General features: G+C 65.4%; 48 protein-coding genes and 2 tRNA genes (1 of these 50 running past the window's edge). 34 read left to right on the top strand and 16 right to left on the bottom strand.

Features of this window, described 5'->3' with window-relative positions:
- Positions 1-127, bottom strand: the beginning of a protein-coding gene (locus tag SX243_02790; GenBank protein MDY7091875.1) for a patatin-like phospholipase family protein. The gene continues 2150 nt to the left of window position 1, outside the view; the window shows 127 of its 2277 coding nt (coding positions 1-127); its start codon is at positions 125-127; its stop codon lies beyond the left edge, outside the window.
- A gap of 254 nt (positions 128-381) precedes the next feature.
- Here SX243_02790 and SX243_02785 point away from each other — a divergent pair, with 254 nt between their 5' ends.
- From SX243_02785 to SX243_02760, 6 genes are all read left to right on the top strand, one after another.
- A complete protein-coding gene (locus SX243_02785; GenBank protein ID MDY7091874.1) occupies positions 382-1548 on the top strand; it encodes an NAD(P)-dependent alcohol dehydrogenase in 1167 nt (388 codons plus the stop codon).
- A 274-nt stretch (positions 1549-1822) separates the two neighbouring features.
- On the top strand, positions 1823-2638 hold the full coding sequence (locus SX243_02780; protein ID MDY7091873.1) for an AraC family transcriptional regulator: 816 nt from the start codon (positions 1823-1825) through the stop codon (positions 2636-2638).
- Positions 2639-2974: 336 nt separating this feature from the next.
- Positions 2975-3379 carry a cupin domain-containing protein gene (locus tag SX243_02775; protein ID MDY7091872.1) on the top strand — a complete coding sequence of 135 codons (405 nt, stop codon included), beginning with the start codon at positions 2975-2977 and terminating at the stop codon, positions 3377-3379.
- Positions 3372-4118 carry an SDR family oxidoreductase gene (locus SX243_02770; GenBank protein MDY7091871.1) on the top strand — a complete coding sequence of 249 codons (747 nt, stop codon included), beginning with the start codon at positions 3372-3374 and terminating at the stop codon, positions 4116-4118. Before SX243_02775 ends, SX243_02770 begins: the two co-directional genes overlap by 8 nt.
- 74 nt (positions 4119-4192) lie before the next feature.
- On the top strand, positions 4193-4576 hold the full coding sequence (locus SX243_02765; GenBank protein MDY7091870.1) for a DUF2255 family protein: 384 nt from the start codon (positions 4193-4195) through the stop codon (positions 4574-4576).
- Positions 4577-4758: 182 nt separating this feature from the next.
- A complete protein-coding gene (locus SX243_02760) occupies positions 4759-5730 on the top strand; it encodes a VOC family protein (GenBank protein MDY7091869.1) in 972 nt (323 codons plus the stop codon).
- Between the two features lie 42 nt (positions 5731-5772).
- On the opposite strand, the gene SX243_02755 is transcribed toward SX243_02760, so the two are convergent.
- From SX243_02755 to SX243_02745, 3 genes are read right to left on the bottom strand one after another with little or no spacing between them, the layout of a single operon-like run.
- On the bottom strand, positions 5773-6012 hold the full coding sequence (locus SX243_02755; protein ID MDY7091868.1) for a thioredoxin family protein: 240 nt from the start codon (positions 6010-6012) through the stop codon (positions 5773-5775).
- Positions 6013-6053: 41 nt separating this feature from the next.
- Positions 6054-7349, bottom strand: coding sequence for a permease (locus SX243_02750; GenBank protein MDY7091867.1), 1296 nt, complete (start codon positions 7347-7349; stop codon positions 6054-6056).
- Positions 7349-7792, bottom strand: coding sequence for a metalloregulator ArsR/SmtB family transcription factor (locus tag SX243_02745; GenBank protein ID MDY7091866.1), 444 nt, complete (start codon positions 7790-7792; stop codon positions 7349-7351). Before SX243_02745 ends, SX243_02750 begins: the two co-directional genes overlap by 1 nt.
- Positions 7793-8032: 240 nt before the next feature.
- On the opposite strand from SX243_02745, the gene SX243_02740 reads away from it, so the two are divergent.
- The 10 genes from SX243_02740 to SX243_02695 all read left to right on the top strand — a co-directional run bounded on the left by SX243_02740 (position 8033) and on the right by SX243_02695 (position 23188).
- Positions 8033-9343 carry a hypothetical protein gene (locus SX243_02740; protein ID MDY7091865.1) on the top strand — a complete coding sequence of 437 codons (1311 nt, stop codon included), beginning with the start codon at positions 8033-8035 and terminating at the stop codon, positions 9341-9343.
- The gene (locus SX243_02735) at positions 9340-11583 is read left to right on the top strand and encodes a patatin-like phospholipase family protein (protein MDY7091864.1); all 2244 of its coding nucleotides are present in this window, start codon (positions 9340-9342) and stop codon (positions 11581-11583) included. Before SX243_02740 ends, SX243_02735 begins: the two co-directional genes overlap by 4 nt.
- Before the next feature lie 582 nt (positions 11584-12165).
- Positions 12166-12345, top strand: coding sequence for a hypothetical protein (locus SX243_02730; GenBank protein MDY7091863.1), 180 nt, complete (start codon positions 12166-12168; stop codon positions 12343-12345).
- 542 nt (positions 12346-12887) lie between these two features.
- Positions 12888-14687: a BCCT family transporter gene (locus SX243_02725; protein ID MDY7091862.1), complete on the top strand. Its 1800-nt coding sequence runs from the start codon at positions 12888-12890 to the stop codon at positions 14685-14687.
- A 160-nt stretch (positions 14688-14847) separates the two neighbouring features.
- A complete protein-coding gene (locus SX243_02720; GenBank protein ID MDY7091861.1) occupies positions 14848-16203 on the top strand; it encodes a carbohydrate porin in 1356 nt (451 codons plus the stop codon).
- Entirely contained in the window at positions 16203-17498 is a 1296-nt protein-coding gene (locus SX243_02715; protein ID MDY7091860.1) for a glycine betaine/L-proline ABC transporter ATP-binding protein, read from the top strand. The genes SX243_02720 and SX243_02715 overlap by 1 nt, the downstream gene beginning before the upstream one ends.
- The gene (locus SX243_02710; protein ID MDY7091859.1) at positions 17498-18376 is read left to right on the top strand and encodes an ABC transporter permease subunit; all 879 of its coding nucleotides are present in this window, start codon (positions 17498-17500) and stop codon (positions 18374-18376) included. Before SX243_02715 ends, SX243_02710 begins: the two co-directional genes overlap by 1 nt.
- Before the next feature lie 89 nt (positions 18377-18465).
- Positions 18466-19356 carry a glycine betaine ABC transporter substrate-binding protein gene (locus SX243_02705; protein ID MDY7091858.1) on the top strand — a complete coding sequence of 297 codons (891 nt, stop codon included), beginning with the start codon at positions 18466-18468 and terminating at the stop codon, positions 19354-19356.
- A gap of 64 nt (positions 19357-19420) precedes the next feature.
- Positions 19421-19645, top strand: a complete 225-nt coding sequence (locus SX243_02700; GenBank protein ID MDY7091857.1) for a hypothetical protein — start codon at positions 19421-19423, stop codon at positions 19643-19645.
- A 261-nt stretch (positions 19646-19906) separates the two neighbouring features.
- Positions 19907-23188: a glycosyl hydrolase gene (locus SX243_02695; protein MDY7091856.1), complete on the top strand. Its 3282-nt coding sequence runs from the start codon at positions 19907-19909 to the stop codon at positions 23186-23188.
- An 80-nt stretch (positions 23189-23268) separates the two neighbouring features.
- Here the strand turns inward: SX243_02695 and SX243_02690 are convergent, their stop codons facing one another.
- From SX243_02690 to SX243_02670, 5 genes are all read right to left on the bottom strand, one after another.
- The gene (locus tag SX243_02690; protein ID MDY7091855.1) at positions 23269-24540 is read right to left on the bottom strand and encodes a HAMP domain-containing sensor histidine kinase; all 1272 of its coding nucleotides are present in this window, start codon (positions 24538-24540) and stop codon (positions 23269-23271) included.
- Complete coding sequence (locus SX243_02685; GenBank protein ID MDY7091854.1) at positions 24537-25205, bottom strand: response regulator transcription factor; 669 nt, start codon at positions 25203-25205, stop codon at positions 24537-24539. The genes SX243_02690 and SX243_02685 overlap by 4 nt, the downstream gene beginning before the upstream one ends.
- 41 nt (positions 25206-25246) lie before the next feature.
- Entirely contained in the window at positions 25247-27613 is a 2367-nt protein-coding gene (locus SX243_02680; protein MDY7091853.1) for a TonB-dependent receptor, read from the bottom strand.
- 442 nt (positions 27614-28055) lie between these two features.
- A tRNA-Glu gene (locus SX243_02675) sits at positions 28056-28131 on the bottom strand.
- A gap of 153 nt (positions 28132-28284) precedes the next feature.
- A complete protein-coding gene (locus SX243_02670) occupies positions 28285-29337 on the bottom strand; it encodes a DUF1573 domain-containing protein (protein ID MDY7091852.1) in 1053 nt (350 codons plus the stop codon).
- Positions 29338-29504: 167 nt separating this feature from the next.
- Between SX243_02670 and murC the strand changes: the two genes are divergently transcribed.
- The 14 genes from murC (at position 29505) to atpC (ending at position 44350) form a co-directional block, all read left to right on the top strand.
- Positions 29505-30974, top strand: coding sequence for a UDP-N-acetylmuramate--L-alanine ligase (gene murC / locus SX243_02665; protein ID MDY7091851.1), 1470 nt, complete (start codon positions 29505-29507; stop codon positions 30972-30974).
- A 200-nt stretch (positions 30975-31174) separates the two neighbouring features.
- The gene (locus tag SX243_02660; GenBank protein ID MDY7091850.1) at positions 31175-33607 is read left to right on the top strand and encodes a tetratricopeptide repeat protein; all 2433 of its coding nucleotides are present in this window, start codon (positions 31175-31177) and stop codon (positions 33605-33607) included.
- 18 nt (positions 33608-33625) lie between these two features.
- On the top strand, positions 33626-34486 hold the full coding sequence (locus SX243_02655) for an RDD family protein (protein ID MDY7091849.1): 861 nt from the start codon (positions 33626-33628) through the stop codon (positions 34484-34486).
- A 141-nt stretch (positions 34487-34627) separates the two neighbouring features.
- On the top strand, positions 34628-36043 hold the full coding sequence (locus SX243_02650; protein ID MDY7091848.1) for a sodium-dependent transporter: 1416 nt from the start codon (positions 34628-34630) through the stop codon (positions 36041-36043).
- 200 nt (positions 36044-36243) lie between these two features.
- Positions 36244-36558, top strand: a complete 315-nt coding sequence (locus SX243_02645; GenBank protein MDY7091847.1) for an AtpZ/AtpI family protein — start codon at positions 36244-36246, stop codon at positions 36556-36558.
- Positions 36559-36607: 49 nt separating this feature from the next.
- A complete protein-coding gene (locus SX243_02640; GenBank protein ID MDY7091846.1) occupies positions 36608-36991 on the top strand; it encodes a hypothetical protein in 384 nt (127 codons plus the stop codon).
- A gap of 13 nt (positions 36992-37004) precedes the next feature.
- Complete coding sequence (atpB, locus tag SX243_02635) at positions 37005-37886, top strand: F0F1 ATP synthase subunit A (GenBank protein ID MDY7091845.1); 882 nt, start codon at positions 37005-37007, stop codon at positions 37884-37886.
- A 200-nt stretch (positions 37887-38086) separates the two neighbouring features.
- Positions 38087-38353 (top strand): ATP synthase F0 subunit C, encoded by a 267-nt coding sequence (locus SX243_02630; protein ID MDY7091844.1) that lies wholly within the window; start codon positions 38087-38089, stop codon positions 38351-38353.
- An 86-nt stretch (positions 38354-38439) separates the two neighbouring features.
- Positions 38440-39027, top strand: a complete 588-nt coding sequence (gene atpF / locus SX243_02625) for a F0F1 ATP synthase subunit B (protein MDY7091843.1) — start codon at positions 38440-38442, stop codon at positions 39025-39027.
- Positions 39028-39093: 66 nt separating this feature from the next.
- Positions 39094-39687 (top strand): ATP synthase F1 subunit delta, encoded by a 594-nt coding sequence (gene atpH / locus SX243_02620; protein ID MDY7091842.1) that lies wholly within the window; start codon positions 39094-39096, stop codon positions 39685-39687.
- 51 nt (positions 39688-39738) lie between these two features.
- Positions 39739-41490 (top strand): F0F1 ATP synthase subunit alpha, encoded by a 1752-nt coding sequence (gene atpA / locus SX243_02615; GenBank protein ID MDY7091841.1) that lies wholly within the window; start codon positions 39739-39741, stop codon positions 41488-41490.
- Between the two features lie 3 nt (positions 41491-41493).
- Entirely contained in the window at positions 41494-42372 is an 879-nt protein-coding gene (gene atpG / locus SX243_02610; protein MDY7091840.1) for an ATP synthase F1 subunit gamma, read from the top strand.
- 75 nt (positions 42373-42447) lie between these two features.
- Positions 42448-43890, top strand: coding sequence for a F0F1 ATP synthase subunit beta (atpD, locus tag SX243_02605; protein ID MDY7091839.1), 1443 nt, complete (start codon positions 42448-42450; stop codon positions 43888-43890).
- Between the two features lie 58 nt (positions 43891-43948).
- Entirely contained in the window at positions 43949-44350 is a 402-nt protein-coding gene (gene atpC / locus SX243_02600; GenBank protein ID MDY7091838.1) for an ATP synthase F1 subunit epsilon, read from the top strand.
- Between the two features lie 144 nt (positions 44351-44494).
- On the opposite strand, the gene SX243_02595 is transcribed toward atpC, so the two are convergent.
- The 5 genes from SX243_02595 to SX243_02575 form a co-directional block, all read right to left on the bottom strand.
- Complete coding sequence (locus SX243_02595; GenBank protein ID MDY7091837.1) at positions 44495-46498, bottom strand: cation:proton antiporter; 2004 nt, start codon at positions 46496-46498, stop codon at positions 44495-44497.
- A gap of 114 nt (positions 46499-46612) precedes the next feature.
- On the bottom strand, positions 46613-47125 hold the full coding sequence (locus tag SX243_02590; GenBank protein ID MDY7091836.1) for an Rrf2 family transcriptional regulator: 513 nt from the start codon (positions 47123-47125) through the stop codon (positions 46613-46615).
- Between the two features lie 52 nt (positions 47126-47177).
- Positions 47178-48512: a right-handed parallel beta-helix repeat-containing protein gene (locus tag SX243_02585; GenBank protein ID MDY7091835.1), complete on the bottom strand. Its 1335-nt coding sequence runs from the start codon at positions 48510-48512 to the stop codon at positions 47178-47180.
- Positions 48513-48664: 152 nt separating this feature from the next.
- Positions 48665-48738 (bottom strand) — tRNA-Gln (locus tag SX243_02580).
- Between the two features lie 36 nt (positions 48739-48774).
- Positions 48775-49626, bottom strand: a complete 852-nt coding sequence (locus SX243_02575; protein ID MDY7091834.1) for a methyltransferase domain-containing protein — start codon at positions 49624-49626, stop codon at positions 48775-48777.
- Positions 49627-49825: 199 nt separating this feature from the next.
- Here SX243_02575 and SX243_02570 point away from each other — a divergent pair, with 199 nt between their 5' ends.
- From SX243_02570 to SX243_02560, 3 genes are read left to right on the top strand one after another with little or no spacing between them, the layout of a single operon-like run.
- Entirely contained in the window at positions 49826-51658 is a 1833-nt protein-coding gene (locus SX243_02570; protein MDY7091833.1) for a GGDEF domain-containing protein, read from the top strand.
- 56 nt (positions 51659-51714) lie between these two features.
- Positions 51715-52554 carry a hypothetical protein gene (locus SX243_02565; protein ID MDY7091832.1) on the top strand — a complete coding sequence of 280 codons (840 nt, stop codon included), beginning with the start codon at positions 51715-51717 and terminating at the stop codon, positions 52552-52554.
- On the top strand, positions 52551-53813 hold the full coding sequence (locus tag SX243_02560) for an aminotransferase class V-fold PLP-dependent enzyme (GenBank protein MDY7091831.1): 1263 nt from the start codon (positions 52551-52553) through the stop codon (positions 53811-53813). Before SX243_02565 ends, SX243_02560 begins: the two co-directional genes overlap by 4 nt.
- Positions 53814-53816: 3 nt before the next feature.
- Here SX243_02560 and SX243_02555 read toward each other — a convergent pair whose 3' ends face one another.
- Entirely contained in the window at positions 53817-55268 is a 1452-nt protein-coding gene (locus tag SX243_02555; GenBank protein ID MDY7091830.1) for a TrkH family potassium uptake protein, read from the bottom strand.
- A gap of 48 nt (positions 55269-55316) precedes the next feature.
- On the bottom strand, positions 55317-56675 hold the full coding sequence (trkA, locus tag SX243_02550) for a Trk system potassium transporter TrkA (GenBank protein MDY7091829.1): 1359 nt from the start codon (positions 56673-56675) through the stop codon (positions 55317-55319).
- Positions 56676-56939: 264 nt separating this feature from the next.
- Here trkA and SX243_02545 point away from each other — a divergent pair, with 264 nt between their 5' ends.
- On the top strand, positions 56940-57599 hold the full coding sequence (locus tag SX243_02545; GenBank protein MDY7091828.1) for a carboxypeptidase regulatory-like domain-containing protein: 660 nt from the start codon (positions 56940-56942) through the stop codon (positions 57597-57599).
- Positions 57600-57671: the final 72 nt, after the last annotated feature.

The raw sequence follows: 57671 nt of genomic DNA, 5'->3' as shown, positions 1-57671 counted from the left end.
TGAGCGCCACTGCCCCAAGTACCACCACTCCAAGTAGCACTGCCACAAGTACCCCTGGCTCACGAGCCCAGGGCCCAAACCACGGAGTTCGTGGATTTGGGAATGGGTTGTTGGGCAGGATGGTCATCATCGAGCGGCACGCCAAGGCAGGTCGGCTTGCGCGACCTGGAAGCTATCACTACCCGCGGGTCCTCGGTTCTCCAGTTGCCAGTTCCTCTGCAGAGCCCTCCGGCACATTTGCGGGCTTGCTGAGAGGATTGTGCATGGTGCCAGCACGATTGCCTATTCCTGCGGAGCGAGGCGTGGAGCATCCTGTGGGTGCGAGGTCGGGGAGACCGTCGCGCTTTCTCGCCAACTATCCGATGGATACGGGAGGATCCGATGAAGAAGAAAGAGCAGCTGACACGCAGAGATTTCGTCGAGAAGAGTGCCATGGCAGGAGCTGCGGTGATGCTGGCCAGTCCGGCCTCGTTGTTTGCCGCGCAGCGCGAGAAGTCGCAGGGGCTCGTCCGGGGCTACGCTGCTTTTGACCAGTCCGGAATGCTGAAACCCTGGGAATTCGAGCGTCGGCCCATGGGGGACGACGACATCCTCATCGAGATCAAATTCGCCAGCATCTGTCACTCCGACATCCATCAGATGAAGGGCGATTGGGGGCCCCAGGTCTACCCGCAGATTCCCGGCCACGAGATCGCCGGTATCGTCGCCGCTGTAGGCAGCAAGGTGACGAAATTCAAGGTTGGAGACCGGGCCGGCGTCGGCTGCATGGTCGATAGCTGCATGACCTGCGACAGCTGCACTCACGGCGAGGAGCACCTCTGTGACCGGGGAGAGACCCTCTTCACCTACGGCTACCCGGACGAGCGAGAACCGACGGGCATCACCCAGGGCGGCTACTCGACCCAGATCGTCGTCCGCGACCACTTCGCGGTCCACATTCCGGACCACATTTCCCTCCAAGAAGCCGCGCCGCTGCTATGCGCCGGCATCACCACCTACTCGCCGATCCTGCAGGCGAACTTCGATATCGGCGACAAGGTCGGCGTGGCCGGTATCGGCGGCCTCGGCCACATGGCCGTCAAGCTGGCGGTGTCGAAGGGGGCGGAGGTCTACGCCTTCACCACCTCGCCGAGCAAGGTGGAGGATATTCGGGCCTTCGGCGCCGAACCCGTGGTGGTGAGCAGCCCCGACAAGCTCCAGCCTTATCGCGGAAGCCTCGACTGGATGATCTCCACCATCCCGGTGCAATACGACGTCGCATCCTACGTCTCGGCGGTGAAGCCTCACGGCCACTTCACCCAGGTGGGGATGCCGGACCGTATGGAGCTGACCGTCAACGCCCTCGCCATGGCGGTCTCGCGAGTGAACTTCAATGTGTCGCTCATCGGCGGCATGCCGGAGACCCAGGAGGTCGTCCACTACTGTGCCGACAACAAGATCCGACCCCGAATCGAGATCATTCGAGCGGATCAGGTGAACGAGGCGTGGACCAAGGTGGTGAATAAAGAGGCCCGGTACCGTTTCGTCATCGACGCGGCGACCTTCTAGTTCACGGCGGCCATCGCCCACCCCGCGGATCGAGATCCTTGCCGGGCCGAGACCGGCGGTGGATCGAGAGGAGACCAGAAATCCCGATTCGGCCCAGGATCGAGCCGATCAGATCGGGGAAGTAGGACGGACGGATAGGATGAGAGAAGAACGATCTGCCCAACCCAGCCACCACGGAGGCCCCATGTCGACCCTCGCACCCTTGCTTCGGGAATTTCGGACAAGCCTGCCTTCTCGCGCCGAGTCCGGAGTCGCGGCGACCGGTGTGGAAGGGGTGACGTTCTTCTGGATTGGCAAGCCGGTGCCCCGAGCGCCGCTGATCTACAGCGCCGGCATCGTGATCCTCGGCCAGGGGCACAAAGTCGGCTATCTGGCGGACCGGCGGTTCGAATATGGCGCGGAGTCCTGCCTGGTTCTGGGGATTCCGGTTCCTTTCGAGTGCGAGTCCTACCCGACTCCTGACGAGCCGCTGCTCGGCATTCGCATCGACATCGACCTCGGAGCCGTCCATCGCCTCGTTGCTCAGTTTGCGGGGAAGTTGGGGCTCGAGAAGCGTAGCCCGGCGTCGGCTCGGTCCGGGGTCGAGCCGCTGGCCATGGAGGGTGCTCTGCTGACGGCCACCGCCCGGCTGCTGGAGAGCCTGCAGGATCCCATGGATCGCCAGGTGGTCGGCCCCGCGGCAGTGGACGAGATCTTCTATCGGGTGCTGCGGAGCGATAAGGGGCGCGTGCTCTACGATCTCACCCAACACCAGACGCCCTACTCCAATGTCGCTCAGGCCTTGGACCGAATCCACCGAGACTATCGGGAGTCGCTGACGGTCGAGGAGCTGGCCCGGGAGAGCGCCATGGGCGTCTCCTCCTTCCATCGGGCGTTCAAAGAGATCACCGGCGACAGTCCCGTGCAATACGTCAAGAAGATCCGGCTGCTGAAGGCCAAGGGTCTGCTCGTCTTCGAGGGCAAGCAGGTGAGCGAGGCGGCCTATGAGGTCGGCTATGCGAGCCCGTCCCAGTTCAGCCGCGAGTTCAAGCGCTACTTCCAGGTTCCACCGTCCGAAGCCGAAACCCTGCCCTACAACGACGCAGCCTGAAGCCGACGGGCACCGGTCCCGCCCGTGACAGACGATCGGGCAGCATTTGGGCCTTCCCGGGGCTCTTTTGTCGCCTGTTCGAGAGGATTGGGCATGGCCGCGAGACGAATCCCCATTCACCGAGAAGGCTGAGCGGGGGAGACTGTTCTCACGGCGGGAGGACCACCTCAGGCCCTCACAAGCCTTTGACTTCGACCCGCACGATGACCTCACTCGAACCATGACCTCACTCGAGAGGAGAACGATATGAAAACCCTCGCCCTAGCCCTTGGCCTCGTCGCGTTGATGACGGGCCAGGCAGAGCCAGCGAAAACTTCATCGACTCAGGAGAGCAAAATGAACATTCAACGAGCGGGATCCCAGCCTTCGATGCCGGGGCCGGCGGAATGGTTTACCGGCACCGTGCGCATCGATCCTCTATTTCAGGCGGAGGAGCCAGGCCGCGCCGGCGGTGCATCCGTCACCTTCGAGCCCGGCGCCCGGACGGCATGGCATACCCATCCGCTGGGGCAGACCCTCATCGTGACCGCCGGCCTCGGCCTGGTACAGCGCGAAGGTGGTCCCATCGTAGAGATTCGCCCCGGTGACGTGGTCACGTTCGGACCCGGCGAGAAGCATTGGCACGGAGCCGCGCCGGAGACGGCGATGACTCACATCGCCATTCAGGAATCCCTCGACGGGAAGGCCGTCGAGTGGATGGAGCACGTCAGCGACGAGCAGTACGGAGGAAGCCATGAGTAAAGGAATCGAGAACAAGGTCATCATCATCACCGGCGCCAGCAGCGGGATCGGTGCGGCGACCACCCGTCGCCTGGCCGAGGATGGAGCCAAGCTCGTCATCGGCGCGCGGCGGGAGGAGAGGCTGAAGGAATTGGCCGACTCCCTACCCGGCGCCGAGATCCTCTATCGGGCCACGGACGTGACCCAACCTGAGGATATGGAGGCCCTGGCGCAGCTGGCTCTCGACGAGTTCGGCCGCATCGACGCCATCTTCAACAACGCCGGCGTCATGCCCACGGCGAATCTGAGCGAGGTTCACCGCGACGAGTGGAGGGCGATGCTCGACGTCAACATCATGGGAGTCCTCAACGGCATCGCCGCCGTCCTGCCCACCATGAAGAAGCAGAAGTCCGGCCACATCCTCGCCACCGACTCCGTGGCAGGGCACGTGGTCTACCCCGGCTCGGCGGTCTACTGCGGGACGAAATTCGCTGTCCGCGCGATCATGGAAGGCCTTCGGCAGGAGGAGCGGGAAGACAATATCCGCTCCACGATCATTTCCCCGGGACTGGTGGACACCGAGCTCTACACCACCATCAGCGACCAAGAGGCCGCCGAGTCCCTCAAGGATGCGTCGAAGATCCCCGGGGTCGGGTTGACCGCCGACGATGTCGCCGAAGCGGTGGCCTATGCGGTGGGAACGCCGGATACGGTCGCGGTGAGCGAGATCCTCCTTCGTCCCACCAACCAGGCCATATGAACCGAGCCGGGCTAGATGAGAGCAGCGAAGCACGCTGGCCTGGTGTTCGCCCCGCACTGCGAGGAGGTGCCCCAATGAGTTCCTGGAAATCCGAAGAGCTTGGCCGGATCGCCAAGACCGACGACCTGCATATCTCTCCCTTCCGCGAGGACGGCGAGACCTACGGCACGCCGACCTGGATCTGGTCCGTGGTGGTCGACGACAACCTCTACGTTCGGGCCTACAACGGCACGAGCTCCCGCTGGTATGGCGCTGCCATGGAGCAGCAGGCGGGGCGGATCACCGCCGCCGGGCTGACCAAGGAGGTTCGCTTCGAGCCGGTCGAAGGGCCGATCAACGAGCGCATCGACGACGCCTATCGGGACAAATACAACGGCAGCCCGTATCTCGCTCCGATGATCGGTGAGCGGGCGCGGGAGGCCACGGTCCGGGTCACACCCCGCGCCGTGAGCTCCTGATCGGGGGACCTGGGAAGGAGGGAGCCGCCCCATGAGAGGCTCCTCTCGGACCCTGTCCCGCGATCTACTGGTCGAAGTTTGTTGACGCGACATCTAATGTCGTGTCATGTTTGTTGGTGAGCCGCGCTTCTAGTTGCAAGCGCGGCTCGCAACTGTAAATGAAGCGGAGAAGGGAGCCAGGGATGTCCAGCAGCGTTCGAGACAAGAGCGGCGCCTCTGCCGAAAGGGAGCGGAGCCAAGGACAGGATTCCCGACCGGTGGCCCAGGACAGCCTGGGGCTTCCTCCCGTCGGGTTCCGGCTGCCCAGCTCCACGAGCCTGGGGCCGGTCCTCCTCCAGGTCGCGGACCTGGAGCGCGCCCTCGACTACTACCGAGAGGTGCTCGGGCTCCAGCTGCTGGACCGTGAGGGCGAGGTGGCTTCTCTCGGCACGCTCGGCGGCGAGCCGCTGATCGAGCTGCGGGAGCGTCGAGGTGTGCGTCCCCAACCCGGCGGGCGCACCGGGCTCTTCCATTTCGCTCTCCTGCTTCCGGATCGGCCCTCCCTAGGTCGCTTCGCCCGGCATCTAGAGCAGCTTGGGGTGGGGCCCGGTGCCGCAGACCACCTGGTCAGCGAGGCGCTCTATTTGCGCGACCCCGATCACCTGGGGATCGAAGTCTATGCGGATCGCCCACGGAGCGCCTGGCAGCGGGTCGGTCGAGAGCTGGTGATGACCACCGACCCTCTGGACAGGGCCGGCCTGCTGGCGGAGGCCGGCGATGAGCCATGGCTGGGCATGCCCGCCGGCACCATCATGGGGCACGTCCATCTCAGCGTCGGGAGCTTGGGGAGGGCCGCAGATTACTATTCGGAAGGCCTCGGCTTCGACCGCATGGTCTGGAGCTATCCCGGAGCGCTCTTCCTGGCCGCCGGGGGCTATCACCACCATCTAGGCACCAACGTGTGGGCCGGCCGAGACGCCCGCCCTGCCGGCGACGACGAGGCGCAGCTCCTCGAATGGACTCTCCGGCTGCCCGCCAGCGACGACCTCGAGGAGGCTGCCGACAGCCTGACGCGAGCTGGCCATAGCGTTCGCCGCATTGGCTCGGCGAACAACCAGTCCGCTGTCGCCCACGATCCCTGGGGTAGCACCGTTCGGTTGACCGCGGCGACGTAGCCGAAGCGGACCTCGCCGGCGTCCAACCTTCACCACGGACTGCTAAGCGCCGGTGAGGATTCCCTGGAGGCGTTTGGCCGTCGGCACCCGACCGGAGACCTTGATGTCACCGTCGACGACGAGGGCCGGAGTGGCCACCATGCCGAACTCGAGGATGCGGTCCAAATCGGTGACCTTCTCGAGCTCATAGTCGAGGCCGAGCTCTTGGGCGGCGCGCTCGGTGTGCTCGGTCAGCAGCTTGCATTTTGGGCAACCGGTTCCGAGGATCTGGAGTTTCATCATGATGCGTTCTTCCTTTCCGAATCAGGCGAAGCCTTTCCGAGTCAGGAGAAAAAGGTTCCGTAGATGGCTCCGGTGATCGTCGCCATGGCGATGACGAGGGCGACGAATACGAAGGTCTTGTGCCAGCCGATGAAGCTCCGCAATACCAGGATCGACGGGAGCGACAGCGCGGGGCCGGCCAGAAGGAGCGTCAGCGCGGGGCCTTGGCCCATGCCGCTGCCCAGCAGGCCTTGAAGAATCGGTACTTCGGTGAGGGTCGCGAAGTACATGAAGGCCCCTGCGACGGAGGCGAAGAGGTTGGCGCTGAGGGAGTTGCCGCCGATCAGCGAGGCGACCCAGGCTGACGGAATCAGGCCCTCGTGACCGGGACGGCCGAGGAGGAAGCCCGCCACCAGCACGCCGGCGAGCAGCAGCGGCAGGATCTGCTTGGTGAAGCTCCAGGTCGTAAACAGCCAGTCGCCGAGCTCTCCCTCGTCGCCGGCGAGGGAAGCGGCGAGACCCACGAACGCGATCGTAAACGGCACCGCGGGATGACCCGGCAGCGCCAGGGCGGCGGCCGCCGTGGCCCCGGCGGTTGCTGCGGCTTTCCAGGCGGGAAGACCCAGCCATCGGACCAGTACGACGAGGAGCAAGGCACCGCTGGCTGCGGTCAGCCACCACTTGGCGGCGTAGACGGCGGCCCAGGCCCCCGCATCGGACTCCGCCCAATTGGCAAAGACCAGGATCGCCACCAGGAGGGCGAAGAACACTGCCTGGCGACCGAGGGATAGCAGAGGCTCCGGCACGGCCAGACTGCTGTTGGCGCTGGCACGCTGGCGCTCCTCATCGCGGTAGATCCAGGCCATGGCCAGGCCGATGAAGAGGCTGAAGAGGACCGCCCCGACGGCGCGGGCAACGCCGAGCTCGAAGCCGAGAACCCGGGCGGTCAGGATGATCGCCAAGGCGTTGATGGCCGGGCCCGAGTAAAGGAACGCGGCGGCGGGGCCGAGGCCGGCGCCCCGTTTGTAGATGCCCCCGAAAAGAGGCAGGACGGTGCAGGAGCACACGGCGAGGACCGTTCCCGAGACCGAGGCGACACCATAGGCGAGGGGCCGGGGCGCCTCCGGCCCCAGGTACTTCATGACGGAAGCCTGGCTGACAAAGACGCCGATGGCCCCGGCGATGAAGAAGGCCGGCACCAGGCACAGCAGCACGTGCTCCCGGGCGTACCACTTGGCGAGCTGGAACGCTTCGAGGAGCGCACCGTCGAAGCGTGCCGACCCCACCGGCAGGAAATAAAGCGCCAGGAACACGGCCACCAGGCCGCCCAACCACTTCAGCTCGGAGCGCTCGCTCATCATCGGGAACCTCCCATCGGCTTTGGGCTCTGGGATGGCGAGGGCGGCTCGGCGATGCCGATAGCCACCAGGTCGAGGTCGGCGGCGCAGAGCTCCATCACTGGGATCTCTCGAAGCCGCCCGACCACGGTCCGGTCGGCCTTCACCTGCTCGTCCTCCGCGAGCAGGGAGAGCAGCGGATCCAGCACCGCCTCGGCCATCTCTCCATCGCCCAGCCGGTAGTAGACGAGCTTCCCCTCCTTGCGGTCGGCCACCAGACCGCCGCGGGAGAGCACGGAGAGATGCTGCGACACGGTCGAGGGCGCAAGCTCCAGCACCGCCGTCATCTGGCAGACGCAAAGCTCCCCGGTAGCGAGCATAGCCAGCAGGCGCAGCCGCGCCGGATGAGCCAGTCCCTTGGAGGCCTCGACCAAATCACGCAGGTTGGAGCGTCGTTTCGTCATGTGACGAATTGTACGGCGGTCCGTGGTCTGCGTCGCCACCCTGGTGGGTGGGGAGATGGAGCGACCAAGGCCCCTCCATGCGCCTCTTGACAGCTTGTGGATCTGCCGGATAGCTTGCGGAAAATACCCGAGCTTGCCGTAACAACACCGGATCGAAGCCTCTTCGTCCTGCCGCCTACTGTTCTCAAGTCGACGTGGGGTGTGTGTGGTCGCGTTCCTTGACCCTCCTGGAGATCCACCATGAGCAAGGCTTCCAGATTTCGCGCTTCGATCGCTTTCCTGACCCTCGCCTTGTTGTGGACTGAGGTCTCGGCGGAGACCTTTGACGCACCCGGTCTGGTGGAGTCGAGAGACTTCCTTTCCACGGAGCTCCTGGTCGGGGATTCTTGGCACGTCGAGCCGGAGGCGATGAGCCTGGGCCTGTTCAACCGTTACACCATCCAGAGTCCGTATGGGGCTTGGCAGGCCGTGGGCCCAACGCAGGTGCTGGCTCGGATCATGGAGGCGCAGGCCCTTGCAGAGCTGGACCGGGTGTCCAAGTCCGAGGTGTTTCTCGCGGCCGTCAAGCAATCGGTGACCGCTCCCTTGGAATTGGTCGAGGATCTTGCAACCAGACCGGTCGACACCCTCAAGGGGATCCCGTCCGGCGCGGGGCGTTGGTTTCGCAGGACCCAATTTCGGGTTCAGGAGCGCATGCACGACCTGGAGTCGATGGCCAGGACAGCCGACTCGGGCGCTGAAGAGAGCTCCGAGCCGAAGTCGACCCTCGACGACCTCAAGGAGCGTGGCGAGCAGGAGGCTCGGGGTCTTGCCCTCGATCACTTGCGAATCTCCTCCGCAGAGCATCGTTGGTACAGGCGTTTGAGGGTCGACCCTTCGACGGACAATGAGGTCCTCCGCGAAGCGATTCGGAGCGTTGCACGGGTCGAGGGTCTTACCTCTTTCGGAATGAAGTTCGTTGTGCCGAGCATTCCTGGGACCCGACAGGTGCGCCGGACCATGGACTTGGTCTGGGAGACGGACCCCTGGGACCTTCGCTTGATGAACCGGCAACGCCTGCTGGCTGCTGGTTTGTCCGAAGAGACGACTCGGCGCTTCGAGGATCACCCATCTTGGACCTTGACCCGCCAGACCGCGTTGCTCGAAGCGCTGTCAGCCCTCGAAGGCGTCCGCGGGGGTGAATTCGTGCTGGCCACGGCCATCGATAGCTCTTCCGCAGTCGAGGCGGAGCTATTGATCTCCGCCGTCAGCCAGCTAGGGCGATTCCATCGTGAGCAAGCTCCCCTCGAGGAGTGCCTCGGCGCATCGCGACTGCCCGTCGTGCGAACCTCCGATGGCCGCCTCGTCGCCATCCTCCCGGCGGAAAGGCTGCTCTGGACAGCAGACCTCGCAGCGGCTGCTCAGGAGTTCTCCGGTGAGCTACAGGAGCATCCGGCCAAGGCTCGCGAGCTTTGGGTGTCGGGTCAAGCGACCGAGGGGTTTCGAAGTGGCATCGCCTCCCTCGGTTGGGCTCTCAAGTCCTGGGACGCGGAGAGCGAGCCATCCTCGTGAGGCCGCGCAGTGGCCCGCGGGATCGCCCGAGCGGGCTCGAGCCTGAGCTCCCGCGGCCCGCGCCGCGCCGTCTTTGCTGGATCTTGGCGGCCCTGGCCCTGCTGGCTCCAGCCTGCCTCAGTCTGGCTGACAGCCGGCCGATCATCGGAGTTGCGTTCTCCGGGGGCGGCGCCAAGGGCTGTGCCCATATCGGCGTACTGAGAGTTCTGGAGGAGCTGAGGATTCCCGTTGATGTGGCCGCTGGAACCAGCATGGGCGCGATCATCGGCGGCCTCTATTCTGCTGGTTGGACCCCTGATGAGCTAGAAACCCTGGTCCGCGAGGTCGATTGGGCGGACGCGCTGCAGGACGACCCGCAGCGCCGCGAGCTGGTGCTTCGCAGAAAGGACGAAGACCTTCTCTATCTTCCGGATCTTGAGCTCGGCATTGGCCGCGGCGGTCTTCGATGGCCCACCGGGCTCCGGTCGGGACAGAAGCTCGGCTACTTGCTGCGGCGGCTGACATTGCCCGTCCGCACCGTCGACGACTTCGACGACCTGCCGACGCCGTTTCGGGCGGTGGCCACCGACATCGCCAGTGGCGACATGGTCACCCTCGGGGAGGGCGACCTGGCGCGGGCGCTGCGAGCGAGCATGGCGATCCCCACGGTCTTCACCCCTGTGGAGATGTCGGGGCGGTTGCTGGTCGACGGCGGAGTCTCGAACAATGTTCCGGTGGACGTCGTCCGAGCCATGGGTGCGGACATCGTGATCGCCATCGACATCGGCGCTCAATTCGCTGACGAGGAGGCGGCCAGCAAATCCTTCCTTTCGATCCTGGGCCAGACCAATCGCATGATCACCCGAGGGAATATGGAGGAGCGACTGGCGATGGCCGATCTCGTTGTCACCCCGGCGGTGACCGAGTTCAAGACTCTTCAATTCGACGCGGCCCCGGAGATCATCCGCCTGGGGGAAGAGAAGGCCCGGGAAATGATCGCTCAGCTCCAAGAGCTCAGCCTCTCGGAAGAAGCCTATCGGGAGTGGCGGGAGTACCGAAGCAGGGAGCCGGATCCGCTGCCGGTCGTCGAGGCAATTCGCTTCGAGGGCAACCAGCGGGTCGATCCGAGGGTCCTGGCGGCTCAGGTCCACGCGAGGGTCGGTGAAGTCTTCCAGCCGCTGCGGGTCCAAGGGGACGTGGAGCGGATCTTTGGCCTGGGAGATTTCGAGACGGTGGACATCGAGTTGGAGCCTGGCCGGGAGGGGGCGGCCCTCGTCTTCCGCCTGCGAGAGAAACCTTGGGGGCCCACCTTCCTGAAGTTCGGGCTCGGTTTCCGGACGGAATTCGAAGGGGATTCGGGCCTGGCTCTGCGGGCTCTGGTCAATCGGACGCGGGTGAACGCCCTCGGTGGGGAATGGAAGAGTGAGCTACAGCTCGGGGACCGGCGCTCCCTCGAGACCGGCTTCTACCAGCCTCTGGACTTCGAGGGACGGTGGTTCGTCGACCTCGCCGTCGACTACCGCCGTCGAGACCTGACGCTCTTCGTCGAGCGCGATCCGATCGCTGAGGTCGAATTCTCCCGGCGAGGCGTGGCCTTCGATCTGGGCTACAACCTGAGCCGGTCGGCAGAACTTCGGGCCGGCTTGGACTCCTCCATCGTCGAGGGCCGCAGAAGCTCGGGAGCCCTGCCCGACGCTCTGGCCGAGCTGAACGGGCAGGAGCTCAACCGCAGCGGGGCTCGTTTGCAGGCGAAGCTCGACACCCTCGACCGCGCGACCCTACCGACCCGAGGGACGCTCGTGCGCCTGGAAGCCTTCCGAGCCCTGGAGTCCCTCGGCAGCGACGAAACCTACACGCGCATCGAGCTTCGGGCTTTGCAGTTCAGGACCTCCAACCGCAACACTTTCTTCGGCGATCTGGAGCTCGGTTCCAGTCCCGGCTCGGACCTGCCGATTCACGACCGCTTCGCCATCGGCGGACTCTTCTCGCTCTCCGGATATCTGCCCGGCGAGCTGTCCGGAGACTCATCTCTAGTCCTGCGGGCCGGCTACTACCGCCGATGGGGCAAGGTGCTCAACTTCGGTGCCTATCTCGAAGCCGGCGGCGCGGGGCAAGACCTCTCCACCGTCGCCGAAGACCCCGTTACCACCGCTACCCTCTTCGCCGTCGCCGACAGCGCTTTCGGACCTCTCTACGTCGCCTTTTCGGTGGCGGAACCAGGTCGGAGCAAGGCGTACGTGGTTTTCGGCAGGCAGTTCTAGCAGCCTGGTTGGACGAGCCTTCCGTGCTTTGGTTTCAGACAAAGCCATCGTCAGCTCCTCTCGCTCCCTTCCAGGGATCTCCCGAGAGCTGCTTGCTGCAGGGCCAATGCTCCACGGGATCAAAGGTGTAGCCCAGCATAGCCAAGGTCAACTGGCGCGCGGTCCCGCTCGTAGGACACTCTCTCGGCCAACCCCGGAGTCTGAGCGTGTCCGGCCCGGCGGGCGCTGTGGAGGTCTTTGCGAAGGGACCCTCGAGGTGAGCAGGGAGCCCGTCGTCGGTGTCGGCATGGGTACAATCAGCTCGGGACGCACCCGACTCAGGTTCAAGGAGGGATTGCCGATGACTCGCCGATGGCCCGCTCGACCTTGCCCTTGGCGCGCGGCCAGTACGGAGGACTGGCGACGACCTGGAAGCCGAAATGGTCGGCGAAGGCCTGGAAGCTGTCGCCTAGCGGCTCGGAAACCGCTCCCGCGCTTCCCGCAGCTCCCACAGGCCCGCCGGCTACGATCAGCGGCCGAGACTTGGCCCTCCTGAAAAGTGTCCAATCCAGACCGGTGGATCTGTCTAATCTGTCACCGGTCGTGAGACAGTCGACCTACGGTCGGACCCCGACCCATCGGGAGCAACTCGAGATCGCCAACTCCGAGCTGGCGACCTTCCGCGAAGAGCTGGAGAGGCTGCAAGCGGAAGCCTCCGAGCTCGCTCGCGAGCTGCTGGAGCAGGGAGCTCCCTGGTACGAAGGAGAGCCGCTTCCCGACTGAGCTAAGCGAGCCGAGAGGTGGCCGTCAAGGGGCCGTCGAGAGCATGGAACGGACCGGCTATGCCGTTCGACAGGCGGGCTCGGCGGCCAGCGAGTCCCTCGTCGCCCACGATCCCTGGAGTGGTGCCGTTCGGTTGACCGCGGCAAATTCACGCCGCCGGACCTCGCGGGAGCCGGGCCGATGAAGATGCTGAACAGGGCCTCTCCGTCGAACCGTGCTGACCCGACCGGCAGGAAATAAAGCGCCAAGAACACCACCACCAGGCCGCGGCGCCACCCGGGTGGGGAAGCCCGTGTAGCGCTCTTTCGTCGCCTGCGCGGCTCTTCGGAAGGGGCTGCTGGGTTTGGGGTGCCTTGAGACGTGGGCGCGGATCCCGTACCCTCAAAGGTAAAGCTGAATCCAATCGAAGCCATTCCGAGAGCGGGCGTGGAGGGAGAAAGCCGGTCTGCAGTGGAATTCCCGGGATTCGCGTGTCGTGTACGGCCCGAGCTGATGCTTCGGATGGGTCGTCACGTCTGCATTCAGGGAAGGAATAGAACGGAATGAGCTTGAAAGACCAAGGTGGGGCACCATCGAAGAAGGGTGAGCTGGCCCGGAAGCTGAAGGCGGCCGAGCAAGCCGCGCGGAAGAAGGCCATCCAGGAACGCGAGAAGTTCTATGGCCTGCAGATTCGACCGACGGCGACTTTTTTCGACGAAGCGGACCGGAAAGAGCCGGGAGAAGGGAATTGGGCCGGCTACGGGTTCGATATTCATCCCCACGTCACGGTCACGTCCGCCCTCACGCTGACGATCTTTATCGCCCTGACTCTGATGTTCAAGGAGCAGGCCGCCAAGGTCAGCGGTGACGCTCTGGCGGTGATCTCCGGTAATTTCGGCTGGTTCTTCGTCCTCACCGCGAACATCCTCATCGGCGCCGCGCTCTTCTTCGCCTTCAGCCGCTTCGGGAGTCTGAGGATCGGTGGGGTCGACGCCAAGCCCGAGTTCAGCAAGGTGGCGTGGTACGCGATGCTGCTGAGCGCGGGCATGGGGATTGGCCTGATGTTCTGGAGCGTCGGCGAGCCGATGTTCCACTACGACTCGCCGTCGCCAATGTTCGGTGGGATCAAAGGAAGCACGGCCGAGGCCGCCCAGGCGGCGATGGGGACGACCTTCTTCCACTGGGGCCTCCATCCTTGGGCAATGTACGCGGTCGTGGGGCTGGGCCTGGCGTTCTTCGCCTACAACCGGGGCCTGCCGCTGACCATTCGCTCCATCTTCTATCCGCTGCTCGGCAATCGGATTTACGGGTTCTGGGGCAATGTCATCGACATTCTGTCGGTCCTCGCGACCCTCGTTGGTCTCGCCACGTCTCTCGGTCTCGGGGTCCAGCAGGTCAACGCCGGCTTGAACTACCTGTTTGGAGTCACCATCAGCCCCCAGGTCCAGGTGATCTTGATCGCCGTGATCACTCTCTTTGCGACGGCCTCGGTCATGGCGGGGCTCGACGGCGGGGTCAAGCGCCTCAGCGAATGGAATATGGGGCTGGCCGGGATCTTCATGCTCTTCCTCTTGATCGCCGGACCGACCGTCTACATTCTCAGCGGCCTGACCCAGAACATGGGTTTCTACCTCACTCATTTCGCCGAGCTCAGTCTCTGGACCGAGACGTTCCGAGATACCAACTGGCAAGGCTCGTGGACGGTCTTCTACTGGGCCTGGTGGATCTCCTGGTCGCCTTTCGTCGGCATGTTCATCGCCAGGATCTCCAAGGGCCGGACGGTACGCGAGTTCATCCTCGGGGTCATGATCATCCCGACGCTGCTGTCCTTCGTCTGGATGTCCGTCTTCGGAGGATCTGCTCTCTTCCTGCAGACTTCCGGGGCCCTGGACATCGTCGCCGCTGTCAAAGCCGACGTCTCGACCGCGCTCTTCGAGATGCTCGGAGGTTTTCCCCTGACGGGCCTCCTGTCGATCGTCGGGATCATCCTGGTGTCGGTGTTCTTCATCACCTCGTCCGACTCCGGGTCGTTGGTCGTGGACCATTTGACGTCCGGCGGAAAGCTCGACTCTCCGATCCCCCAGCGGGTTTTCTGGGCGGTCATGGAGGGGGTCGTCGCCGGTGTGCTCCTGCTCGGCGGGGGGCTCAAGACGCTGCAGACGGCCGCCATCAGTACCGGGCTGCCCTTCGCCATCGTGCTGCTGATCATGGTGTATTCGCTCTACGTCGGGCTCAACCAGGAGTTCTACGTCGAGGATCGGGTCGAGCGCGAGCTCGAAGGTGTCCGAGAACGGCACCGTTTCAGCGAAGCGATCGCTTCGGCCCAAGTCGACGGCGAGCAGCTGTCCCCTGAAGAAGGCTGAGCCACTTGGGCCTGGCCGGGGTCGGCAGCGGGCGAGTCTCCGCTGTCGGCCACGCAGTGTCCATCGAATGGATCCTCGCCGAATCGCTCCGAGCTCGCCCATGAGCGCGTCCCGACGAGGTGGGGAAGAACGCCGATAGCCAATGAACCTGGAGGATTCGATGCGCCAAATCTTCAACCCAGCGGGCTTCCTGATGCTCTGTGTCCTGCTCCTCGTCTCGGCGAGCCCGGCCTCTGCAGCGAACGACTCGAACCAGGACCTGCGCGCCGAGATCGAGGCGCTCAAGGAGCGGCTGGCGGAGCTCGAAGCCAAGCTCGACGCCAGGGAAGCTTCGAGTGAGGAGCAGGCCGGCGACGACACCGAGGCCGTCGAGAGCCAGGCCGAGGAGGTCGCCGAGCCCGAGGAGGAGAAGGAGCAGGGCATCCGGGTCCACGGGGCGGTCCGAACCCAATTCAGCTACGAGGACTACAACTCAGGGAACGAGGATCGAGTCGGCGATTTCGACTTCGACATCTTCCGGCTCAATTTCGACGGGTCCATCGGCGACGTCATCCTGTCGGCGGAGTATCGCTGGTTCCAATACCAGCATGCGATCCACCACGCCTGGGTCGGGTACAACTTCACCGACACCTGGCAAGGCCGGGTGGGGATCTTCCGGGTGCCGTTCGGCTCCCTGCCGTACAACTCCCACAGCTACTTCTTCGACAGCACCTACTACGTCGGTCTCGAGGACGACTACGACGCGGGGGTCCTGGGGCGCCGTCGCGGCGACAAGTGGGACCTCGATCTCGCCTTTTTCAAGAACGACGAGCAAGGGGGCGTCGACGGGTACGTCGACAACCGCTCGGATCGGTATTCCTACGACATCGTCGGCCAGCGGTTGGAGGGTGAGGGGACCTTCGACTCGCCGTCCGTCCAGATGGGTGAAAGCAACTCCTTCAGCGCTCGCGTGGCGCGACACTTCGAGGCCGGCGATTTGACCTACGAAATCGGCTTCTCGGGCCTTTTCGGTGACCTGGAGTGCGGGGCGTCGGTCGATGCTCCAGGCGCAGCCTGCACGGGAGGCAGCAGCAGCGGCGGTGATCGCCACGCCTACGCTTTGCACTTCGTCGCCGACTACGACCGATGGAACTTCCAGCTCCAGGCTTCCGACTACGAATATGATCTCAAGAACGGCGGCGGCCTCATGACCGTCGGCGCGTACAGCTTCTACGACACCATCCCCGCTTCGGCGAAGCTCTACACCGCCAACGTGGCCTACAATCTGCCCGTCGACATCGGACCGATCACCGGTCTCACCTTCTACAACGACTTCAGCCTGATGACCGACAAGTCGGGTGGGCTCCAGGACGACACCCTGATGAACGTCCTCGGGGTCGCTGTCTCCGCGGGCGGTCTCTACACCTACGTCGACTTCGTGACCGGCGAGAATCAGCCCTTCATCGGCGGGTCGATGGGTCAGGACGGCGGCGACAGGAATCACCGTCTCAACATCAACTTCGGGTATTACTTCTGATGGGCCCGATTCCCGGGGCAGAGCCTGAGAGGGGCGAAGTCGCGATTGCGGTCGAGGGGCTCTATAAGATTTTCGGCTCCTCCCCCGAGCGAGCCTTCCCGCTCCTGGAAGACGGTCTGTCGAAGGAGGTGATCCTCGAGCGCACCGGCTGCGTCGTCGCCATCAACGATGTCTCGTTCCGGGTTCGCCGCGGCGAGATGTTCGTGGTGATGGGGCTGTCCGGGAGCGGCAAATCGACGGTGATCCGTTGCCTCAACCGACTCATCGAGCCGACCCGAGGCCGGGTCGAGGTCCAGGGGCGGAACATCTTGGAGATGAGCCCGGTCGAGCTGCGCGAGCTGCGCCGCTCGACGATGTCGATGGTGTTTCAGCACTTCGGCTTGCTGCCGCACCGGTCGGTGATGGGCAACGTCGAGTTCGGCCTCGAGATCTCCGGCGTCGAACCCGAGGAGAGACGGCAGCTGGCGATGGATGCGCTTTCGCTGGTCGGTCTCGAAGGGTACGAGAAGAGCCTGCCCGAGGAGTTGAGCGGCGGAATGCAGCAGCGCGTGGGCCTTGCCCGTGCGCTGGCCAACAACCCCGAAATCCTCCTGATGGACGAGGCCTTCAGTGCCCTCGACCCTTTGATTCGCAATCAAATGCAGGACGAGCTCCTCGACCTGCAGGAGGCGATGCACCGGACCGTCGTCTTCATTACCCACGATCTCGACGAAGCGTTGAAGATTGGCGACCGCATCGCCATCCTCGGTCCGGGGGGAACGCTACGGCAGGTGGGCACCCCGGAAGAGATCCTCAGCCAACCGGCCGATAGCTACATAGAGCGTTTCGTCGAGAAAGTCGACCGCACTCGGGTCATCACCGCGGCCGCCATCATGAAGCGGCCGGAGCCGGTCCAGACCCCCAAGGATGGGCCCGCGGTCGCTGCCCACAGGATGGAGAAGATGGGCTTGTCGACCGCGTTCGTGGTCGACAGCGACAGGCGGCTACGAGGGTTGGTCCACATCGCCGACGTGGTGAAGATCCGGGGGAGGGATACCGGCCTGGAGACGGTCCTGCGTCCGAACGAGACCTACACGACGACCCAGGACACGCCCCTCGCCGATCTTCTGGCGACGGCAGTCGAGTGCGAGGATCGCATCGCGGTGCTCGACGACCGGAGCCGCCTCGTCGGCGTCATCGACCGGGCGACGATTCTCTCCGAGCTGACAGCGGGCTCGGAAAAGCCAACGTTGTTGCATCAGCTCACCGCGCCCGGGATCGAGCCCGGCGGCGACGCCAGCTCGGAGGTGGTCTGATGCTCCCGAGTCCATCGGGGATTCCGTCCACGCTGGTCGCCGGTCTCTGGGACTTGGACGTCGGCCACATCTTCGAGCTGCTCATCACCTGGCTCGGCGAGAACTTCGAGCCGCTCTTCGACGGCATCACCGTTTTCATCGAGTGGACTCTCGCCGCGATGGAAGGCGCTCTGATGTGGCCTCACTGGGCGGTCATCGTCGTCCTCTTCTCCCTACTGGCCTGGCGGATCGCAGGCTGGAAGATCGGTGTGCTGTCCGTCGCTGGGCTTCTCCTGATCCTTCACATGGGATTGTGGGTCGAAGCGATGGAGACCGTAGCGCTCATCCTCGCGTCGGTCGTTCTCGCTCTGGTGCTGGCGCTGCCCCTGGGCATCTGGTCGTCCAAGTCGGACGTTGCCGAGGCGGTCGTCCGGCCTCTGCTCGACTTCATGCAGACGCTGCCCGCCTTCGTCTACCTCATCCCGGCCGTGCTTTTCTTCCAATTGGGCAAGGTCCCCGGAGTGGTCGCCACGTTGATCTTCTCGATGCCACCGGCGGTCCGGCTGACGAATCTCGGCATTCGCCAGGTCCCAAAGGAGATCAAGGAGGCCGCCCTGTCCTTCGGCGCAACACCCTGGCAGACGCTGTTCAAGGCCGAGCTGCCGGTGGCGCTTCCGACGATCCTGGCGGGAATCAACCAGACGATCATGTTGGCGCTCTCGATGGTAGTGATCGCGGGGCTCATCGGTGCCGGTGGGCTTGGCAACGAGGTGGTCAAGGGGATCACCCAGCTCGACATCGGCCTCGGCTTCGAGAGTGGGATTGCGATCGTCATTCTGGCCATCCTGCTCGACCGCGTGACGCAGTCCCTCGGTGCGGCCTCGCGGCGCGAAGGCTGAGACGAATCATGGAACCCTCTCGTCACGAGGCGAGAGGAACACGGAAGGTCCGGCGAGCGGACGCATCAAGACTCGGAAAGGAGCTCGATATGAGACTACGAAACACCACGGGGCTGACGGCGCTCCTCGTCGCATTAGCGATGGTGATGGGCTGTGGTGGCCCGGCCACGGACACGGCGGACCAGAACGCTTCGGCGCCAACGGAGACCAAGACGGCCCATCTCGTCTACGTCAACTGGGCCGAAGGCGTGGCCTACACCCATCTCGCCAAGGTGATCCTGGAGGACGAGCTGGGCTACGAGGTCACGATCACCGCCGCCGACGTCGCTCCCGCCTACGCCGCAGTGGCCCAAGGCGATCAGGATGCGTTCATGGAGACCTGGCTGCCCGTTCTCCACAAAGACTACGTCGACAAATTCGGTGACCGGGTCGTCGACCTGGGTCACGTCTACGAGGGGACCCGGAGCGGGATCGTCGTCCCTGCCTACGTCCCGATCGACAAGATCTCCCAGCTTCCTGCAGCCGCCGAACAACTCGACGGCAAGATCACCGGCATCGACGCCGGCGCCGGCATCATGAAGACCACCGAGCAGGTGATCGAGCAATATGGCCTGGACCTGGAGCTGATCTCCTCCAGCGGCCCCGCCATGAGCGCTGCGCTGAAGAAGGCGATTGACGACGAGGAGTGGATCGCGGTCACCGGCTGGAAGCCGCATTGGATGTTCGGACGCTGGGACCTCAAATTCCTCGACCAGGACGAGGACAAGATCGTTTGGAAGACCGGCAACATCCACATCATGGGCCGCCAGGGCCTGCGCGAAGAGAAGCAGGAGCTGGCGAGGTTCCTCAGCAGCTACTTTTTCACCGACGAGCAGCTCTCAGACTTGATGCTCGCCATGCGCGACGCGGATGATCGGGAAGCCGCCGCTCGTGAGTGGATGAACGCCCATCCGGACCTGGTGGCAGGCTGGATCTCCTAGATTTCGCGCTGCCATCGGAGGCCGAGCCGTCGGCGACGACGGTGCAGCCTACGGAGAAAGGGGCATGATGGTGAGAGAGCGAGTACGGCGAGCCAAGATCCCGGTCCTCACCGCGATCCTATGCTTGATCCTCGCTGTCAGCGGAGGCTGCACCTCATTCGGCACCCAGCGCGAGTCGGACGAGAAAAGGGTGCTCCTCTGCCACGATGGGAGCGCCACGCTGAAGGTGCCCCGGAGCAAGGTCGAAGAGCATCTGGATCACGGTGACGCCCTCGGGCCGTGTCGCTGAAGCGAGGCAGCAGAGGACCTAGCCGAGCTGGACGGGCAGGAGTTCAACCGTAGCGGGGCTCACCTGCCCACGAAGCTCGACACCCTCTCGGCCAATCCCGAAGCCTGAGCGTGTCCGGGCCGGCGGGTGCAGTGGAGGTCTTTGCGAAGGAAGCCCTAGAGGTGGGCTGGGAGCCCATCGGTGGTGGCGGCATGGGTACAATCAGCTCGGGACCCACCCAACTCTGGTTCAAGGAGGGCCCGGTTCAAGGAGGGACTGTCGATGACTCGCCGATGCACTTTCGTGATCGTTTTCTGCTTGCTCTTCGGAGCTTGGTCCAGCGCTGGGGCCAACGAGGCGCAGGAGCTCTGGGATGCCGAGCGCTTCCGTGGTCTCGAGCTGCGAAACCTCGGTCCGGCGCTGATGTCCGGCCGGATCGCCGATATCGCCATCCATCCCGAGGATGACAGTCTCTGGTACGTAGCGGTGGGATCGGGAGGCGTCTGGAAGACCCGCAACGCGGGCACCACCTGGACGCCGATCTTCGACGACCAAGGCTCCTACTCCATTGGCTGCGTCGCCATCGACCCCAACGCCCCCGACGTCGTCTGGGTCGGTACCGGCGAGAACGTGGGCGGTCGGCACGTGGGTTTCGGCGACGGCATCTATCGGAGCGAGGACGGCGGAGCCCATTGGAAGAAGATGGGACTCGGGGAGACCCTGCACATCTCCGAGATCGTCATCCATCCCGAGAACTCCGACGTGATCTGGGTTGCTGCCCAGGGCCCTCTGTGGAGCCGGGGTGGCCAGCGTGGTGTCTATCGCACGCTGGACGGTGGTGAGAGCTGGGAGCGAGTCCTCGGCGATGACGAGTGGGTCGGTGCCACCGATCTCGTCCTCGATCCGCGCGATCCCGACCGCCTCTACGCGGCCACCTGGCAGCGTCATCGCAACGTGGCCGCCTACCTCGGCGGGGGGCCGGGCACGGCCCTCTGGAGGTCCGAAGACGGCGGCTCGACCTGGCAGAAGCTCGAGCAGGGCCTGCCCGAGAGCCGCATGGGCAAGATCGGCCTGGCCATCTCCCCCCAACGACCCGACGTGCTCTATGCCGCCATCGAGCTGGATCGAAGGACGGGTGCGGTCTATCGGTCGACGGATCGCGGTGCCTCCTGGGAGAAACGCTCCGATGCCGTCGCCGGCGGCACGGGTCCCCACTACTACCAGGAGCTCTATGCCTCGCCCCACGCCTTTGATCGCATCTACCTGGCCGACGTGCGCTTCCAGGTCTCGGACGACGGCGGCAAGACCTTTCGCCGGCTCCGCGAGCAGTCCAAGCACTCCGACAACCACGCCATGGCCTTCCGGGCAGACGACCCCGACTACCTCCTCGTGGGCACGGACGGCGGTCTCTACGAGAGCTTCGATCTGGCGGAGAATTGGCGTTTCATGGCCAATCTGCCGGTCACGCAGTTCTACAAGCTGGCCGTCGACGATGCCGAGCCCTTCTACAACATCTACGGGGGTACCCAAGACAACGGTAGCCAGGGCGGTCCCTCGCGCACCGACAACGTGCACGGCATCCAGAACTCCGACTGGCGCATCGTCCTCGACTGGGACGGGCATCAGCCGGCCACCGAGCCGGGCAACCCCGACATCCTCTACGCCGAGCGGCAGCAGGGCTTCCTGTCCCGAGTGGACCTCACGACGGGAGAGATCGTCGACATCCAACCGCAGCCCGCCGCCGGGGAAGGGCCCGAGCGGTTCAACTGGGACGCTCCCATCCTCGTCAGCCCCCACCAGCCGAGCCGCATCTACTTCGCCTCCCATCGGGTCTGGCGCAGCGATGACCGGGGAGATTCCTGGACCGCCATCTCCGCTGATCTGACCCGCGATCAGGATCGGTGGCGCCTGCCGATCATGGGCTCTACCCAGAGCTGGGACAACGCCTGGGATCTCTTGGCCATGTCGACCTACAACACCATCACGTCTCTGGCGGAGTCGCCGGGGCAGGAGGGCCTGATCTACGCGGGCACGGACGACGGACTGATCCAGGTCACCGAAAACGGCGGCGAGAGCTGGCGGGCGGTCGAGGTCGGCAGCCTGCCCGGAGTTCCTGCCACCGCCTTCGTGAACGACATCCGAGCCGATCTCCACGATCCCGACACCGTCTACGTGGCCCTCGACAATCACAAATTCGGAGAGATCGGCCCCCACCTGCTGCGCAGCACGGATCGTGGGCGCAGCTGGACCTCCATGCGGGGCAACCTGCCCCAGCGCACCTTGGTCTGGCGCATCGTGCAGGACCACGAGGACAAGGATCTCTTCTTCCTGGCTACCGAGTTCGGGCTCTATTTCACCGTCGACGCCGGTGAACGATGGACTCGCCTCGAAGGCGGAGTGCCGACGATTTCGTTCCGGGACCTCACCCTCCAACGACGGGAGGACGACCTGGTGGCCGCCTCGTTCGGGCGTGGCTTCTTTGTGCTCGACGACATCACTCCCTTCCGGAGCATCTCCTCCTCGCAGCTGGCCGAGGCCGCCACGCTCTTTCCCGTGCGCCAGGCATGGTGGTACTTCCCCCGCCCCCATCTGGCCTTCGAGCCGGGACGCGGCGATCAGGGCGCGGCCCATTTCGTCGCCCCCAATCCGCCCTTCGGAGCCGTCTTCACCTACTACCTGAAGGAGGGTCTAGAGACCGCCCGCGCCGCTCGGCAGGCGGCTGAGAAGACCGCCGTCGAGAGCCAGGAGGCCATCGCCTTTCCGGGCTGGGAGGCCGTCGAGGCCGAGCGCCGAGAGCCCGTCCCGCAGATTTGGCTCACCGTGGAGGACGACGAGGGTCGGGTGATCCGCCGCGTCCCCGGCGCCACGGAAGCCGGGTTCCACCGGGTCGCCTGGGATCTCCGTTACCCCCGCCCCAATGCCGTCGAGCGCGAGGATCCTCCGCCCCCAGAGTGGGGTCTGCCGCCCCGCGGCCTGATGGTCGGCCCCGGCCGCTACAAGGTGAGGCTCTCGAAGCAGGTCGGCGGTGAGATCACCCCTCTCGCCGGACCCGAGACCTTCGAGGTCGTGCCTCTTCGCAAGGGCGCCCTCGACGGCGCGAGCCCGGACGAAGTCGCCGCCTTCTGGCGGGAGTACGAGGAAGCAGTGCGTCTCAACACGGCCTTCGGGGTGGCTCTCGAAGAGCTCAAGACTCAGGTCGAGCGCTTACAACGAGTCGCCCTGGAGTCGAGGGCTCCGGTCGCGGAAATCGATCCCCGGCTCTTCGAGCTGCGCTCGCAGGTGCTCGAGCTCGACGGCCGGGTCCATGGCCATCGCGCCAAGCAGGAGCCCGGCGAGAAGGTACCGCCCACCGTGGGAGACCGTCTCTTCAGCGTCTCGAGGGGCGTCGAACAATCAACCTACGGACCGACCCCGACCCATCGGGAGCAGCTAGAGATCGCCAACTCCGAGCTGGCGACCTTCCGCGAAGAGCTGGAGAGGCTGCAAACGGAAGCCTCCGAGCTCGCTCGCGCGCTGCTGGAGCAGGGCGGTCCCTGGTACGAAGGAGAGCCGCTGCCGGACTGAGATCAGCGAGTCGAGGGGTGGCCGTCGTTGACATTGCAGGGAACGAGGCCGCTAACGGGGAGATGGAATCGCCGACCGGCTCAGGCCAGCATCACGACTACCCGCAGGCGGCGATCCTGAGGCTCGAGCGTCAGAGTCCAGCCGTAGCGGCGGCAAAGGTCTTCGACGATCGCCAGGCCTAGACCGGATCCGTCACCCATGAAGGGTGCCTTGAGCTCCTCTGTAGGCTCGATCGGCACGTCCAACGGATTCTCGACGCTGAGCCGATCTTCGAGCGCCGTGATCTTCACCTCTCCCGAAGCGCCGTGACGTAGCGCATTGCCGATCAGATTGTCGAGGAGGATACGCAAGGCTTCAGAGGATATCCGTAGCCGAAGCTCCGGCGCGACGTCGACATGGACCCGATGCTCGCGGTCGGGGCGCCGCGGCAGGTGCTGCAAGCATTCTTCGACGGCTTGGAGAATCGAGGTCGGCAGCTGGGGGCTGTCGACCTCTTCCCGAGCCAGGAAGAGGAAGAGCTCGATCTTCGACTCCATGCGTCGGACGGCGCGCTCGATGCGCTCCAGCGGTCGTTCCGTCGCGTCGTTGGATCGGGCGCGAAGCAGCTCCGTAGCCCCTTTGATCACCGTGAGCGGATTGCGTAACTCGTGACTCGCATTGCGCGTGAACTGCCGTTCCCTCTCCAGGAAACCGAGTAGGCGTAGGGCAGCCTGCCGGATCGAGCGGGAGAGATGGCCGATCTCGTCGAGACGGTCCTCCGATTCGAGCTGACGCCCGCGCCAGGTCTCGAGATCCCAAGCCACGGCGTCGGCAAGCTGGCGGATCGGCACCAACAGTTCCCGGTCGAGCCAGCGGGCCAAGCCAAGGGCGACAGCTAGAATCGCCAGCGCGAACGCCGTACCGGTGATGCCCCAGAAGATCGGCTCTAGCTCTTGCAGCGGTTCGAGCGTGCTGACGTCGTAGAAGAGGATCAGTGGCCCGTCCTTCTGAGGTCTGATGGCGACGAAGGCCTCCAGACCACGAACCTCGTAGATCCCGGCCTCGAGCGCGTCGAGCGGTCGATAGATGCCGAGAAAAACTTCGCCACTGGTGGAGCGAAAAGGTTCGGATAGCTGGTCGAAACCCCAGAAAGCTGTGAAGAGAGGTGACTCTTCGACCTCGAGTCCGGCTTGCTTTGCTGCGATCAAGCGGTCCGCCTCGATCCGCACTAGATGCTTCAGGATCGTGTCTTCGACGGTGGTCACGCCGGCCCACATCGTCAAGAGGACGAAAGGTGCGAGCACCAAACCGGCAACAAGAATCGAGCTGAAGACCCGACGGCGAAGCCGCCAGTGGGTGCGGTCGACGCTCATCTGGCGGCGAGTTGGTAGCCGTAGGCGCGGACGGTGTGCAGCAGATCGCGATCGAAGGGCTTATCGATGGCGCGGCGCAAGGCGTAGATATGGCTACGCAGAACATCGCTTTGCGGTGGATCGTCGCCCCACAATCTGGCTTCCAGTTCTTCGCGCCGAACGACACTGGGCGAACGCTCCATGAGCAAATAGAGAATCTCGAAGGCCGCGCCATGCACCTCGAGTCGCTGGCCATTGCGCCGTACTGTCCGGGTATCGGGGTCGAGTACCAAATCCGCGATCGTCAGCTCGCGCGGCGCTGATCGTCGCAATCTGTCGAGCGCCCGCAGCCTGGCTTCGAGTTCTTGGATAGCGAAGGGCTTGACCAGATAGTCGTCGACGCCCGCTTCGAAGCCTTCCAGCTTGTCGGCCAACGTGTCACGGGCGGTGAGCATCAAAGCGGGCACGCGACACTGCGCCTCGTGGCGCAGCTTGCGGCAGAGGTCTGTGCCAGGCATGCCCGGAAGCATCCAATCGACGATGATGACGTCGAACTCGCGGGTCAGCGCCAGATGCATGCCGGAGATACCGTCATAGGCAAAGTCCACTTGGTGGCCTGCCGCCTCGAGGAAATCGCCCACATTGCCGGCGATATCGAGGTCGTCTTCGATCATCAGGACACGCATCGGTCGAGCCTAACTCATTCCTGACCGTGGGCCCCTGGCCGCTAGAAGGTCCATGAGACGCCGAACGACGGCAACAAGGGTAACCACTGCTCCGGGGACGGTTCGTAGACGGCCTGCCCCTGATCATCGACCAGGAAGTTGCCGCCATCGACTTCGAAACCGGCGTCATTCCTTCGGTTGTAGAGATTCTGCACATCGATGAAGAGCTCCAACACACCGCGTCTGAGGGCGAAGCGGCGGGATGCGCGCACGTCCAGGCGGTGGTAGTCGTCGAGGCGAACCGACCTCAGCTCGCCGATCACCGGTACGGCGATGGGCTCGCCATCCATTCCGCTGGCAAGCGTGGCGGAAACCGGCGTCGTCGGCCAGCCCGTGTGATAGATCCCGACGGCGTTGAAGCTCCAGCGCGGGCTCGGTCGCCACGAGACGCCGAGGTTCATGGCGTGAGTCTGATCGGTGGCGCGAAGGACGTCGCGGCCGTCGAGGGAGTCCTTCGCTTCGGACCAGGCGTAGTTGATCCACCAATCGAAGGTACCGCCTCCTCGGCGGGTCAAGAAAAGTTCGGCGCCGCGCGCCTCCGCCGCCTCAGGCGCGATGAGGATCCGGTCGTTGGCAGTCTCGGGGTTGAGCACGAAGGTCTGGAAGACATTCTCAAACCGTGGCCTGACGTCCTCGATCAAGCGCTGGTAGGCCTCGAGGCGGACCTCCCAGGAAGCCTCTCGGGCCCTGAAAGTGCGTTCCAGGCCGAGAATGCGGTGCTCGGCGCGCTCGGCGCCGAGGAAGGTCGTTTCTCCGTCCTCGACCTGCAGCTCATTCGGTCGCTGGCTCTGGTAGAAGTACCCCCAGGCGAAGCGACCTCGCCAGCCGCTGCCGAAGTCGAAAAGGCCATTGATCCGGGGTGAGAGGTGATCTTCGTCGGTCAGCGAGTGGCGGTCCCAACGGGCACCCGCTTCGATCACGAAGCGAGGCGTAACCTCCCAGCGATCGGCCAGGTAGAGGCCGAGATGCTCGCTTTCGAAGGTGCCGGTCAAGCGGGTGATCGGTCGGACACCGAAAGCACTGGCGACGACGTCGATGAGGGCGAGCTGATTGAAGTAGTCGTACTCGGCTTCGTAACGCCGGGCTTCCCAGCCGGCCTTCACAAGATGTTCATCACCGATCTGCCACGAAAAATCCTGACGGCCTTGCAGAATGTCCAAGGTGCGCTCGTCGCGGATCTCGAAATTCCGCGACGGGCTATCTTCTGTGGTCCGACGATCCCGATCGACCTGGCCGATGGACAGCATCGATTCGACCAGGCCGCTTTGCCCGAGGAAGGCGGTGTGACGAGTCCAGAGGTAGTCGTTGCCATAGCTGCTGTTGGTGCTTTCCTCTTCGAAGCCGTCGTCTTCGCGTTCCCGTTCGACTTCGTCGTTGCTATCCGAAGAGAGCAGAGCCTGGACCGTCAAGTCCTGTTTTGGCCCCAGGTCGAAGCTCACCTTGCTCAGCACATCCCAGTACGTCGGCCCACGGCCGCGGCGAGTCTCACTCTCGCTTTCTTCTTCGCCCGCGATGTCGAGCACGATATCGAGCCAGCCCCGGCGGGCGGACGCGAAGTAGGAGCCACCTTCCCACCGACCGCTCGTGGAGGCCCAAGCGTTCAGCAGGCTGACGCCAAGCTCAAAGGTGCGGTCATCAGGACTGAAGGTCTCGAGGTCGAGCACACCCGCACTGCGGTCGCCATATTCGACCGGGAACCCGCCGGTGAAGAGGTCGACGCCGCCGAGCATCTCCGGATCGATGATGCTGAAGATGTTTTGATAGTCCTTGAGGTGATACGGCTCGAAAATCTCCAGGCCATCGATTTCGTAGCGGACCTCCCGCGTCAAGCTGCCTCGAAGATTGAATTCGGCCGACGCGTCATTCGAGGTCACGCCCGGCAAGACCGTGACAGCTCGGACGATGTCGTCGCCGAAATGGGGTAGCTCGCGCAATTCCTCGCCAGAAAGGGCGGAAGAACGTGCGGGTGCGTCGCGGCCGATCGAGTAACTGCCGACGACGTTGATCGAGTCGAGTGTGACCTCTGCCGCGGGCAAGCGGATGAGGAGCTCCTGAGATGGCGACTCGCGGCTCACCTCGATCAAAACCTCCCCGACCGCGAATCCTGGCGCCGCCGCGATCACGCGATAGCTGCCTTCGGGGACGGTACGCAGCGTGAAGAATCCTTCGCTGTCCGTGGAGACGGTTTTGATGACCCGTGGATCGAGTCCTACCTCGGCACCCAAAATCGGTACGTCGTCCGTGGTGACGACTCGGCCCTCGATCTGGCCGAAATAGCGCCTGGCATCGTCTGAGTCAGCGGCGGCGGGCAAGCTTGCCACCAAGAGGACTGTGGTAGCGAGTATCGATAGACGAATCATGGACGGCATCTTCGTTCTCCTGCTGGGGGCGGACGTGGGCCACGCGTAGGAAAACAATAGAGAGCCGTCCGTGAACGGGCTGCGGTCTCAATGTGAACGAAGTGTGAAGCAGTCTATGCGGTGGCGCCCCTGTCGATGCTGCATTCAAAGACACGCCGAACTCTTCGGCCAGATCCTCTGTGGAGAAGTGGTCGCGGCCGCGAGATGTCCAATCGCGGAGGAGTTGGGCGGCTGAGGGAGAAGAGCCTTTAGGACTCACTCGCGAGATGTACCGAAGTTCGGTAGTTTTGTCGAGCGAAACCGGGAGGCGCCCGCGTCAGATCGGAACTCAAAACTCGAGAATCGAGCGCGTAGGGTGTTGCGCTGCTATGACTCGCGGGAGTGGCGAGCTGGGGCGCCCAATCTCGTCTGATTGGGTTGGAAGTCCTAACTAGGCGGGGAAAGAAAAGGCTGGTAGCGCGTACGGGATTCGAACCCGTGTTACCGGCGTGAGAGGCCGGCGTCCTGGACCCCTAGACGAACGCGCCGTGCCAAAAGGCCACGGAAAGATAACCGAAAAGGCGGGGCGGTGCAAGGGGGGAAGTTCGTGCGGGCAGGAAAAAAGCCCGCCGGTAACCCAAAACCGGCGGGCTTGAGAGGTTCGGAAGCGTTGAACCGGGGTGTCTAGGAGAGGAGCCGCCTTAGATGACGGTGCCGATGACCGGCACCTCGAGGCTCGGCACCTTCGGGCTGTCGGTCTGGATCTTGAGCATGCCGTTGAAGTCGCCCTTGGGGGTGTCGGGGCTCACCAGCAGACGAATCTGGAAGCGGCGGCCCTCCTCGAGGGGGATGATTTCGGCGGAGATGGTGGGGATGGTGCTCTGGATGCTGGTGAGGTCGATCTTCTCCACCGCGTAGTTCTTCACCAGAATGTTGGCCTGCAGGGGCTCCTTGAGCTCGATCTTGCGGAAGTTGGCGGTCTGGGGGGTCACCGCCAGCACCGGGCGCACGAAGCCGGAGATGGGGATGCTCATGGTCTTCTGCTTGGGGTGATCGGTGGTGATCTGCAGGGCGCTGGTGATGGGGCCGATGGGGGCGTCCTTGGCGAGGGTCACCGACACCTGGTATTGCTTGCCCTTGGCGTCTTCGGCCCGCTCTTCCTCGGTGGCCTCGCGGACGGCGACGGTGAGGTAGTCCTCGGTCGCCGTGGCGGAGACAATGTTGAAGTCGCTGCCGTCCTGAGCCCAGATGCTCTGGTCGACGGAGCCCTTCTGCTGGTCTTGGACGACATTGAAGCGGGCATAGCCGGGGATGGCGTTGAGGTAGGGCTTCACCTCGCTCTTGGCGGTGAGCACGATGGAGGGGTTGTTGGGGTCGTTGGTCAGGACCGTGACCCGCTTGGTGTCGGCGCCGAAGAGGTTGGTGGTGTCGATCTCGGCGCGAACCTTGCCGGTGGCGCCGGGAGCGATGACCTCGTCATAGGTGGCGACGGTGCAGCCGCAGGACGGGCGGACCTGGGTGATCTCCAGGGGCTCGGTGCCCTCGTTGCGCAGCTCCCATTCCACCTTCAGGGTCTCGCCCTTGGGAATGGTGCCGAGGTCCAGGACTTCTTCAACGGCGACGGCCTTGGGGCCGGTGGCTTCCTCGGCGGCGGTTTCGTCGGCAGCCGCGTTGGCGGCCAGGGCCGGGAGGGAGAGTGCGGTCAAGATTCCAGCGGCAAGTGTCAAAACGGCACGAATGGGTAGGCGGTTCATATCCTCACTCCTCTTCAAAGCTTCGATGAGTCTGCAGACTGCTGCGGCCTTCGGTTTGCCGGCGCTCGAGGGCTTTAACTAGCATATCGAACGGTGCGCGGCCGGGGCTGGTGCCGGTGGTACACTGCGCCATCCCGGCGGCGGAGCCGGGGGCAAGGGAGCAGACGGTGACGGAAACTGCATTGAGCATTTATTGCATCGCCATCGGCGGCACCGGCATGGCGCCTCTTGCCTGTCTTCTGCAAGAGCTGGGCCACCGGGTGAGCGGATCCGACGGTCCCCTCTACCCGCCCATGAGCACCCTGCTGGCGGAGGCGGGGATCAAGCCGCTGGTGGGCTTTGATCCAGCGCATCTGGACGAGGTTGGGCCGGACCTGGTGATCGTCGGCAACGCGGTGCCGCGGAGCAATCCGGAGGCGCTTCGGGCTGAAGAGCTGCGGGCTGAAGAATTGCGGGCCGAGGGAGGGGATGCGAAAGAGCCGAGGCTGGAGCTGCTCTCCATGCCCCAGGCGGTGGCTCGCTTTCTCCTCGCCGGCCGCCGGCCGCTGGTGGTGGCGGGGACCCACGGCAAGACCACCACCACCGCCCTCGCCGCCTGGGTGTGGAGCGCCACCGGCCGCGATCCCGGCTACCTCATCGGCGGCGTGCCGAAGAATCTGCCCGCCAGCTTCGCCCTCGGTGGAGGGGATCGATTCGTCATCGAAGGGGACGAGTACAACGCCGCCTACTTCGATCGTGGTGCCAAATTTCTCCACTACCAGCCCCAGACCGTCATCCTGACCAGCGTCGAATACGACCACGCGGACCTCTATTCCAGCCCGGAAGCGTTACTAGAGGCCTACCGCCGGCTTGTGCAGCTGGTGCCCCCCAGCGGCCGGCTGGTGGCCTGGGGGGACTCGCCGGAGGTGCGCCAGGTCGCCGCGGCAGCGCGCTGCCCGGTGATCTTTTATGGGTTTGGAGAGGGCAATTCGGTGCGGGTCGAGGGCGGTGCCAAGGGGGGCGAGGAAAGCGCCGGAGGCAGCCGCTTCACCGTGCGGGACGGGGAGGGAGAGGCGAGAGAGCTGCGGCTGCGGGTGCCCGGGCGGCACAATGTGCTCAATGCCTTGGCGGTGTGGGCGGCGGCGCGGTACGACGGCCTGGAGTCTTCTGCGGTGGCCGAGGCGCTGGCGCAGTTCGGCGGCACGGCGCGGCGGCTGGAGGAGCTGGGCACCGCTTCCGGGGTCACCGTTGTCGACGATTTCGCCCACCACCCGACGGCGGTGAAGGCCTCGCTAGAGGCGCTGCGCGGGCACTATCCCGGACGACGGCTGGTGGCCATCTTCGAACCCCGGAGTCTCACCGCCGGACGCCAGATGTTCTACGACGCCTACCGGACGAGCTTCGGCCCCGCGGATGCCGTGCTCTTCGCTCCCATCTTTCACGCCGGTCGGCTGGAGGATGCCGAGCGCCTGGATCTCGATTCGCTGGTGAGGGACCTGCGGGCCGCGGGGAGCGCGGCGGAAAGTTGTCCGACGTTGGATCGATTGTTGGAGCGGGCCATCGAGGTCGCGCAGCCCGGCGACGTGCTGGTGACCATGTCCTCCGGCGGCTTCGGCGGCATGCCGCGGCGGCTGCTGGATGAGCTGGGCGGGGAGTAGCAAGACGACGACCTTCCGGGCGGAGCTTTGGTTGTACGCCCCTGGAGGGTTTGCTAGCATGCTTCGCGACCTATTCCGAGTCCCCAAAGCCGCCTGTCAACGGGTTCATAGTGGTCTTGCGGTGGTCTTGATGGGGCGGCCTGGAATCTCTCATTCTGGCGGTGATCGAGCCGCCAACACACTTCGGATCCGAGCACTTTATGGCATATCGCGGTAACTCAGCTCTCCCCGCCGAGATCCAGCAACGGATCGAATCGACCTTCCAGCAAGCGTTGACTTCGGCCAAGGCGGGCAGTCACCGCGAGGCGCTTCTCGGCTGCGACTTCATCCTCAAGCTCGACCCGGACTTCGAGCCCGCCCGCATTCTCGCCCAACGGTTGCGTCAGGCCGCCGGTGGCGAGCAGGGCATGGCGGCGGAGGATCTGGCCAAGCAGCTCCAGGCGCATTTTGACCAGGGGCAGTATCAGCAGGTGCTGGAGCTGGCGGGCAAACACCAGCAGCTAGTCACCGGCAATCAGCAGCTTCGTCAGCTGGCGACCCAGGCGCAGGAGCGGCTGGGCATGCAGCAATTCCTGGAGAAGGCCCTTGCCGGAGCCCAGCAGGCCCTGGAGACGGGAGATCTGGGGAAGGCGGAGGAGTTGCTGAAGAAGGCTCGGAGTCTGTCGCCGGAGGATCCACGGCTGGCGCAGCTCGAGCAGAAGATCGAGGCACAGCGTCCCGCGCCTCCGGCCTTCGAGGCGCCGCCGCCGTTGCCCTCGTCGCCGCCGGTTCCGGAGCAAGCTTCGCCTGCCGCTCAGTCACCGTCTTCCCAATTGGAGGTCCCGGCGGATCCTCTCGCCGACTTGACCGGGGATGGTGGGGAGTGGGGGATCTTCGAAGGGGCCATCGAGCCGCCCCCTGCGGAAGAGCAGGGCTCGGCCTTTGCCGCCGGTCCGCCGGCGGAAGCGGAGGCATCCGCGCCGGATTTCAGCTTTGGCGGGGAGCCGGATCCCCTGGCCGCCTTCGGCTCGGACGCCCCAGCGTCTCCGCCGCCGTCGGAGGAGCCCCAGGATGCCGGGTTCGGTTCTCTCTTCGGTGACGACACGTCCGGAGCGGATAGCGAGCTGGACGCGGCCTTCGAGGGGCTCGGTAGCGGCGAGCTGTCGACGGTGGGAGATGCCGGAGGGACGAGCGCCGAGCCAGCGGAGGCGATGGACTTTTCTTTCGACGAGGCGTCCGATAGCGAGCTGGAGGACGATCTGGACTTCGCTATCGGCGAGTTGGGGGGCGCGGCTCCGCCGGCTCCTTCCGCTGCCGCTGCGCCGGCGGGCTCCGGCTCGTCGGGGGGTGGCGATCGCATCAGCGGGCTTCTCGACGAGGGGCAGACCGCCTTCGAGGCCGGCGATTATCAAAGCGCCATCGACGTCTGGTCGCGTATTTTCCTCATCGACATCGACAATGAGGAGGCCTCGCGGCGGATCGAGAAGGCCCGGAACCTCAAGGCGGAGACGGAGCGCCAGATCGAGGAGATTCTCCACGAAGGTCTGGCGGCCTACGAGGCGGGGGATTTGGAGCGAGCCCGCGGACCTTTCCAGAAGGTCCTGGAGCTCAACCCCAACCACGCGGTGGCGCAGGAGTACCTGGAGCGCGTCGAGGCCGGCGAAGGGCCGGCGGTGGCAGTGCCGGAGGCTTTCGACGCGCCGCCGCCCATACCGGACATGCCGGCGACTCCGGATACGGGCGGAGCGGCGGAGGATTCGGTGCTCAGCCAGGAGATCATGGTGCCGCCGGATCCGGATGCCGTCGAGCCACCGCCGCCGCCTCCTCCGCCGGCGCCGGCGAAGAAGCGCAAGAGCTCGCCGCGGACTCTCTTTCTGGCCATTAGCGCTCTCTCGGTGCTCTTGCTGGCGGCTTTGGGTTGGTTCCTGCTCAACAATTGGAGCCGCTTTTTCCCCAACCAGGGCGCAGAGACCGCGGCCACCGCTCCGGCGGGGCAGAGTCCCATCGATCAGGCGCGCAAGTTGGCGGACGGCGGCCGGACTCGGCTGGCGATCTCGCAACTGGAGCGGATTCCTTCCAATAGCCCCTACTACGAAGAGGCGCAGAAGCTGATTCTGGACTTGCAGGCGCCGGTGGCGGATGAGCCGGCGGAGGCCGTGGCGAGCGCCGAGATCGGCGACGAGGGGAGTCCCCGGGGAGAATTGGTGGGGCAGGCGCGCCTGGCGCTGGAGGCCGGGCGGGCTCTGGAGGCTCGCCGCTTGCTCCAGCAGGCGGCGGCGCTGGCGCCGTTGAGCGAGGCCGAGGAGGCGCTCAGCGCCGAGGTGACTACGGCCCTCGAGCCCATCGCCACGGAGGTGCAGCTCTTCGAGGACAGCGAGTGGGGGCTGGCCTTGCCGGCGCTATGGCGGATGCACGTCGATGATCCTCAGAACCAGGACGTGGTTCGGCTTCTGGTGGACAGTTACTACAACCTCGGCGTGAGGTATCTGCAACGCAACGATCCGCGGCAGGCGTCGGAAAGCTTCGCCGAAGTGCTGGAGCTCGATCCGGACGACTTCGAGGCCCAGCGCCACGCCCGCTTCGCTCAGGTCTATCAAGAGAGGCCGCCGGATCTGCTCTACCGCATCTACGTCAAATATCTACCCTTCCGGTGAGATGAGCGCTCCGGAGAGATGAGCACCAGGCATTCTGACGATCCAAGATCCTCCGGCAGCTCTCGGGCCGCAGGCGAGGAGGAGTCCGGTCGTGATTCTCGCGGACTCTTCGATCCGCCGCTGAAGCCTGAGCCTCGCCCTGTGGGCTCGGAGGCGCCGTCCCGGCGGCCCGCCCGCCCTGCCAAGCGCCGGCGCAAGGGAGATTCGGCCCCGCTCTCTCTGCCCCTCTTTCCCGAGCTCGAAGACGATGAGCCGGTGGATCCGGTGGACGCCGAGGTCGACGAGCTGGATGTGGATCCACCCCTCGAGCTCCCCGACGACGAGCCGCCGGGGGATTCCGGTGTCGAGGAGGGCGCCGAGGTGGCGGACGACTTGCTCGCGGCGAGCGTCGAGGATGCCGGGGAGGATTGGTCGGAGTCCGATGCGCTGGAAGAGCCGGAGCTGCCCTACTCGCCTCCGCCGAGTCCGGAGCCCGAAGATCCTTTCGACGTGCCGGTACGGCTGCGGGCGCTGGCGGGCTTGGCGGATCTGGCGGTGCACGGGGCGCTGCTCTTGTTGGTGTTGTTGGGAGAGCGCTTGGTGGGCATGCGATGGGATTTGGACCAATGGCCCGGTCTGGCGATCTTTCTTCTCACCTTCTCCTTCCTCTATACGGTGATCCCCCTCGCTTTTTGGGGGCAGACTCCGGGGATGTCGGTGGCGGGTATTTTGGCCTGTGCCGAGGACGGCGAGAATTTGAGCTTTCCCCAGACCGCTGCCCGGTGGGCGGCGGGTCTCCTCACGCTCTTGCTGCTGGGGCTCCCCCTGGTGGCAGCGCTTTGGGGGCCGTCGCTGTCGGACCGGCTCAGTCAGTCCCTGACCCGCCGGGCGTTGGAGTGAGCTTCGTCTGGGGGCCGGTGATATGCTTCATCGCGGTCTAGACAATCTGGAAGCATTTCGACAGCGTGTTGTATCGGGCCTGACGCCGCCGCAGGGCGGGTTCCCGTGTTTTTGACGTGTCATGTAAGAGGAGGGTGATCTATGTCCACGGAGCTTGAGAAACGGGGAACATTCGGTCGCCTGGGCTTTGTGCTGGCTGCTTCGGGCTCGGCCATCGGCCTGGGGAATATCTGGAAATTCCCCTACATCGCTTATGAGAACGACGGTGGCTCCTTCGTGCTCATCTATCTCATCGCCATCGCTCTCATCGGGGCTCCCATCATGCTGGCGGAGATCGTCCTCGGGCGCCGGACCCAACAAAGCCCGGTGGGCGCCTTCTTGGATCTGGTCGAGGGAGAGGCCAAGGGCGTGGCCGGCGGCAAGCTGTGGTCGTTGGTAGGCTGGCTGGGCATCGCCTCCGGCTTCGTGATCCTCTCGTACTACGCGGTCATCGCCGGCTGGACGGTCTACTACGTCGGCCGCTGCTTCGTGTGGGTGACCCAAGGCTTTGGTGAGGCCGAGGCCGCCAGTTTGGGGAGCGACTTCGGGGCCTTCCTGGCCAATCCGGGACTACAGATCACCTTCCACGCGCTGTTCATGGTGATCACCGTGGCGGTGGTCATCCTCGGGGTCAAGGCGGGCATCGAGCGCACCACATCCTTCTTGATGCCGGTGCTCTTGGGGATTTTGCTCCTGCTGCTGATCAACTCGGTGCGCACGCCGGGCTTCGGAGAGGCCATGGCCTTCCTCTTCCATATCGGTCCGATTTCCAGCGACGGAATTTTGGAGGCCGTCGGCCACGCCTTCTTCACCCTCTCTTTGGGGATGGGGGCGATGATCACCTACGGTTCCTACGTGTCGCGCAAGGACTCCATTCCCAAGGCCGGGTTGACCATCTGCGTGCTCGACACCGTCATTGCCCTGATGGCCTCCACCATCATGTTCTCCATCATCTTCAGTGTCGACGCGGCGGAGCGGGCCGAGACCTTCGCGCGCAGTGCTGTGATTCTCTTCACCACCTTGCCCAAGATGTTCTTCGACCTGCCCGGCGGCGGCCTGCTCTCGCCCATCTTCTATCTGCTGGTGGCGATGGCGGCCTTGACCTCGACGATCTCGCTCCTCGAGGTGGTGGTGGCCTACTTCATCGATCGGCGGGGTTGGAGCCGGCGCAAGTCGGCCCTGGTGGTCGGTGGGCTGATCTTCCTGTGCGGCATTCCTTCCGCTCTCTCCTTGGGGTCGGTGGCCTTCCTCGGCGAGATGAGCCTGCGGGGCCAGGTCGGCTTCTTCACCATCCTCGACTATCTGGCGTCCAATTGGATGTTGCCCCTGGGGGGGCTGGGCATCGCGGTCTTCACCGGCTGGATGCTGCCTACCAAGTTGAGCCGGGACGAGCTGGAGACGGGGCACGGCGTGGTCAAGCTCTATGGGCTGTGGCTCTTCCTGCTCCGCTTCGTTTGCCCGCTGGCGATTCTGTGGATCATGTACGCGGTGATTTTCCAGGCCCGTAGCTTCGCCTGAGTCGTCGGCCGGTCTCGCGAGCTTGTTGGATGGGCTTGTTTTACCGGCCTGTCACCGACGATCTTTGGGCGATGGTTGAATGCTCTGTCGGAGGTTGCTAGACTTTGCGCCTCCGGCCGGGGCGCGCGGAATCCGTCCGTGGTGTGCGCGCCGGTTCGATGGTCCCGCCGCCGGACGGGGTGGCTCCATCGGAGATGTCCATGCCGGACAGAGATAAGAATCAAGGCTTGCGGTTTGCGGGGCTGGGAATTGAGTTCGCGGCCGCGGTGGCGGGTCTGACCCTCGTCGGCTATTGGGTCGATCACCACTTCGGTTCCAGTCCCTGGGGAGTGCTCATCGGTGCTGCCATCGGCATCATCGGGGGCATGCGCAACATGATTCGCGAAGCACTGTCCGCCAATCGCTCCATGAGCTCCGGAGTCTCCTCGAAGGGGGCGGCGGAGAAAAAAGAAGGACCTGCGGACGAGAAGTCGCAGGGTCCGGGGCGAAAGGGCCTTCACGGAGGCGATTCATGAGCCCGACGTCATGAGCACGGTGAGACCAAGCTCTTTTCGGAGCTTCGCCTTGACAGCCGCCGCGGTCACCGCTCTGCTGCTCGCTGTGGGTTTCTTTCCCACTCGGAGCCTTGCGGGGACGGCGGGAGTCCTGGCGATGTTCGCCGGCGGTGCAGTCGCCCTCGTCGCCTCCCTGTGCGGCGGACTCGTGGTGGCCTTGCGGGACAACACCGCTCAGCCACCGGTTTTCGTCGCTTTCGGGGTCATGGGCCTGCGGTTGGCGGTGGTGGTGCTGCTGGGCCTCGCCATCGCCCTGACTCGCTGGTTTTCTCTCGCGCCATTGTTGGTGTGGGTCGCCATCGCCCATCTCGTACTCTTAGCGGTAGATACGAGATACGTGCTCGGGAGTTTGGCTCCCGGCAAGACGACAACCGAAGATTTAGCAGAGCGATAAAGCGGGAGTAGTCATGCAGCTCGGTTTGGCCAGAATCGCCGGGGGAAGTCCTCTGGACCACGTGGTGCAGCACCCCTTGAAGGAGGTGCCCGCGGACTTGGGTATTCTCACCCCCGACGGGGTGATTACCGTCCTCAGCGACCAGATTGTGATGATGATCGTCGCCGGCCTGCTGCTGGCGGTTCTGCTGCCCCTCTACGTGCGCCGCCGCCGTGGCGCTGGGGAAGTGGACCGATTGGTCCCCGCCGGCCCGTCCAACTTCATCGAGGCGATTTGCGCGTATCTTCGCAAAGAGGTGGCGGAGCCCAACCTGGGGCCCTACACGGACCGCTTCATCAAGTTCATCTGGACGCTGTTCTTCTTCATCCTCACCGTCAACCTGTTGGGATTGATCCCGCTGGGCTCGGTGACGCCGGCGATTTTCGGCGTCCACATCGGAGGCACCGCCACCGCAAATATCTGGGTCACGGCAGCCCTAGCCATCGTCACCCTGCTGATGATGGTGATCAACGGCTTCCGTCTCGGAGGCATGGAATACATCAAGCATTTCTGCCCCGGCCCGCTCTACGTCGCGCCCATCTTGGTGCCTATCGAGATCATGGGCGTATTCGCCAAAGCGTTTGCCCTGGCGGTGCGTCTCTTCGCCAACATGGTGGCGGGGCACATCCTGCTCGCGGTGCTGGTGGGCTTTATCCTCAGCGCCGGCGCGGCCGGCGCGGTGGGCGGTTTTGCCGTCGCGGTGCCGGTGGTGCTCGCGAGCATCGCCATCAATCTGCTGGAGATTTTCGTCGCCTTTCTACAGGCGTTCATCTTTACGTTTCTGACCGCCCTCTTCATCGGCATGTCCATCGTCTTCCATCATGGGGACGACCATGCCGGAGCCCACGCCCACTGAGGGAGCTGGTGCTGAAGAGGAGGTAGAAGAGTTTGTGCCATGACCGCCAGCGCGGGCTCAAGGTCATGGACTGTCAATCGATCGAAGTTTCGAGAATACCGGTGGCGGGCCCCGCGTCGCCACCGACAGGGAGACCAAAGGAAATGAGCAAGAGAGCCGCCCAGATCACCTTCATGGTGTTCGTTGCCGCCCTGGCCGTGATGTTGATTCCGACCACCGCCTTCGCCCAGGAGGGTGCTGGCTTCACTGGGGACAGCCTGCGTAAGCTCGGCGGCGCCCTGGGTGCCGGCCTGGCGGTGATCGGCGGAGGCCTCGGCATCGGTAAGATCGGCGCCAGCGCCACCGAAGCCATCGCCCGCCAGCCGGAAGCCGGCGCCGCGGTGCAGACCGCGATGATCATCAGCGCCGCCCTCATCGAGGGCGCGACCCTGTTCGCCGTAGTCGTCGGTCTGCTGGCCGCCCTGTGATCGGACGCTCGGCGGGGAGGGCCGGCCGCGTGCCGGTCCCACCCGCCAGCGCCTCAAATCGTCACGGATTGAAGGGGTCGAACACTATGCGCAAGCTGAGTCAGTTCGCTTTCGCCCTCTGCTGGGCCTTGCCGGCGCTAGCCGCCGAGGTGGAGCACGAAGGCGGCAGCTCGCCGGGGCTTTTCTCCGGCAATATCGGCAACGCCATCTGGACCCTCGTGATCTTCGTCCTGCTGTTGTGGGTGCTGGGCAAGTATGCCTGGGGCCCGATCCTCAGTGGCCTGCAAAGCCGCGAGGACTACATTCGGGACTCTCTGGAGCAGGCACGGCAACAGCGGGAAGCTGCGGAGCAGCGTCTCGCCGACTACGAGGCCAAGCTGGCCGCCGCCCGCGCCGAGACCGAAGAGCTGTTGGCGGAGGCCCGGCGTGACGCCGAAGCCCTGCGCCTGCGCGAGGAAGAGCGAGCGAAGGCGGAGGCGGACAAGCTCCTGGAGCGCGCCCGTCGCGAAATCGCCATCGCCCAGGAGACCGCGGTCAAGGATCTCTACGCCCACGCTACGGAGCTGTCGACACAGGTCGCCTCCAACATCCTGGAGCGAGAGATCAACCCGCAGGACCATGAGCGTCTGATCGCCGATTCCATCTCGGCCATTGGGCGAATCGAAGAGAATTAAAGCGCCGGGGAGCGGCTCATCGCCTGGCGGTGAGCCCTCTCGGCATCGATGCGGGAGCCCGAGCACATGTCGAGCTTCAATGACAAAACCCTGGCGGTAGCCAAGGTCTACGCCAGCGCCATGATCGAGCTGGCGGAGCAGCGCGGCGAGGCGGATGACCTCGGCGAGGAGCTGACGCAGCTGGTTGCGCTGGTGCGGGAGAACGAAGATTTCCGCACCTTCGTGGAGGATCCCCTGGTGGATCCGGACCAGCGGCAGGAGAGTCTGGAGAAACTGTTCCGGGGCCACACCAGCGATCTGCTGGTGGACTCCCTCCAGGTGCTCAACCGCAAGGGGCGGATCGGCATCCTGCCGGCCATCTCCGAGGTCTACGACGCTCTGCTGGACGCTTTGCGCCAGCGGGTGGAGGTGTCGGTGACCAGCGCCGTGGCGCTATCCGACGCCCAGCGTCGGGAACTCTCCGCGGCGGTCAAGGCCCAGACCGGTCGCGATGCCCGCTTCCTCGAGCGCGTCGACGAGGCGCTGCTGGGCGGCATGGTGGTGCAGATCGGCGACCGCAAGATCGACACCAGTGTCGCCACTCGCCTCCAGGGGCTGAGCGCGGCGCTGCTCGCCCGCGGCTCACGAGAAATCCAAGCCGGTTCCTACGGGGAAAGCTGATCCCGGGACCACGGTGCATATCTACGTTGACGGCAGGTTGAAGGTGAAGACATGAAGTTCAAAGTCGATGAGATCTCCTCGGTCATCGCCGAGGAAATCCAGCAATATCGCAGCGGCGTCGACCTCGCCGAGGTGGGCAAGGTCCTGGAGGTGGGCGACGGCATCGCCCGGGTCTATGGCCTGACCAACGCCATGGCCTCCGAGCGCCTGGTGTTCGAGAACGGCGCGTCCGGCCAGGTGTTCAACCTGGAAGAGAACTCCGTCGGCGTGGTCATCCTGGGCAACTACCTGGGGATCCGCGAGGGCGACGAGGTGCGGCGCACCGGCGAGCTGCTCAGCGTGCCCGTGGGCGACAAGATGATCGGCCGCGTGGTCAACCCCCTGGGGGAGCCCCAGGACGGCAAGGGAGTCATCGAGACCCCCTACCGTCGGCCGCTGGAGTTCAAGGCCCCGGGCATCTCCGAGCGCCAGCCCGTCAACGAGCCGCTGCAGACCGGCATCAAGGCCATCGACAGCATGATCCCGGTGGGCCGCGGCCAGCGCGAGCTGATCATCGGCGATCGCAAGACCGGCAAGACCGCCATCGCCATCGACACCATCCTCAACCAGAAGGGCGGCGATGTGATTTGCGTCTACGTCGCCGTCGGTCAGAAGGAGTCGACGGTAGCGGCGGTGGTCGACAAGCTGCAGGAAGAGGGCGCCATGGACTACACCATCGTGGTCTCCGCCTCCGCTTCCGACCCGGCGCCGCTGCAGTACATCGCGCCCTACGCCGGTGCCGCCATGGCCGAGTACTTCATGTACCAGCAGGGCAAGGCGACCCTGTGCGTCTACGACGATCTCAGTAAGCAGGCCCAGGCTTATCGCCAGCTTTCGCTGCTGCTGCGCCGTCCCCCCGGCCGTGAGGCCTATCCCGGCGACGTCTTCTACCTGCACTCCCGCCTTCTCGAGCGCAGCGTCAAGCTGCGCAGCGAGTTCGGCGTGGTGCCGGCGGACACCCCGGAAGATTCCACCGACCGCTCCATCGCCCGCAAGCACCCCGAGGGGCTGGCGGCGCCGCCGGAGCAACGTCCCGATGACGAGAAGGGCCTGTACCATCGTCCCGAGGGCGCCGAGCGGGCCGAAGCTTGGCTCGAGAGCCTCGGCGACAAGGACAAGTACAAGGTTCACCGCTATCCCAACAGCGGCGGCTCGATGACGGCACTGCCCATCATCGAGACCCTTGAGGGCGAGGTCTCGGCCTACATCCCGACCAACGTGATTTCCATCACCGACGGTCAGATCTACCTCGAGCCGGACCTCTTCTTCGCCGGTATCCGCCCCGCGGTGAACGTCGGTATCTCCGTGTCCCGCGTGGGTGGCAACGCCCAGCGGAAGGCCATGAAGTCCATCGCCGGCTCGCTACGTCTCGACCTCGCGGCGTTTCGCGATCTCGAAGCCTTCGCCCAGCTGGGCACCGAGCTCGACCCATCCTCCCAGCGCCAGCTGGACCGCGGTAAGCGAATGACCGAGCTCTTGAAGCAGCCGCAGTACTCGCCCTACAACATCAACGACCAGATCCTCAGCATCTTCGCCGGTACCCGCGGGTACCTCGACGATCTGCCGGTGCCCCAGGTGCTGACCTTCGAGGCGGATCTGCTGCAGCACTTCCGGGACGAATTCCCCGAGATCATCGAGGAGCTCGACCGCACCGGCAAGCTCAGCGACGAGCTGACCGAGAAGATTCGCAAGGTGATCAGCGAGTTCAAGGCGCACTTCGTGCGGACTCACCAGGCCGACGACGAAGAGAGCAACGAAGGCTAAGCCATGGCCAATCGCAGAGCCATCGTCAAGCGCCGCAAGGCGGTGCGCAACATCAAGAAGATCACGCGCACCATGCAGCTCATCGCCACCGCCCGTTTTCAGGCAGCGATGAACCGCGCCATGCGCAGCCGGCCCTACACCGACAAGCTCGCCGAGATGGTGGCGGATCTCTCCAGTCTCACCGACGAGGTCCGTCATCCGCTGATGGAGAGTCACGGCGGCGAGGACCGGTCCCTGATGCTGGTGCTGACCAGCAACCGGGGTCTGTGCGGCGGTTATAACGCCAACGTGCTGCGCACCGCCGTCGCCCATCTTCGGGGGCAGCGCAAGAACGGCGTCGAGACCGAGGTCTACATGGTCGGCAAGAAGGGCGCCAGCGCCTTCCGCTTCCAGAAGCGGGAGATGGCGAAGACCTTCTTCGACTTCGACGACAAGCCTCGCTTCGACCAGGTGGAGCCTTTGGCGCAGGACGTCATGGAGCGCTTCACCAAGGGCGAGGTGGGCTCGGTCTACGTCACCTACATGCGCTTCTACTCCGCCGGCCGGCAGGTGCCGGAGGTTTTCCAGCTCCTGCCCTTGGCGCAGGATCTGGTGTCCGGCGACGAGGAGTCCACCGGCCCCCGGGCGGACTATGAGGTGCAGCCCTCCGCCAAGGAGCTGCTCGACGAGCTGCTCCCGGCGACGGTGCGCATGCGCCTGTTCCAAAGCTTCAACGACGCGGCCGTGAGCGAGCAGCTCGCTCGCATGGCGGCGATGAAGGCGGCCACCGAGGCCGCCGAGGAAATGATCGGCAACCTGACGCGGCAGTACAACCGGGCACGCCAAACCCAGATCACCCTGGAGTTGCTCGACATCGTCGGCGGCGCTAACGCGCTGGCCTGATCGGCGCGTTGTTCCCGAATTCGCTGCCCTAGCTAGGTAACCAAGAAACCGGCAAGCACGATAGGAATCGATCCCATGCCAGAGACCAATATCGGCACAGTGACTCAGGTCATCGGCTCCACGCTGGACGCCCAGTTCCCCGAGGACCGCATGCCCGAGATCTACAACGCCCTCAAGGTGCCCGTGCAGCGCACGGTGCTCGGCGAGACCACCACCGAAACCCTGTGGTGCGAGGTGGCTCAGCACCTGGGCGGCGGCCGCGTTCGCGCGGTGGCCCTGGGTTCCACCGACGGCTTGCCCCGCGGCGCCCGGATCGAGGACACCGGAGAGCCGGTGACCGTTCCGGTGGGCGACGAGACCCTCGGCCGCGTTTTCAACATGGTGGGCGAGCCCATCGACGACCGCGGCCCGGTGGGCGCCGAGGAGCGCCGCCCCATCCACCGCGAGGCGCCGGGGCTGGAGGATATCTCCGCCAAGACCGAGCTCTTCGAGACCGGCATCAAGGTCATCGATCTACTCTGCCCGCTGGTGCGTGGTGGCAAGGCAGGCCTCTTCGGTGGTGCCGGCGTCGGCAAGACCGTGATCATTCAGGAGCTCATCGCCCGTCTGGCCCGTTTCCACAGTGGCTACTCCTGCTTCGCCGGCGTCGGCGAGCGGACCCGTGAGGGCAATGACCTGTGGCTCGAGATGCAGGAAGCGAAGATCGGCGACACCGGCAAGTCCGTCAGTGACCAGACCGTGATGGTCTTCGGTCAGATGAACGAGCCGCCGGGGGCCCGTCTGCGCGTGGCGCTGTCGGCGCTGACCATGGCGGAGCACTTCCGCGATCAGACCGGCTCTGACACCTTGCTCTTCGTGGACAACATTTTCCGCTTCTCCCAGGCCGGCTCCGAGGTGTCCGCGCTGCTCGGCCGCATGCCGTCGGCGGTGGGCTACCAGCCGACCCTGGGCACTGAGATGGGTGAGCTCCAGGAGCGCATCACCTCCACCAAAGCCGGTGCGGTGACCAGTATCCAGGCGATTTACGTGCCCGCCGACGACTACACCGACCCGGCGCCGGCTAGCGCTTTCACCCACCTCGACAGCACGGTGAACCTGGAGCGCTCGATCTCCGAGAAGGGCATCTACCCCGCGGTGGACCCCCTGGCCTCGAGCTCCCGCATCGTCGCCCCCGAGTACCTCGGTGAGCGCCACTACAAGGTGGCCCGGCAGGTGCAGCAGATCCTGCAGCGTTACAAGGACTTGCAGGACATCATCGCCATTCTCGGTGTGGACGAGCTGTCCGAGGACGACAAGGTCATCGTGGCCCGGGCGCGGCGCATCGAGCGCTTCCTGTCCCAGGCCTTCTTTGTCGCCGAGCAGTTCACCGGCTTCCCTGGCGTCTACGTCAAGCGCGAGGACACCATCCGCTCCTTCGAGGAGCTGTGTAGCGGCAAGTGGGATCACCTGCCGGAAGGTGCCTTCATGTACGTCGGAACCATCGAGGACGCCGCCAAGCGCGCCGAGGAGATGCAATAAGTCACGATCTCTCCGCTCCCTCCTTGCGGGGGCTCGTGGAGAGCAGTGAGGCCCGGACATGACCAAATCGAAGACCCTTCACTGTAGCGTCGTGACCCCGGAAGGCTCCGTCTTCGACGGGCCTTCGGTGAACGTCGTCTTCCCCGCCTTCGACGGCGAGATGGGAATCCTCCCCAACCATGCCCCTCTGCTCACCAAGCTGGGGGCCGGCGAGCTGCGGGTCGTCGAAGCTGGGGGTGAGGTTCGCCGCTGGTTTGTCGACGGTGGCTTTGCCCAGGTGGTAGAGAACCGCCTGACCGTGCTGACCGAGCAGAGCTGTCCTGTGGAAGAGCTCGACCGCGCCGAGGCGCGGGTGGCGATGGAGAACGCCCAGGCTATGCCCGGCGGCAATCCGGCCAATGTGGAAGCGCGGGAGAAGGCCATGCGCAGCGCCCGCGCTCAGCTGAGGTTGACCTCCTAGCTCCCGCCGCCCCACCCACTGCCGGAATCAACAAGACCGCGCCGACTTCTCGTCGAGCGCGGTCTTTGTTGTTGGGACCTCTCTTGGTGGAGAGGCCCAGTCCTGACGGAGAGCTTTAGCGGGTCCGGCCGTCGCCAGCCTTCACTAAGCGCCGTCCTTCCGCTCCGGCTCTTCCTCCGAAGCCCCCTCCGAAGACTCTTCGGCCTGCGCTGTTCCGGAGGGCTTCTCCTTGCCGGAGCTCTCCTCGCCGGAGCCTTTGTCGTTGGGCTCCTGGTCGTTGGGCTCCGCGGCCTCGGCCTGCTCGGCCTCGGCTCGCTCCTCCGCTGCGGCCTCCTCCTCCAGCTCTGCCAGCAGCCCCTTGAGGCGCTCCTTCACCGGACCGTCCGAGACCAGCAGCGCGATGCGGTCGATGGACTGTTCGTCCTTCAGGTCCACCCGGAAGATCACGTTGTCCCCCCGCCAGCCGGCGAGGAGCAGAACCTGATTGGGGAACTCGTCCAACAAGTCTTCCACCAGTGCCGCGACCCGCTGCTCTTCATAGGGCAGCTCGATGCGCTCAGCGGTGCCGTTTTCCAGCCGCCGGATCCACGCCGGGACCTTGATATCCCGCAGGGCGAGCAGATCCAACCAGGCGCGGGAGCGTCGTCCCAGCTCGTCCGGCGGCCGCTGTAGAGCCACCACCGGGTGCTCGATACCGAATTCGTGGTGTACCAGCTCCGCCACCAGCAGGTTGAGCTCGTCGTTGGTGGTGGCGGCGATGACGATGGAGTCTCGTTCGACCCCGGCCTGCTCGTAGGTGCCGGCGTCCCGGGCGTCGCCCCGCACGGTCTCCATCTCCTTGCGCCGGAAGCGCTCCAGCCGCCAGGAAACCGAGTCCACCACCACCGTGGTGCGCCCGGTTTCCTGCATGAGCTCCGCGATGGTTTCGGCTAGCGGGTTGGCTCCCACCACCACCGCCCGCCGGCGGGAGGCGTCCTGCTTGTAGCCCAGGGCCACCGGCAGCACCAGGGACATCACCGTCGCCCAGGCGCCGGTGCCCAGGATGGCCATGTAGACCAACCCTTCCAGCAGTGAGCCGCCGTCGATGTTGGCGGCGTCCAGCTGGCGGGCGGCCAACGAGGCCACGGCGGCGGCGACGATACCGCGGGGGGCGGTCATGGCCAGGAAGCTTCGTTCCTTGAGGCCCAGCTGCCAGGGCATCACCGACAGGAAGACCGAAGCAGGCCGCACCAGGAAGATCAGCCCGGCGGTGACCAGCAGGCCGGCGCCGCCGAGGTTGATCATCTCTTCCAGATCCAGCTGACCGGAGAGCAGGATGAAGAGAACCGAGATCAGCAGCGTGGTGAGCTGACCCTTGAATGCCTTCAGTGGCCCGAGATCCGGGACCTTGGCGGCGGAAAGAGTAAAGCCCATGACCACCGCCGCCAGGATGCCGCTCTGGTGTGCCTGGCCTTCGGAGATCATGTACACCATCATCAGCAGCGCCAGGATCACCAGATTGCTGAGCTCGGCGTCGAAGAGCCGGCTGCGGGCCACCGTCCGCCCGGCGGCGCCGCCGACGAAGCCCAGGATGCAGCCGGTGGCGGTGACCTTGAGCACCTGGATGCCAATGCCCGAGGGGGCCATGCCCTGGAGCTCGATCCACTGCAGCACCAGGTACGCCAGCAGGGCTCCGATGGCGTCGATGATCAGACCCTCGGAGTGCAGGATGGTCTTCACCGACTGGGGAGCGATGGTGTGGCGCAGCAGGGGGGCGATGACCGTCGGACCGGTGACGGTGACGATGGCTCCGAAAAGAATCGCCGTCGGCCACGGCATGCCGACAACAGAGTGGGCCAGCCAGGCGGACAGCCCGCCGGTGATGGCAACGCCGAAGCTCAGCAGATTGCGCACCGCGCCGCCGACCTTGCGCAGGCGCTCCAGGTCGATGGATAGCCCGCCCTCGAAGAGGATGATGGCGACCCCGAGGTGGATCAGCGGCTCGAGGGTGTCTCCCAAGGCTCCCGGATAGAACCAGCTCAGGCCGGACGGGCCACAGAGCATGCCCAGCAGCAGCAGCGGCAGGATCGCCGGCAGCTTGAGGCGCGAGGCCACGGCCTGGGCCAGGATGCCCAAGGAAATGGCGATGACGACGGTTTGCAGAATCATGGGATGGTCGCGTCCTTGCCTGTCTCAGATAGCGGAAGGGCCTGGGCCCGGGGATCAGAAACTCTGAAAGCTCTAAAGATTCGGGGTTGGGGGGCTGCTAGCTCTTCGTGCCGGTCAGCCGCGGAGAATGGGCAGTCGTTCTTCTTCCTGCGCCTCTTCCCCCGCCCCCTCCGGCGGTAGATCCTGGGGGACGCAGATGTCGCGGGCCAAGATCTCCTCCTGGCGGGTCACCAGGTCCTCGAGAGAGGTTCCCACCAGAATCCCCTCCACGGCCCGTTTGACGTCGAGGAAGACCTCGCGCAGAACGCAGTGCTCGGTGCCCACGTCGATGGTGCACGGCAAGGCCAGGATCTGATCGACAGAAGTCAGCTGCCCTTCCAGTACCAGCAGGATGTCCCGCAAATTGATCTCGCCTGCCCCTCGACCCAGGCTGTGGCCGCCTTGAGGGCCGCGGTGGGAGACCACCAGGCCGTCCTTGGCCAGCAGTGCCAGGATCTGCCGCAGGTACGGCTCCGGGATTCCTTGGTGACGAGCAATCTCATGGCTGGTCACCGGCTGATCCGGCGCATGAGCTGCTAGGTATAGCATCGCGCGGATGCCGTATTCACCCTTCGTCGAGATCTTCATGTGGCCGAAAGATTACCATATGGGTCTTCTTTTGGCGGACTGTGCACCGCCCTCAGGTTCTGCCGGAAAGGCCCGCCTGGCGCCTGGCGCGAGCGGCTCCCAGGGCGCCCAGGCCGGCCGCCAGCGCCAAGAGACCCCAGACCTCAAGCGCGGGTACCTCGACGCTATCCGGTTGCCGCTCCACTGCACCGATATCGATCCTCGGAGTGCCGTCCAGATCTCCGTCAACGACCCGAGGCTGGCCGTAGAAATCGGTACCGCTGACGCCGAGAGGGTCGGCCAGGCCGGCGTCCACCAGCGGCGATGCAGGTAGAGGAGAAAAGTCGCTTCTCAGCATCGGCGGTGCCATCAGGTTTCCCGTTGAGCTGGGCTGCTCCTCGCAGTCCCCCGCCACGATGGGTGCGCCCTCCGCGTGAAGGATGTTGTGGATCAGCTCGGGAAGAATTTGGAGCACGCTGCCGCAATGGATCAGGGATGTTCCTGAGCCTGCGGCCAGGACGTTGTTGACCCAGCGAGTGTGATCCACCCGGCCCCCGATGGCGAAGGCCGAGCCGCTGCCAGCCCGATTGTCGATCAGGGTGTTGTTGGTCATCGTCGCCTGTACGGGTCCCGCAGTCCAGTACAGGGCGCCGCCGGAGACCGCCTCATTGCCGACGAAGATGTTCTGGGTGATCAAGGTAGTGGTCGAGTTCACCAGAGCGAGTGCGCCCCCCGAGCCACCGTCGGCGAAATTCTCCACGAAGAGATTCTTCTCGATCAGCGAGTCTTGGCCGATGTTGAGCTTGACCGCCGCCCCCTCGGAGCCTGCGCCGGTGCGGTTGCCGCGGAACTCGTTGCCCACGATCTCCACGACTGCGCCGAAGCTCCGCACGCCGGCTCCACCGGCTCCCGGGCCGGTGCAGAGATTCTCGTTGTCGAGGATGCGGTTGTCCTCGAAGCGGGGGTACCCGGAGCCTTCCACCCGAGCGCCCGCTCCGATGCAGGCTTGGTTGTCGCGGATGATGTTGCCGCGAATCGTAGGGCCTGCGTTGATGTACAGGCCGCCCCCGTCGCCCTCGCCGATGGCGCCGGTGAGAGTGAAGCCTTCGAGCAAGGCCGTCCGCGTCTCGCCGCTGGCGATGGTCACGATGGGGCCTTCGCCGCTGATTTGAAGCACTGTGACTGCCGGACCGTCCGTCGCCACCACCTCGACATCCTTGCCGAGAAAATCGATGGGGCCGGAGTAAATCCCTGGACGAACGCTCACCCGGTCGCCGCTGTTCGCCGCATCGATGGCGGCCTGCACCGTGGCGAAATCATCCGGCACCACCAGCGTCGCCGCCTCGACATGTGTGCCCAGGAGAGCTATTCCCAGACCGAGCGCTGCCGCTACCCATTGCTTTTTCATTATCGCAGATCCTCAAGAGAAGGGGCGTGGATCGGGTGGTCCCAACCGGGGTGGTCTTTGGGCGAAAGCTCTTTCTGCCAGGACCGTGCACCGAAAGAAGGTGCGATCACTCAGAAAGTATCAGGCGGTGACGCGAAGCGAGGGAGGGGGATTGGTTGGGACGCAGGGATTCGAACCCCGATTCTACGGTCCAGAGCCGCATGTCCTACCATTGAACGACGTCCCAATCGGTCGCCAAGGTTACAAAACGGGCTGGGAGACGTCAAGATCCGGCGTCGTCGGAGGCGCTGGGCAGTTCTTGAGCGCTGCTCCCTGGCCGCAGGATCAGGCTGAAGCGGAACGGAAACCGATGGCGGAGCTCGACGAGGGGCTCTGAATCCTCGATGAGAGCGCGCACCTGCTCCGGGCTCCAAGCGCTGGCGGCGGAGAGGTGGCCGTCGGTGGTGGCGACGGGGCCGGCGCCCCCGAGGCGCAGGCCGATGCCGATGAGGCGGCGTAGCCATCGGGAGGCCCGCAGGTCCACCACCGCGGCGCCGGTGCGGGCGACGCGGCGCATCTCGTCCAGGATGCGGCGGTTGGTGGCGGAGCCAAAATGGTGGAAGAAGAGAGTCGAGAGGGACCAGTCCACGGACCCGTCGGCGAAGGGTAGGGCGTCGGCGGAGGCCACCACTCGGAAGTGCCGGCGATGGGGTTGCTCGGGATGAGCCCGGCGTCCGGCCAGCAGATGGCGGAGCTTGGAGTCGAGGCCTATGACCTGTACGTTCATCCCTGCGGCGCGCGCCTTGTCGGCGAGGACCTGGACTACGTCGCCGCTGCCGGTGCCGACGTCGAGGAGGCGGATGGGAGCTGCGGTGCCCTCCCCGGACGTTTCGCTGCGCCGTCGCCAGGTTTCCCGCAACCGCGGGAGCAGAGTCCGAATCACGGGGCCGTAGCCCAGCAGCCGGCGGTTGACCCGTGCCAGGTCGGCGAGGGCTTGCTCGCTTTCCTCCAGCGTCAGGTCGTCGCCGTCCATCAGCTCCGGCGGCGGGTCCTCCCGCCGGTGCTTGTCTATCCTGGGGCGAAGACTGCCCTGAGCGGGTCGCTGGGGTTGCGGCTTGGAGCTTGAGTTGGGCATGAAAAGAATCGCTGGAGGGCCGTCCGATGGAGCGGTCGATGGCATAATACCCCCGACCTCTCCCATGGGCCTCTACGGTCTTATCGAGCTTCCCACGGCACCGCCGCGAGCAGCTGCCTCGCCGCGGTGCGATCGAAGCCCGCCCCGTACGCCATGAGCTCCTCGTGCCTGCGACCACGAACCAAGATCACTGACGCCGATGAACCAAGCGACTCCAGCTCCGGCCCCCCGCGAGCGCGAAGCGGTGCCGGTGCGCCGGCGGCCCCGATCCCCCCGCGGCGGCCAGCGGGAGCTGGTGGCGACCCTGGTGCCGGTGGGCGGTGCGGTGCTGGCGTTGCTGCTCCTGGCCCGCTGGGGTTCGCTCATCCCGGGCTTCGTGGCTTCTCAAGAGGTCATCGGCTGGTCCGACTGGCTCCTTCTCACCCTGGCCTGCCTCGTCTGTCTGCTGCACCGCCCGTTCTCCAGCTCTTCCCTGGGATTGGGGGCCTTGGTGGTTCCGGCGGCGCTGCTGGAACTGGGGGGAGCGGGGGCGGGAGCGATGGTGGCGGCGGCGGCGCTGCTGGCGGATCTGATTCGCCGCAAGCTGCGCAAGCACTCGCCCATCATCGGTCCCGAACGTCGTCGCCTGGTGCGCTCCCTGGAGAATGCCGGGGCGCTGGTGCTGGCGGTGCTCTTCGCGGCGGTGGCCGGCGCCTTGGCGCTGCCCAATGCTCTGGAAGCGCCCGGGGGCGCGGAAGGGGCGAATCCCTTGCGCCGGCTGGTGGTGGCCGGGGCGGTCTACGGCTTGGCGTTGCTGGCGGTGCAGGCCGCGGACAAGAAGCTTCGCCGGCCTCACCAGCCGGTTCCTTGGGGAGCGCTGCTCAAACCCCAGCTCTTCGATCTGCCGGCGTGGGCGGCGGGGGTGGCGCTGGCGCTGGTGGTCCAGTCCATCGGCTGGCCGGTGGCGGCCTGGCTGCTAGGAGCCTTTGCCCTGCTCTCCCTGGAGATCGCTCGTCACGCTCTGCGCCACGGGATTTCGGAGCAGCGCATCGGTGACCTGGAACGCCTCAGCCGCGCCAGCCGCCGTATCGCCGGTGACGGCCGCGAGCAGGGCCTGGTGTCGGTGGCGGAGCGCATCCGTATCGAGTGCACCAACGTCATCCACTTCCAGTGGTTCCAATTCGAGCTGCTGCAGCGAGACAGCCAGTACAGCAGCTGGTGGGCGGGGCCGGATCGGCGGCTCTACGAAGGGCAGCCGGAACCACCGCCGGTGCCGCCGCCGCTACCGGGGATCCACAAACGTGCCGCCTGGCGGCGTCTGGAGCGCTCGCTGGAGACCGAGGACCAGCTCCTGGGCCGCCTGACCCTGTGGTGTGACCCGCGGCAGCTGGAGAACGATTCCGTCACCCTCCTCGACACTCTCCTGCCCCAGATGGTGGCGTCCCTCCAGCGAGCGGTGCTCGACCGCGAGGCCAAGGAGGATCCCCTCACCGGGCTGGCGGTGCGGCGGGTCCTGGAGGATCGCCTGCTCAAGTCCCACCGCCGTTGCCTCCAGGAGGGCTCCACCATGGCGGTGGTGATGTGTGACCTCGACCATTTCAAGTCCATCAACGACACCTACGGCCATGCCGCCGGTGACCAGGCCCTCATCGCCACTGCCGCCCTGCTCAAGGAAGCGGTGGGAGAGGGGCAGCTGGCGGCGCGCTACGGCGGCGAGGAGTTCACCCTGCTGCTGGAATACACCGACGGCGACGAGGCCCTACAGCTGGCGGAGAGCATCCGGCGCCAGGTCGAAGCTCTGGAGGTAGTGTGGGAGGGGGAGCGGCTGCCTTTGACCATCAGCCTCGGCATCGCGGTCTTTCCGGACCTCCACGCCAAGACGCCGGAGGATCTCGTGGAGCTGGCGGACGAGGCGCTCTACGAGGCCAAGGACCACGGGCGCAACCGTTGCTTGTTGCACCTCGGGCGTGGTCGCTTCCGCACCGTCGACGGTGATACGGTCACCGGCGCCGGCGACAGCGCCCCGGCGAAGCCGCCGCAGCTCTTTGCCTGAGCGGCTCTCCCTCCAAGCGGCTCACCCACTTCTTCATCCCTTAGCGAGCGCACTCCATGGCACGCAAAATCGAGAGCGGAACCTTTCTCAGTCGGGCCATCGAGATGCTCGGCGACGACTTTCCGGTGATCTTGGGCCTGTCCCTGCTCGTCTGGTCCCCGCGTCTGGTGCTGGCGGTGGTCGCCCCCGGACTGGGCTTCGGCGGTGGAGCTGCGGGGCCGGAAGGCCCGGTCGGCGGGGCCGCCGCGGATGTCGGCACCGGCACCTTCTTTGGTTTTCTGCTGACGCTGGCGGCGGCGGTTCTGCTGACCCAGATCCAAACCGCGGTGCTGACCTGGCGCATTGTGCTGCGGGAAGAGTCCGAAGCTGGTGGAGGCCGGCTGTGGAGCGTGCTTCCGGCGGCTTTCGGCACCGCTGTGGTGGTGGCCGTGCTCACCGCCTTCGGCTTTGGCTTCTTCCTGATCCCCGGCTGGGTGGTGATGAGCGCCTTCTTCGTCGCCCTGCCGGCGCAGGTCCTCCAGCGGCTCTCCGTCAGCGAGGCGCTGCGCACCAGCGTTCGCCTCACCGACGGCCACAAGTTGCCCCTGTTCATTCTGGTGCTGATGCTCACGGTGGTGGAGCGACTGCTGGGCATCGGCATCCAATGGGCGGGGCTGCCGGCGCTGCTGGCCACCTTGGGAGCTGTGCTGGTGGCGACCCTGCAAGCGCTGTTGGCCATCGCGGCGTATCAGGAGCTCTCTCGGCTGGCCGCGGGAGAGCCCGCGCGGCCCGAGCCCCAGCCGCCCCCACGCAAGCCTCGCGGTGCCAAGGCCGCCGTGCCGCCGTCGGCGGTCGTTGCAAAGCCTGAGCACGATGAGCCTTCGGCCGGTCCAACTACAGAAGACGAGGAGCGGTGAGCAGTCCGGATCCTGAGCTGGCGGGTTCTGAGCTGGCGGGGAACTGGACCCTCCAGCCGGGGCTGAGCTTCCTCAACCACGGCTCCTTCGGCGCCTGCCCGCGGCCGGTGTTGGATCTTCAGCAGCAACTGCGGGCGGAGCTCGAAGAGCAGCCGGTGGAGTTCTTCGTGCGCCGCCTCCCGGACCGCCTCGACGCTGCCCGAGAGCGGCTGGCGGACTTCCTGGGCGCCGACCCGGAGGACTTGGTGGTAGTGCCCAATGCCACTGCCGGGGTCAACACGGTGCTGCGTTCGCTGCTCGCCGCCTCCGCTTCTGAGCCCACCTGGGAGGCCGGCGACGAGCTGCTCACCACCGACCACGCCTACAACGCTTGCCGCAACGCTCTGGAGTTTGTCGCCCGGGGCGCGGGGGCGCGGGTGAGGGTGGCGACGGTGCCGTTTCCCCTCGAAGATCCCCAGCAAGTGGTCGATACAGTGCTGGGCGCGGTGACCGAGCGGACTCGCCTGGTGTTGCTGGACCACATCACCAGCCCCACGGGCCTGGTCTTTCCCCTCGAGCAGCTGGTGCGGGCCCTCGACGCCCGGGGCATCGACACGTTGGTGGACGGAGCCCACGCTCCGGGCATGCTCGATCTAGATCTCGACGCCCTCGGGGCCGCCTACTACACCGGCAATTGCCACAAATGGCCGTGCGCGCCCAAGGGGGCGGCGTTCCTGCACGTGCGCCGGGATCGCCAAGATGGCATCGAGCCGCTCTCCATCAGCCACGGCGCCAACGTCCGGCGAGCGGGCCGCAGCCGTTTCCACGACGCTTTCGACTGGACCGGCACCGACGATCCGACGGCTTTCCTCTGCGTGCCCAAGGCCCTGGAGACGGTGGCGGCGCTGGTGCCCGGGGGCTGGCCCGAGGTGCGGCGGCGCAACCGCGAGCTGGCTCTCGCCGCTCGTCGTCATCTGTGCGCCGCCCTGGAGGTCGGAGAGCCAAGCCCGGAGTCCATGATCGGGTCGCTGGCGGCGGTGCCGCTGCCGGATCGGCCCCAGGAGGAAGCTTCTGCCGGTGCCCTCTACACCAGTGCGCTGCAGCAAAAGCTCCTACAGGAGCACCACATCGAGGTGCCCATCGTGCCCTGGCCGGCACCGCCGCACCGCCTGGTGCGCATCTCGGCCCAGCTCTACAACACGGAAGAGCAATACCGGCACTTGGCCCGGGCGTTGGTGGAGGAGCTTTCTGAGGAGGCGGGGTCGGTGGAGGGGCGGTAGGCCTCACCCACGCCAGAAGCGCAGGTTGAACAGTGCTGCGATGGCGTAGACCTCCAGCCGTCCGATCCACATCAGCAGCACCATCAGCAGCTTGGCCCAGCCGCTGAAAAAGGCGAAATTCTCCACCGGCCCGACCCGCTCCAGTCCGGGACCCACGTTGCCCAGGGTGGCGATGGCGGCGGTGGCGGCGGTGAGGGGGCTGTGGCCGTCAAAGGTGAGCAGCAGGCTGCCCAGACCCCAGGCGGAGAGAAAGAGGATGAAGAAGCCGGCGACGCTGCGCACCACCGGGTCCGGTACCGCCTTTCCGCCGACGAAGACCGCTACCACGGTGTTGGGGCTGAACATGTAGCGCACCTCCCGCATGGCGGATTTGAGGCCGATGACCATGCGCATCACCTTCATCGAGCCGGAGGTGGAGCCGGCACAGCCGCCGACGAACATCAGCACCACCAGCAGCATGCGCGAGAGATGAGGCCATTGCTCGAAATCGGCGGTGGCGAAGCCGGTGGTGGTGGTGATGGACGCGACCTGGAAGGCCGCGTGGAGGGCGGTGCCGGGGACGTCTTCGGAGGCTCCGGAGGCGAGGATATTCCACGTGATGAGCACCGAGGCGCCGGCGAGGATGAGCAGATAGAGGCGTAGCTCCGCATCCCGCAGCAGGCTCCAGCCGGCGCCGCGGGTGAGCCCGAAGTAGAGTGAGAAATTGGCGCCGGCGGCCACCATGAAGACGATGATGATGATCACCACCCAGGGCCGGTCCCAATAGCCGGCGACGGATTCGTTGAGCGGCGAGAAGCCGCCGGTGGAGAGGGTCGAGAAGGTGTGGGTGAGGGCGTCGTAGAGGCTCAGGCCGGCGAGCCACAGGAGCAGTGTCTCGGCGAGAGTGAAGACCAGATAGATGCGCCAGAGCACGGCGGCGGTGTCGCGGATGCGCGGGGAAAGGGCCTCCGCCGTCGGTCCCGGTACCTCCAGCTTGTAGAGGAAGCGCGCGCCGGGGCCGAGCTCCGGCAGCAAGGCCAGGAAGAGGACGATGATGCCCATCCCGCCGAGCCATTGGGTGAAGCTGCGCCAAAAGAGGATGCCGCGGTCCTGGCTGGCGATGTCCGTGAGCACCGTGGCGCCGGTGGTGGTGAAGCCGGAAGCGGATTCGAAGAGGGCGTCCACCGGCGACGGAATGGCTGCTGAGAGCATGTAGGGCAGGGCCCCCAGGGCCGACGCCACCACCCAGCCACCGACCACGATGAGCACCCCCTCGCGGCGGTAGAGCTCGCCGGCGCCGCGGCCCAGAAAGGCCAGCAAGCCCGCCGTCAGCGCCGTGACCAGCATCGACAGCAGGAAGGCCATGGCGCTCTGGTACTCGCCGTAGAGCAGGCTGCACAGCAGGGGAAGCAGCTCCGCCACCGCCAACACCAAGAGCAGGCGACCGAGGAAGCGCAGCACTGGACGAATCTTCATGGGCGGATCTTCATGGGCGGGTCTTCGTGGGCGAATCTCAAGCGGAGCTCAACGCTGGTCGCGGCCCGGGAAGAGCAGCTGCACCGTCCCCAGCTCTTCCTTGCGGACGAAGAGGATCACCGTGTCCCCGACCTCCAGCCGGTCCTTGCCGTGGGGTACGAAGACTTTGGTGCCGCGCACCACGGCGCCGACGATGAGCCCTCGAGGCGGGCTGATCTCCGCCAGTGTCACCCCCGCCGCCGGGCTCGCCGGGTGCAGTCGCCGTTCCACCACCTGGGCTGCGCCGCGGCGCAACGAGACCAGATTGGGGTTGTAATCGTTGTCGATGTACTCGTGGATGCGCTCGTTGGCCAGGGCTCGGGGAGAGAGGACTTTGAGCAAGCCCAGGCGCCGCCAAAGGTGGGAGGTTTCCGCCCGATGCACCAAGGCGATGACCTGAGGAATGCCCAGCTCCTGGGCCAGCAAATTGGCCATCAGGTTGGTCTCGTCGTGACCCGAGAGGGCGACGAAGAATTGCGCCCGGTCGATGCGCTCCGCCTTGAGCAGGGCGAGATCCGTGGCGTCTCCCTGGAGCACCTCGATCTTGGGGAACTGAGCCGCCAGCTCCTGCGCCCGCTTGCGGTCCTTCTCGATGATTCGCAGGTCGACGTTGAGGACGCTGAGGGATTGGGCCACCAGCACGCTGATGGGGCTGCCGCCGGCGAGGACCACGCTGCCGATCCTCTCCGGCTGGGCTGTGACCATGCGCTCAAAGCGGGAGATGGTTTCCGTCTCGCCGACGATGAGGGCCTTGTCCCCGGGTTGGGCACGGTCGTCGCCGGAGGGGATGATCAGCTCGTCACCGCGGTACAGGGCCACTACCAGGCTCGCCTCCGGTAGCTCCACCTCCTTGAGCGGCTTCTGAGTCAGGGCGGAGTTCTCGTCCAGGCTGATCTTGCGCAGCTGCACCTTGCCGCCGGCGAAATACTCCACCGCCATGGTGCTGTGACCGCGGACGCGGTTGAGGATGCGGGTGGTGGCCAGCAGCTGGGTCGAGAGCAGCAGGTCGATGTCGAAGACATCTTCATAGAGCTTGCGGTGGCCGACCTCGTGGGCGGCGGTCTCCACCCGGGTGGCGCAGCGCTTGGCGCCCAGGCGCTTGGCCAGCAGGGAGGCGGCGAGATTGGCTTCCTCCCGGGAGGACACCGCCATGAAGAGGTCGCAGTGCTCCACCTCCGCGGCCTCCAGCACCTGGACCTCGGCGCCGTTGCCGGGCACCACCCGCACGTCCAGGTTCTCCTCCACCCGATCGCAGGTTTCGGAGTCGAGCTCGATGACCGAGACGTTGTGGCCTTCCTGGGACAGGGATTGGGCGAGCTGGAAGCCCACCTGGCCGGCCCCCATCACCACGTATCTCTTGCGCTCCATGTCTGCTGCCTCTGGTTGCTGAGAAAGCCCTTCTGCTCGGGGGCTGAGTCGTCAAAAGTCTCATAAGCCCTGGACCATGGCAAGTATGAGTCGGCCTTCTCCGTCCACCGCAGGATTTCTCGTCGGACAGAGTAAGTGCAGACTGGACTTGTGAGTTCTCGAAAGCTAAGCTCTGGGGCACATTTCTGGGCTATGACATCACGCGGCGACTTTGGTGGCCCTGACCGCGGGGGCCGGTATGCAAACCCATTGTATGGAGGCACTATGCGAAACCAACGATTCTTGGCGGTAGCGTTCCTCGCTCTGCTGATCTCCGCACCCGCTTTGCTCGCTCAAGGCTTTGGCAGATTGGACGGGCGAGTGGCGAAGGCGGACGGCAAAGGGGTCGGGGGAGTTACCGTGGTCATCGATGAGCTGGGACGGGTGGAGCTCACCGATCAACAAGGAGCGTTTTCCTTTGATCGCGTGGCTGCCGGGACCTACACGGTGACCTTTACCCTCGGTGAGGACTCCATGGTGAAACCTGACGTCAAGGTGGACGCCGGGGCAACCACCACCCTCGACGAAGAGGTGGATTGGTCCATCAGCTTCCTGGAGACCATCACCGTCTACTCCGCCTCCCGGCGCGCCGAGCGCATCGTCGAGGCGCCGGCGGCGGTGACCACCATTCCCCAGGAGACCATTCAGCGGGAGGCGGCCCACGGTCAGCTGCCCAAGTTGCTGGAGAACTCCCCCGGCGCCGAGGCTACCCAGAGCGGCGTCTACGACTTCAACTTCAACGCCCGTGGCTTCAATAGCTCGCTCAACCGGCGCATCCTGGTGCTCATCGACGGCCGCGATCCCTCCTCGCCCTTCCTCGGCTCTCAGGAGTGGTCCACCCGCCAGTTGCATAAGGAACCCATTCGAATCGGCGTAAACTACTGAACAGGAGACACTTCCGCTTCAGTTCCGCTTATCGCCCAACCTCACTCCCGGTGAGGTTAGCTGACTGCGTAG

Source organism: Acidobacteriota bacterium (genome assembly GCA_034211275.1).
GTDB lineage: Bacteria > Acidobacteriota > Thermoanaerobaculia > Multivoradales > JAHZIX01 > JAGQSE01.
This window is presented reverse-complemented; position numbering and strand designations above follow the sequence as displayed.

Coding starts and splice junctions, on each gene's coding strand:
- SX243_02785 (MDY7091874.1), top strand. CDS start 382: ATGAAGAAGAAAGAGCAGCTGACACGCAGAGATTTCGTCGAGAAGAGT.
- SX243_02775 (MDY7091872.1), top strand. CDS start 2,975: ATGAACATTCAACGAGCGGGATCCCAGCCTTCGATGCCGGGGCCGGCG.
- SX243_02770 (MDY7091871.1), top strand. CDS start 3,372: ATGAGTAAAGGAATCGAGAACAAGGTCATCATCATCACCGGCGCCAGC.
- SX243_02765 (MDY7091870.1), top strand. CDS start 4,193: ATGAGTTCCTGGAAATCCGAAGAGCTTGGCCGGATCGCCAAGACCGAC.
- SX243_02760 (MDY7091869.1), top strand. CDS start 4,759: ATGTCCAGCAGCGTTCGAGACAAGAGCGGCGCCTCTGCCGAAAGGGAG.
- SX243_02755 (MDY7091868.1), bottom strand. CDS start 6,012: ATGATGAAACTCCAGATCCTCGGAACCGGTTGCCCAAAATGCAAGCTG.
- SX243_02750 (MDY7091867.1), bottom strand. CDS start 7,349: ATGAGCGAGCGCTCCGAGCTGAAGTGGTTGGGCGGCCTGGTGGCCGTG.
- SX243_02745 (MDY7091866.1), bottom strand. CDS start 7,792: ATGACGAAACGACGCTCCAACCTGCGTGATTTGGTCGAGGCCTCCAAG.
- SX243_02740 (MDY7091865.1), top strand. CDS start 8,033: ATGAGCAAGGCTTCCAGATTTCGCGCTTCGATCGCTTTCCTGACCCTC.
- SX243_02725 (MDY7091862.1), top strand. CDS start 12,888: ATGAGCTTGAAAGACCAAGGTGGGGCACCATCGAAGAAGGGTGAGCTG.
- SX243_02720 (MDY7091861.1), top strand. CDS start 14,848: ATGCGCCAAATCTTCAACCCAGCGGGCTTCCTGATGCTCTGTGTCCTG.
- SX243_02715 (MDY7091860.1), top strand. CDS start 16,203: ATGGGCCCGATTCCCGGGGCAGAGCCTGAGAGGGGCGAAGTCGCGATT.
- SX243_02710 (MDY7091859.1), top strand. CDS start 17,498: ATGCTCCCGAGTCCATCGGGGATTCCGTCCACGCTGGTCGCCGGTCTC.
- SX243_02705 (MDY7091858.1), top strand. CDS start 18,466: ATGAGACTACGAAACACCACGGGGCTGACGGCGCTCCTCGTCGCATTA.
- SX243_02700 (MDY7091857.1), top strand. CDS start 19,421: ATGATGGTGAGAGAGCGAGTACGGCGAGCCAAGATCCCGGTCCTCACC.
- SX243_02695 (MDY7091856.1), top strand. CDS start 19,907: ATGACTCGCCGATGCACTTTCGTGATCGTTTTCTGCTTGCTCTTCGGA.
- SX243_02690 (MDY7091855.1), bottom strand. CDS start 24,540: ATGAGCGTCGACCGCACCCACTGGCGGCTTCGCCGTCGGGTCTTCAGC.
- SX243_02685 (MDY7091854.1), bottom strand. CDS start 25,205: ATGCGTGTCCTGATGATCGAAGACGACCTCGATATCGCCGGCAATGTG.
- SX243_02680 (MDY7091853.1), bottom strand. CDS start 27,613: ATGCCGTCCATGATTCGTCTATCGATACTCGCTACCACAGTCCTCTTG.
- SX243_02670 (MDY7091852.1), bottom strand. CDS start 29,337: ATGAACCGCCTACCCATTCGTGCCGTTTTGACACTTGCCGCTGGAATC.
- SX243_02660 (MDY7091850.1), top strand. CDS start 31,175: ATGGCATATCGCGGTAACTCAGCTCTCCCCGCCGAGATCCAGCAACGG.
- SX243_02655 (MDY7091849.1), top strand. CDS start 33,626: ATGAGCACCAGGCATTCTGACGATCCAAGATCCTCCGGCAGCTCTCGG.
- SX243_02650 (MDY7091848.1), top strand. CDS start 34,628: ATGTCCACGGAGCTTGAGAAACGGGGAACATTCGGTCGCCTGGGCTTT.
- SX243_02645 (MDY7091847.1), top strand. CDS start 36,244: ATGCCGGACAGAGATAAGAATCAAGGCTTGCGGTTTGCGGGGCTGGGA.
- atpB (MDY7091845.1), top strand. CDS start 37,005: ATGCAGCTCGGTTTGGCCAGAATCGCCGGGGGAAGTCCTCTGGACCAC.
- SX243_02630 (MDY7091844.1), top strand. CDS start 38,087: ATGTTGATTCCGACCACCGCCTTCGCCCAGGAGGGTGCTGGCTTCACT.
- atpF (MDY7091843.1), top strand. CDS start 38,440: ATGCGCAAGCTGAGTCAGTTCGCTTTCGCCCTCTGCTGGGCCTTGCCG.
- atpH (MDY7091842.1), top strand. CDS start 39,094: ATGTCGAGCTTCAATGACAAAACCCTGGCGGTAGCCAAGGTCTACGCC.
- atpA (MDY7091841.1), top strand. CDS start 39,739: ATGAAGTTCAAAGTCGATGAGATCTCCTCGGTCATCGCCGAGGAAATC.
- atpG (MDY7091840.1), top strand. CDS start 41,494: ATGGCCAATCGCAGAGCCATCGTCAAGCGCCGCAAGGCGGTGCGCAAC.
- atpD (MDY7091839.1), top strand. CDS start 42,448: ATGCCAGAGACCAATATCGGCACAGTGACTCAGGTCATCGGCTCCACG.
- atpC (MDY7091838.1), top strand. CDS start 43,949: ATGACCAAATCGAAGACCCTTCACTGTAGCGTCGTGACCCCGGAAGGC.
- SX243_02595 (MDY7091837.1), bottom strand. CDS start 46,498: ATGATTCTGCAAACCGTCGTCATCGCCATTTCCTTGGGCATCCTGGCC.
- SX243_02590 (MDY7091836.1), bottom strand. CDS start 47,125: ATGAAGATCTCGACGAAGGGTGAATACGGCATCCGCGCGATGCTATAC.
- SX243_02585 (MDY7091835.1), bottom strand. CDS start 48,512: ATGAAAAAGCAATGGGTAGCGGCAGCGCTCGGTCTGGGAATAGCTCTC.
- SX243_02575 (MDY7091834.1), bottom strand. CDS start 49,626: ATGCCCAACTCAAGCTCCAAGCCGCAACCCCAGCGACCCGCTCAGGGC.
- SX243_02570 (MDY7091833.1), top strand. CDS start 49,826: ATGAACCAAGCGACTCCAGCTCCGGCCCCCCGCGAGCGCGAAGCGGTG.
- SX243_02565 (MDY7091832.1), top strand. CDS start 51,715: ATGGCACGCAAAATCGAGAGCGGAACCTTTCTCAGTCGGGCCATCGAG.
- SX243_02555 (MDY7091830.1), bottom strand. CDS start 55,268: ATGAAGATTCGTCCAGTGCTGCGCTTCCTCGGTCGCCTGCTCTTGGTG.
- trkA (MDY7091829.1), bottom strand. CDS start 56,675: ATGGAGCGCAAGAGATACGTGGTGATGGGGGCCGGCCAGGTGGGCTTC.
- SX243_02545 (MDY7091828.1), top strand. CDS start 56,940: ATGCGAAACCAACGATTCTTGGCGGTAGCGTTCCTCGCTCTGCTGATC.